At 59.9% G+C, this 55,616-nt stretch carries 53 protein-coding genes, 1 pseudogene and 1 other annotated feature (1 of these 55 only partly in view); of the genes and pseudogenes, 32 read left to right on the top strand and 22 right to left on the bottom strand.

Annotation, left to right across the window (positions count from 1 at the left end; genetic code table 11):
* On the top strand, positions 1-700 hold a 700-nt coding region (locus tag NW830_RS05155; RefSeq protein WP_414404589.1), incomplete at its 5' end, for a hypothetical protein.
* An 82-nt stretch (positions 701-782) separates the two neighbouring features.
* On the top strand, positions 783-1,454 hold the full coding sequence (locus NW830_RS05160; RefSeq protein ID WP_414360315.1) for a DUF1614 domain-containing protein: 672 nt from the start codon (positions 783-785) through the stop codon (positions 1,452-1,454).
* Here NW830_RS05160 and NW830_RS05165 read toward each other — a convergent pair.
* Positions 1,451-3,544 carry a caspase family protein gene (locus NW830_RS05165; RefSeq protein ID WP_414404590.1) on the bottom strand — a complete coding sequence of 698 codons (2,094 nt, stop codon included), beginning with the start codon at positions 3,542-3,544 and terminating at the stop codon, positions 1,451-1,453. The two genes, NW830_RS05160 and NW830_RS05165, sit on opposite strands and share 4 nt — an antisense overlap.
* Before the next feature lie 270 nt (positions 3,545-3,814).
* Here NW830_RS05165 and NW830_RS05170 point away from each other — a divergent pair, with 270 nt between their 5' ends.
* Positions 3,815-5,704: an ABC1 kinase family protein gene (locus NW830_RS05170; RefSeq protein WP_414404591.1), complete on the top strand. Its 1,890-nt coding sequence runs from the start codon at positions 3,815-3,817 to the stop codon at positions 5,702-5,704.
* A 92-nt stretch (positions 5,705-5,796) separates the two neighbouring features.
* Here NW830_RS05170 and NW830_RS05175 read toward each other — a convergent pair whose 3' ends face one another.
* Both NW830_RS05175 and NW830_RS05180 read right to left on the bottom strand, forming a co-directional pair.
* Positions 5,797-6,171 carry a hypothetical protein gene (locus NW830_RS05175; RefSeq protein WP_414360307.1) on the bottom strand — a complete coding sequence of 125 codons (375 nt, stop codon included), beginning with the start codon at positions 6,169-6,171 and terminating at the stop codon, positions 5,797-5,799.
* A gap of 365 nt (positions 6,172-6,536) precedes the next feature.
* Positions 6,537-7,007 carry a hypothetical protein gene (locus NW830_RS05180; protein WP_414360304.1) on the bottom strand — a complete coding sequence of 157 codons (471 nt, stop codon included), beginning with the start codon at positions 7,005-7,007 and terminating at the stop codon, positions 6,537-6,539.
* A 430-nt stretch (positions 7,008-7,437) separates the two neighbouring features.
* Here NW830_RS05180 and NW830_RS05185 point away from each other — a divergent pair, with 430 nt between their 5' ends.
* From NW830_RS05185 to NW830_RS05195, 3 genes are all read left to right on the top strand, one after another.
* Complete coding sequence (locus NW830_RS05185) at positions 7,438-7,692, top strand: DUF751 family protein (protein WP_414360301.1); 255 nt, start codon at positions 7,438-7,440, stop codon at positions 7,690-7,692.
* Between the two features lie 168 nt (positions 7,693-7,860).
* The gene (locus NW830_RS05190; protein ID WP_414360299.1) at positions 7,861-9,384 is read left to right on the top strand and encodes a site-2 protease family protein; all 1,524 of its coding nucleotides are present in this window, start codon (positions 7,861-7,863) and stop codon (positions 9,382-9,384) included.
* A gap of 45 nt (positions 9,385-9,429) precedes the next feature.
* Positions 9,430-11,253 carry an aspartate kinase gene (locus tag NW830_RS05195; protein ID WP_414360297.1) on the top strand — a complete coding sequence of 608 codons (1,824 nt, stop codon included), beginning with the start codon at positions 9,430-9,432 and terminating at the stop codon, positions 11,251-11,253.
* Here the strand turns inward: NW830_RS05195 and psbA are convergent.
* On the bottom strand, positions 11,250-12,308 hold the full coding sequence (gene psbA, locus NW830_RS05200; protein ID WP_414360294.1) for a photosystem II q(b) protein: 1,059 nt from the start codon (positions 12,306-12,308) through the stop codon (positions 11,250-11,252). The two genes, NW830_RS05195 and psbA, sit on opposite strands and share 4 nt — an antisense overlap.
* Positions 12,309-12,638: 330 nt before the next feature.
* Positions 12,639-15,863 carry a carbamoyl-phosphate synthase large subunit gene (carB, locus tag NW830_RS05205; RefSeq protein WP_414360292.1) on the bottom strand — a complete coding sequence of 1,075 codons (3,225 nt, stop codon included), beginning with the start codon at positions 15,861-15,863 and terminating at the stop codon, positions 12,639-12,641.
* A 124-nt stretch (positions 15,864-15,987) separates the two neighbouring features.
* On the opposite strand from carB, the gene purN reads away from it, so the two are divergent.
* From purN to trpD, 4 genes are all read left to right on the top strand, one after another.
* On the top strand, positions 15,988-16,635 hold the full coding sequence (gene purN / locus NW830_RS05210) for a phosphoribosylglycinamide formyltransferase (protein WP_414404592.1): 648 nt from the start codon (positions 15,988-15,990) through the stop codon (positions 16,633-16,635).
* Between the two features lie 48 nt (positions 16,636-16,683).
* Complete coding sequence (locus NW830_RS05215) at positions 16,684-16,893, top strand: hypothetical protein (protein ID WP_414404593.1); 210 nt, start codon at positions 16,684-16,686, stop codon at positions 16,891-16,893.
* A gap of 273 nt (positions 16,894-17,166) precedes the next feature.
* On the top strand, positions 17,167-17,319 hold the full coding sequence (locus tag NW830_RS05220; protein ID WP_414404594.1) for a hypothetical protein: 153 nt from the start codon (positions 17,167-17,169) through the stop codon (positions 17,317-17,319).
* A 70-nt stretch (positions 17,320-17,389) separates the two neighbouring features.
* Positions 17,390-18,421 carry an anthranilate phosphoribosyltransferase gene (gene trpD / locus NW830_RS05225; protein ID WP_414360286.1) on the top strand — a complete coding sequence of 344 codons (1,032 nt, stop codon included), beginning with the start codon at positions 17,390-17,392 and terminating at the stop codon, positions 18,419-18,421.
* A gap of 73 nt (positions 18,422-18,494) precedes the next feature.
* Here trpD and NW830_RS05230 read toward each other — a convergent pair whose 3' ends face one another.
* Positions 18,495-19,121: a nitroreductase family protein gene (locus tag NW830_RS05230; protein WP_414360284.1), complete on the bottom strand. Its 627-nt coding sequence runs from the start codon at positions 19,119-19,121 to the stop codon at positions 18,495-18,497.
* A 272-nt stretch (positions 19,122-19,393) separates the two neighbouring features.
* Here NW830_RS05230 and dapA point away from each other — a divergent pair, with 272 nt between their 5' ends.
* Both dapA and NW830_RS05240 read left to right on the top strand, forming a co-directional pair.
* Positions 19,394-20,314, top strand: a complete 921-nt coding sequence (gene dapA, locus NW830_RS05235; RefSeq protein WP_414360281.1) for a 4-hydroxy-tetrahydrodipicolinate synthase — start codon at positions 19,394-19,396, stop codon at positions 20,312-20,314.
* 240 nt (positions 20,315-20,554) lie between these two features.
* Entirely contained in the window at positions 20,555-22,405 is a 1,851-nt protein-coding gene (locus NW830_RS05240; RefSeq protein WP_414360278.1) for a ribonuclease J, read from the top strand.
* An 18-nt stretch (positions 22,406-22,423) separates the two neighbouring features.
* On the opposite strand, the gene NW830_RS05245 is transcribed toward NW830_RS05240, so the two are convergent.
* Positions 22,424-23,317 carry an SGNH/GDSL hydrolase family protein gene (locus NW830_RS05245; protein ID WP_414360275.1) on the bottom strand — a complete coding sequence of 298 codons (894 nt, stop codon included), beginning with the start codon at positions 23,315-23,317 and terminating at the stop codon, positions 22,424-22,426.
* Positions 23,318-23,515: 198 nt separating this feature from the next.
* Here NW830_RS05245 and NW830_RS05250 point away from each other — a divergent pair, with 198 nt between their 5' ends.
* The 4 genes from NW830_RS05250 to purD all read left to right on the top strand — a co-directional run bounded on the left by NW830_RS05250 (position 23,516) and on the right by purD (position 27,388).
* Entirely contained in the window at positions 23,516-24,805 is a 1,290-nt protein-coding gene (locus NW830_RS05250; RefSeq protein WP_414360272.1) for an HD domain-containing protein, read from the top strand.
* Between the two features lie 260 nt (positions 24,806-25,065).
* Entirely contained in the window at positions 25,066-25,737 is a 672-nt protein-coding gene (locus NW830_RS05255; RefSeq protein ID WP_414404595.1) for a glycosyltransferase, read from the top strand.
* The gene (locus NW830_RS05260) at positions 25,692-25,949 is read left to right on the top strand and encodes a hypothetical protein (RefSeq protein WP_414404596.1); all 258 of its coding nucleotides are present in this window, start codon (positions 25,692-25,694) and stop codon (positions 25,947-25,949) included. The genes NW830_RS05255 and NW830_RS05260 overlap by 46 nt, the downstream gene beginning before the upstream one ends.
* Before the next feature lie 125 nt (positions 25,950-26,074).
* On the top strand, positions 26,075-27,388 hold the full coding sequence (purD, locus tag NW830_RS05265; protein ID WP_414404597.1) for a phosphoribosylamine--glycine ligase: 1,314 nt from the start codon (positions 26,075-26,077) through the stop codon (positions 27,386-27,388).
* A gap of 230 nt (positions 27,389-27,618) precedes the next feature.
* Here purD and NW830_RS05270 read toward each other — a convergent pair whose 3' ends face one another.
* Complete coding sequence (locus NW830_RS05270; protein ID WP_414360261.1) at positions 27,619-28,776, bottom strand: CAP domain-containing protein; 1,158 nt, start codon at positions 28,774-28,776, stop codon at positions 27,619-27,621.
* A gap of 384 nt (positions 28,777-29,160) precedes the next feature.
* Positions 29,161-29,646 carry an ureidoglycolate lyase gene (locus tag NW830_RS05275; protein WP_414404598.1) on the bottom strand — a complete coding sequence of 162 codons (486 nt, stop codon included), beginning with the start codon at positions 29,644-29,646 and terminating at the stop codon, positions 29,161-29,163.
* A 134-nt stretch (positions 29,647-29,780) separates the two neighbouring features.
* Between NW830_RS05275 and NW830_RS05280 the strand changes: the two genes are divergently transcribed.
* On the top strand, positions 29,781-30,557 hold the full coding sequence (locus NW830_RS05280; protein ID WP_414404599.1) for a hypothetical protein: 777 nt from the start codon (positions 29,781-29,783) through the stop codon (positions 30,555-30,557).
* A gap of 92 nt (positions 30,558-30,649) precedes the next feature.
* On the opposite strand, the gene NW830_RS05285 is transcribed toward NW830_RS05280, so the two are convergent.
* The 5 genes from NW830_RS05285 to hisD all read right to left on the bottom strand — a co-directional run bounded on the left by NW830_RS05285 (position 30,650) and on the right by hisD (position 35,459).
* Positions 30,650-31,420, bottom strand: a complete 771-nt coding sequence (locus tag NW830_RS05285) for an RNA polymerase sigma factor SigF (protein WP_414360255.1) — start codon at positions 31,418-31,420, stop codon at positions 30,650-30,652.
* A 365-nt stretch (positions 31,421-31,785) separates the two neighbouring features.
* A complete protein-coding gene (locus tag NW830_RS05290; protein ID WP_414360252.1) occupies positions 31,786-32,973 on the bottom strand; it encodes a tetratricopeptide repeat protein in 1,188 nt (395 codons plus the stop codon).
* A gap of 6 nt (positions 32,974-32,979) precedes the next feature.
* Positions 32,980-33,285, bottom strand: coding sequence for a hypothetical protein (locus tag NW830_RS05295; protein ID WP_414360249.1), 306 nt, complete (start codon positions 33,283-33,285; stop codon positions 32,980-32,982).
* An 18-nt stretch (positions 33,286-33,303) separates the two neighbouring features.
* Complete coding sequence (locus tag NW830_RS05300) at positions 33,304-34,116, bottom strand: hypothetical protein (RefSeq protein WP_414404600.1); 813 nt, start codon at positions 34,114-34,116, stop codon at positions 33,304-33,306.
* 29 nt (positions 34,117-34,145) lie between these two features.
* Complete coding sequence (gene hisD / locus NW830_RS05305) at positions 34,146-35,459, bottom strand: histidinol dehydrogenase (RefSeq protein ID WP_414360247.1); 1,314 nt, start codon at positions 35,457-35,459, stop codon at positions 34,146-34,148.
* A 276-nt stretch (positions 35,460-35,735) separates the two neighbouring features.
* On the opposite strand from hisD, the gene NW830_RS05310 reads away from it, so the two are divergent.
* Positions 35,736-36,266 carry a MarR family winged helix-turn-helix transcriptional regulator gene (locus NW830_RS05310; RefSeq protein WP_414403898.1) on the top strand — a complete coding sequence of 177 codons (531 nt, stop codon included), beginning with the start codon at positions 35,736-35,738 and terminating at the stop codon, positions 36,264-36,266.
* 27 nt (positions 36,267-36,293) lie between these two features.
* Here the strand turns inward: NW830_RS05310 and NW830_RS05315 are convergent, their stop codons facing one another.
* Positions 36,294-36,569 carry a hypothetical protein gene (locus NW830_RS05315; RefSeq protein ID WP_414404601.1) on the bottom strand — a complete coding sequence of 92 codons (276 nt, stop codon included), beginning with the start codon at positions 36,567-36,569 and terminating at the stop codon, positions 36,294-36,296.
* 178 nt (positions 36,570-36,747) lie between these two features.
* On the opposite strand from NW830_RS05315, the gene NW830_RS05320 reads away from it, so the two are divergent.
* Positions 36,748-37,281 (top strand): TM2 domain-containing protein, encoded by a 534-nt coding sequence (locus tag NW830_RS05320; RefSeq protein ID WP_414404602.1) that lies wholly within the window; start codon positions 36,748-36,750, stop codon positions 37,279-37,281.
* A 7-nt stretch (positions 37,282-37,288) separates the two neighbouring features.
* Here the strand turns inward: NW830_RS05320 and NW830_RS05325 are convergent, their stop codons facing one another.
* Genes NW830_RS05325 through mfd form a run of 3 tightly spaced genes read right to left on the bottom strand, consistent with a single transcriptional unit; the run spans position 37,289 to position 42,467 of the window.
* Entirely contained in the window at positions 37,289-38,071 is a 783-nt protein-coding gene (locus NW830_RS05325; RefSeq protein ID WP_414360236.1) for an ABC transporter permease, read from the bottom strand.
* On the bottom strand, positions 38,068-38,991 hold the full coding sequence (locus tag NW830_RS05330) for an ABC transporter ATP-binding protein (RefSeq protein WP_414404603.1): 924 nt from the start codon (positions 38,989-38,991) through the stop codon (positions 38,068-38,070). The genes NW830_RS05325 and NW830_RS05330 overlap by 4 nt, the downstream gene beginning before the upstream one ends.
* On the bottom strand, positions 38,988-42,467 hold the full coding sequence (gene mfd, locus NW830_RS05335; protein ID WP_414404604.1) for a transcription-repair coupling factor: 3,480 nt from the start codon (positions 42,465-42,467) through the stop codon (positions 38,988-38,990). Before mfd ends, NW830_RS05330 begins: the two co-directional genes overlap by 4 nt.
* Positions 42,468-42,862: 395 nt before the next feature.
* On the opposite strand from mfd, the pseudogene NW830_RS05340 reads away from it, so the two are divergent.
* Positions 42,863-44,291: pseudogene (locus NW830_RS05340) on the top strand (cytochrome ubiquinol oxidase subunit I).
* Positions 44,292-44,459: 168 nt separating this feature from the next.
* A complete protein-coding gene (gene cydB / locus NW830_RS05345) occupies positions 44,460-45,509 on the top strand; it encodes a cytochrome d ubiquinol oxidase subunit II (RefSeq protein ID WP_414360227.1) in 1,050 nt (349 codons plus the stop codon).
* 173 nt (positions 45,510-45,682) lie between these two features.
* Here cydB and NW830_RS05350 read toward each other — a convergent pair whose 3' ends face one another.
* From NW830_RS05350 to NW830_RS05365, 4 genes are all read right to left on the bottom strand, one after another.
* Positions 45,683-47,275: a mechanosensitive ion channel gene (locus tag NW830_RS05350; RefSeq protein WP_414360224.1), complete on the bottom strand. Its 1,593-nt coding sequence runs from the start codon at positions 47,273-47,275 to the stop codon at positions 45,683-45,685.
* Positions 47,276-47,524: 249 nt separating this feature from the next.
* On the bottom strand, positions 47,525-48,007 hold the full coding sequence (gene rimI, locus NW830_RS05355) for a ribosomal protein S18-alanine N-acetyltransferase (protein ID WP_414360221.1): 483 nt from the start codon (positions 48,005-48,007) through the stop codon (positions 47,525-47,527).
* Positions 48,008-48,013: 6 nt separating this feature from the next.
* The gene (locus NW830_RS05360) at positions 48,014-48,367 is read right to left on the bottom strand and encodes a hypothetical protein (RefSeq protein ID WP_414360218.1); all 354 of its coding nucleotides are present in this window, start codon (positions 48,365-48,367) and stop codon (positions 48,014-48,016) included.
* Complete coding sequence (locus NW830_RS05365; protein WP_414360799.1) at positions 48,364-49,503, bottom strand: 5-(carboxyamino)imidazole ribonucleotide synthase; 1,140 nt, start codon at positions 49,501-49,503, stop codon at positions 48,364-48,366. The genes NW830_RS05360 and NW830_RS05365 overlap by 4 nt, the downstream gene beginning before the upstream one ends.
* A gap of 121 nt (positions 49,504-49,624) precedes the next feature.
* On the opposite strand from NW830_RS05365, the gene NW830_RS05370 reads away from it, so the two are divergent.
* From NW830_RS05370 to yidC, 11 genes are all read left to right on the top strand, one after another.
* On the top strand, positions 49,625-49,810 hold the full coding sequence (locus NW830_RS05370) for a hypothetical protein (protein WP_414360215.1): 186 nt from the start codon (positions 49,625-49,627) through the stop codon (positions 49,808-49,810).
* 83 nt (positions 49,811-49,893) lie between these two features.
* Positions 49,894-50,319, top strand: coding sequence for a hypothetical protein (locus tag NW830_RS05375; RefSeq protein WP_414360212.1), 426 nt, complete (start codon positions 49,894-49,896; stop codon positions 50,317-50,319).
* A gap of 11 nt (positions 50,320-50,330) precedes the next feature.
* Positions 50,331-51,077, top strand: a complete 747-nt coding sequence (gene trmD / locus NW830_RS05380) for a tRNA (guanosine(37)-N1)-methyltransferase TrmD (RefSeq protein WP_414360209.1) — start codon at positions 50,331-50,333, stop codon at positions 51,075-51,077.
* Positions 51,078-51,079: 2 nt separating this feature from the next.
* Positions 51,080-51,424 (top strand): hypothetical protein, encoded by a 345-nt coding sequence (locus tag NW830_RS05385; RefSeq protein ID WP_414360207.1) that lies wholly within the window; start codon positions 51,080-51,082, stop codon positions 51,422-51,424.
* 64 nt (positions 51,425-51,488) lie between these two features.
* Positions 51,489-51,800, top strand: coding sequence for a preprotein translocase subunit SecE (gene secE, locus NW830_RS05390; protein WP_414360205.1), 312 nt, complete (start codon positions 51,489-51,491; stop codon positions 51,798-51,800).
* A gap of 79 nt (positions 51,801-51,879) precedes the next feature.
* A complete protein-coding gene (gene nusG / locus NW830_RS05395) occupies positions 51,880-52,551 on the top strand; it encodes a transcription termination/antitermination protein NusG (RefSeq protein ID WP_414360203.1) in 672 nt (223 codons plus the stop codon).
* A 9-nt stretch (positions 52,552-52,560) separates the two neighbouring features.
* Positions 52,561-52,986 carry a 50S ribosomal protein L11 gene (rplK, locus tag NW830_RS05400; protein WP_414360201.1) on the top strand — a complete coding sequence of 142 codons (426 nt, stop codon included), beginning with the start codon at positions 52,561-52,563 and terminating at the stop codon, positions 52,984-52,986.
* Positions 52,987-53,060: 74 nt separating this feature from the next.
* Positions 53,061-53,771, top strand: coding sequence for a 50S ribosomal protein L1 (gene rplA / locus NW830_RS05405; protein WP_414360199.1), 711 nt, complete (start codon positions 53,061-53,063; stop codon positions 53,769-53,771).
* Positions 53,772-53,821: 50 nt separating this feature from the next.
* Positions 53,822-53,974, top strand: a sequence feature (ribosomal protein L10 leader region).
* Between the two features lie 60 nt (positions 53,975-54,034).
* The gene (rplJ, locus tag NW830_RS05410; protein WP_414360197.1) at positions 54,035-54,598 is read left to right on the top strand and encodes a 50S ribosomal protein L10; all 564 of its coding nucleotides are present in this window, start codon (positions 54,035-54,037) and stop codon (positions 54,596-54,598) included.
* Positions 54,599-54,667: 69 nt separating this feature from the next.
* Positions 54,668-55,081 (top strand): 50S ribosomal protein L7/L12, encoded by a 414-nt coding sequence (rplL, locus tag NW830_RS05415; protein WP_414360195.1) that lies wholly within the window; start codon positions 54,668-54,670, stop codon positions 55,079-55,081.
* 258 nt (positions 55,082-55,339) lie between these two features.
* On the top strand, positions 55,340-55,616 hold the beginning of the coding sequence (yidC, locus tag NW830_RS05420) for a membrane protein insertase YidC (protein WP_414360192.1). 884 nt of this gene lie beyond the right edge of the window; only the first 277 of its 1,161 coding nucleotides appear in the window; its start codon is at positions 55,340-55,342; its stop codon lies off the right edge, out of view.

Genomic DNA, 55,616 nt, shown 5'->3' on the forward strand with positions numbered 1-55,616 from the left:
GCAAAAAAGCGAGCAGCTCCAAGAACTTGAAGCCCAGTTGGCCGAGCGGCGTCAGCTTTTGCAACAGCTCCAAGACAAAGATCGGCAAGTGCGAAGTCTCCAAGCAGAGATAGAGAGGCTGCGTGCGGAGCAGTTCCATGCAGGCGCAGACGAGATTAGAGAGCTGAGACTACAGCTTCAACAAAGGGATGAGGAAATAAAGACGCTGAAGACTGGCATAGAAGGTTATGAAAAGACTCTGTCTACAATTCTCCAGGGAAGAGGGCATTATACAAGGTACGAGCCGTCGGAAATAGATATAGTCTTGAAAATAACCGAGAAAGAGTTTTACCCACAAGAAGCTAAGAGTTTTATTTTGGAAATCCTGAGAGAGAAAATTAATAACGTACACGAAGGGAGCAGAGTCCAGCATATACTTAGAAACTTGGTTGAGAATAACGAAGCAAACGAGGGTGATGATCATCGTCGGAGAATTAGGGAATCTGTAGACAGCTTGTCTTCAGACTACAATGGATGGAGTGATTATTACAGAAAAAGGTTGGAAGAGCTCGGTTTTGAGGTCATCGCGGAAGATAATCATGTCAGGATTTGCTTTCACGGGGATAGACGCTACCAAATTAGCCTGTCCAAAACCCCTAGCGATCGGGAGGCCGGCCACAGCATTTCTCGGGATATCCGCAACACTATTTTTGGTCTCTAGACAATCTTGAGGCGCCTCCTCTGAGGCCAAGAAAAGTTGAACCGAGTCCTGGTAGGCTGGAGAAAAGCCTGGGATCCCTGCCATGTTCTACCTACCGTTCTCGCTGTTGCTGTTTTTGATGCTGGTGCTGCTGCTGCCCTTCCTCTGGCTGGGGCTAGCGGTGGACGTGGTGGCGCTGGCGGTGGAGAAGCTGGGGTTCTCGCGGGAGGGGGCGCTGTTGCTGCTGCTAGCCATCCTGGTGGGCAGCTCGGTCAATATTCCTCTCTATCGCGTCAAGTGCGAGGTAACTCTGGTAGAGGATCTGGCCAGCCTGTGGATGCGGCAATTTTGGGGGATCCCGTTGGCCAAAATCTCCCAGGAGACGGTGATTGCCCTCAACGTGGGTGGAGGGCTGATCCCGGTGCTCTTGGCCCTATATCAATTTGGCCGGGCTGATGGGCTGTTGATCCTGGCTGTAACGGCACTGGTAACGGTGGTCAGCTACTACGCTTCCCACGTGGTGCCCGGGATCGGCATTCAGATGAATCCGCTAGTTGCGCCGGCCACGGCAGCCCTAGCCGCTCTATTCTGGGCCGGGGATCAGGCGCCGGCGGTGGCCTTTGCCGGCGGGGTTTTGGGCACAGTGATTGGAGCGGATCTGCTGCACCTGCCGGAAGTGCTGCGACGCAATTGCTCGGGCATTCTCAGCATTGGCGGGGCCGGCGTTTTCGATGGCATTGCCCTCTGTGGTCTGTTTGCCCTGTTGCTGAGCTAGACCAGCAAATAGGTGAGGGAAAGGGTAACAGCCTGGCTGGGATCCAGCCAGCGCAGATCGGGATCCCCTTCGGGCGGACGACGGGTCAGCTCTTCTAGCAGCATCTGCGTCCACTCCAGCGGTTTGCTGAGCAACATCGGCGAACGGGTTATCCCCTGCTGACGGACCATGGCTTTGAGGGCTTCCAAGCTGGTCGATAAAGGGCGAGTACTGGCCACAAACAATAGCTCAGTCAACCCCTGGGCATGGCAGGTAAGCAGGTCGGGAGGAACGGCAGAGTCAGGCAGGGGCGGTAAGGTCAGGGTACCCTTGGCCTCAAGGCGCAGTGGCAGAGCAGGGTCGTCCTGGGGCAGGGGAGCCAGCAGGTGCACTTGCCCACCGGGATCGACCATCAACAGGTAGCCGAACAGATCTTGGTTCCCCTCGTTGCGCAGGATGAGATAGAGGGGCTCGCCGCGCAGGAAGCGCTGGATGCCTGGCTCCGCAGGGGCTCCTTGGGCAAACCGTGCCGCTCGTGAGGGTTTGAAGGTAGACAATTCTCCCACCACCGCCAGCGGCGAGATGGCCGCGTTGAGGGTGGTCCGCAGGCGCTTGGCTGCCAGCAGATGAGCCAGACGGGGTGCCAGCCGCTGCACCGCTGTAGCTGCCGCTTCCCCTGGCGGGCCACAGGAATTGAGGAGCAACTCGCGTCCCGGCCAAAAAAGGCTGTAGCTGTTAACTTCCAAGGGCTTGGACAAAGCATCCACCTGGAAAGCAGCGGCCATTTCGGGGGTGATGCGGCCCAGCAGGCAATCCACCTGGCGCTCGCGCGGGTTGGCTGTCTCCATCCAGCTGTAGCCAGCGATGGCATTGGTTAGGTCCACCCTTTCAACGCGGCCCAAGCTCTCCTCCAGGCCCACCAGCAGCTTGAGGTTGCTGGGGAGGACGCGCAACTGCTCGCGCACCAGCGTCCCCACCGGAGGCAATTGACCTTCCCCATTGGCCGGCTGCACCTGCGCCCACAGCCCACTGCGAGAACGAACCAGAAGCGGCAGCGGGGAAACGGTGGAAGGTTCGGCAGCAAGGGGAGCCAAAAGAGTACCCGGCTGCAGACCCCACAAGGCGGCCGCCGGGATCCCTCCCAGCCACACCTGGGCTCGATTCCCCTTCACCTCTTGGATGACTCCACTGGCTACCCCTTGGGAAGGGGTAAGAAAGTAGGGGGGGATACGCCGAGCCGTTTCTCTACCTTCGAGGGTAGGACGCTGACAGGAAAATAGGCCCAGCTCCCGCCGCCCCGCCACTTGGCTGAAAGCAATCAGCAGGCGCGTAGCTGGCGTGGTTTCCCACAGGTACTGAGTCAGCAGGTAGGTGAGCACCCCCGCATGGAATCCGGGCCAGGCGGCTTCCGCTGCCAAGTCTTGGGGGGTGGTGGCGGCAATCAACACCCCTTTGGGCGGCGAGGGCCAAGCCTGTTGCTCTGCCGCAGAGGGTAGACGGCCGGGATCCGGCACCGTGGAGGCTGCTGCTGGCAGAGCGGGTGGGCGGGAGCGCAGTTGCAAGTTGCCCCGTACGGCGGGGGCAACATAGGTAAAGCCACAATCAAGTACAGTTGTAATCTGGGCTGTGCCTAGGCCTTGCACAAGCTGGAAAAAGTGCTCCAGACCCATGGCTTCAGGGCCTTCAGGCCCAGACAACAGCAACACCGGTTGCCAGCGCCTCGGCTCGGCCCCTGCCCGCCACTGGCCATAGCCACTAAACTGGATCACCACGGTTGCAGCCGTCTGACTTGAAGCGCCCAGGTGCTCAGCAAAAGCCAATTCGATCCCTTTTGGCGTAGCTGCGGCATCGGTGAGGGTGAGAATGCCTGCTGGGTCAAAGTCAAAGCGGTATAGCAGCAGCTCCCGCTGCAGCTCCACATCTGTAACGCAGCCCTGCAGGGGGGATCCCTCGCCAGGGTAGCGGTTAATGCCAATTAGAAGAGCCAACTTGCGGGAGGTGGCTGCCAAAGCTTGTCCATAACGCTTAGCCTGGCTGGCTAGCCAGCCAGGAGGCAGGCCAAGGCCAGCAGCAGCCAAGAGTAACTTTTGGAGAAAAGACCGCCTTTCCATGCTGACCTGCTGGGTTGCCCCCTTGGCCTAACGGCTAACCCATTGGCCTAAACTTTGCACCCAACCTGTTGCTGCCTATTTCAGGATATCTTTATCCACCCCAGGTTTTTCGAGGGATCTGGGAACAGTTTCCAGCCTTTTTTGACCTTCTTTGGCCCAGCCTCTGCCTCTAGAGCAAGGAGATTTGACGTCCCGGGTCACCCGCCCAGCCCAAAAGCCGCTTGCGAACCCAGCAGGTTAAGATGTGTTACGAGATCCGTCGGGACTTCTATGGGCGCAACACGGTCAACAGTGGCCGCAACCCAGCCAGGGAGGGCAGAACAACCTGTGACGGCGGGGGGGTGGCAACCCTCGCAACCAGCTCTGCGCTATGACCCAGAGCAGTTGGCCAGGCAATACCGGGGGCGCTGGGATCTGGTGCTGAGGCGTCTTTTTCAGTTGATTACCCCCTTTTTGGGACTGTTGATCTGGGTCCTGTGGGATCGCTGGCGGGGAGTGGAGCTGCAAAATCGTCCCCAGCACGCGGCGCGGCTGCGAGAGATCCTCACGCAACTGGGGCCGACAGCTATCAAAATTGGCCAGGCCCTCTCCACCCGGCCCGACTTGGTCTCGCCTCTTTTCCTGGAAGAGCTGGCCAAGCTTCAGGATGAGCTACCCCCGTTTGACAATGCCACTGCCTTTGCCCTCATCGAGTCGGAGCTCGGCCGGCCGGTAGAACAAATCTTTCGCGAGATTAGCCCCGAGCCAATAGCGGCTGCCAGCCTGGGGCAAGTTTACCAAGCCTATTTGCACACGGGAGAGAAAGTCGCTGTCAAGGTGCAGCGACCCGATTTGATTGAACGCATCTCCCTTGACATGTACATCGTTCGTAGCCTGGCCGCCTGGGCCAAGCGCACCTTTCGCCGTATCCGCAGTGACTTGGTGGGGATTGTCGATGAGTTTGCCAGCCGGCTGTACGAAGAGATGGACTACACCCAGGAGGGCCGCAACGCCGAGCGCTTCCTGGAGCTGTATCGCCACCCCTCCATCTACGCTCCCAAAATCTACTGGGAGTACACCCGCACCAAGGTGCTGACGATGGAGTGGATCGACGGCATCAAGCTAACCCAGCTTGACAAGATCACGGCGGCAGGTTTGGACGGGCGGCACCTGATCGAGATTGGGGTTAACTGCTCCCTTAAGCAGCTTTTGGAGCACGGCTTTTTCCATGCCGATCCCCATCCCGGTAATCTCTTAGCGATGTACGACGGGCGGCTGGCCTACATTGACTTTGGGATGATGAGCACCATCCAGCCCCACCAGCGCTACGGCCTCATCAAGGCCATTGTCCACTTGGTGAACCGGGATTTTGTTGCCCTGGCCCAGGACTATGTGGATCTGGAATTCCTAGATCCCGATACTGACCTCACGCCCATCATTCCCGCCCTAGAGGCTGTCTTTGCAGAAGCCTTGGGCAGCTCCGTGGCGGAGCTAAATTTCAAAAGTATTACTGACAGGCTCTCGGGGGTGATGTACGACTTCCCCTTCCGCGTACCTGCCTACTACGCCCTCATCATCCGCTCTCTGCTCACCTTAGAGGGGATCGCCATTGGTTTGGATCCCAACTTCAAAGTGTTGAGCGTGGCCTATCCCTACGTCGCCCAGCGGCTCCTCACCGACCCCGCTCCAGAGCTGCGCGAGTCTCTACGGGAGCTGCTGTTTAACCAGGGGCAATTTCGCTGGAACCGCCTGGAGAATCTGCTGCGCAATGCCGTCAACAGCGAGGATTTTGACCTGCAGGGATCCCTGGAAAAAGCCATTGACTTCCTCTTTTCTGAGCGGGGAGCTTTCCTGCGAGAGCACCTGGTGGATATCCTCTTTTCCAGCTCAGGAAACGGGGCTGCAGACGGCTTGGCCCATCTGCAGCGTCTGTGGGCCATCCTCAGTAGTAACCCAGCCTTTCAGCCGCTGCAACTTCTGCTTCTGGTGGCCAAGGTAGCCACTAGACCGGAGGCCCAACAACTGGGGCAGCAGCTGGCCTCCCGCTGGTTGCAGCGCCTGGCAGCCCGTCTAATCCGAGACTTGTTGCTGGCGGAGGAGGAGAAGGAGCCACCAGCCTCCCTAGATGGGCGAACGGGATCCCCCAAACCAGCGACTCGCCTCTCCGCTTCCGTAGCGTAGGGGTAGGCAAGCTGGGGAAATTCGAGCTAGCTTTGCTTGCTGCAGAACTTCCCCAGCCAACCCCCTAGTCTAGTTTGCTGCCTCAGCTTCCCCTACTGGGCGCTGTCGTTTTTGGGACTGGGAGTGTTGAGAGCTAGCATCATCCACTCGGAAAATTCATCGCGGCGGAAAACTTGGGGACAGGAGCGCGGGCCAAAACGCAGTAGGCTAGGCATGCCGTGCTCTTTGAGGCGAGCTCGCAGCCAGGTGCCAACGCCTGTCTTGCCATCGTTGGGCATTTCGGTTTGAAAGTCACTGTACATCAGCAACAACTGACTGCGGGACTGGAGCACGGCGTTTTCTTGGATCAACTTCGGCAGGGAAAGGCTAGCGTCTGAATTGCTGGCTTTGGTTGGCTCATGACGACGGCTGCGAGAACGAGATTTAGCACTTTCGCGGTTCTTACGAGCTTTCGGTTCAATGGCCATAGAATCTCCTAGACAACTAAGGGACTCCCAGAAGGGACAAAAGCCGGAACTCGCAGGCTGAAGAAAGAGCCCGCTGCGGAAGGTAGCTCGATGGGTACAGTCCTGGAGCAATCGCTGAGAAGTAGGGACACACGCTCTCAGTCCAGCGAGGGAAAAACTGCGCCAGCTTGCCACCAAAGCTTGAGATCCCTTGCCTGCCGCGGCAATCTCCAGCGCATCGAGTTCCTGGCCACACATCCAGGACTTGGCTTCGTTTTGCCTAACGGGGCTTGGCTACCCCCAGTCTGCAGAGTAGGGAAGTCCGGATGTTACTTTTAATATGACTTAAAACCGGACAGGTGAACACTCCTTAGCCAGAAGCAAGCTCAGGTTTGCAGGTTTTGTCGGCCGTTGCGGAGCACCCGCAGCGACTCCAGCAGCCGCATCTCCAGATCCTGTAAAACCTGATCCACGTAGCGGTGGGCCTCCCGCTGGAGACGCTCTGACTCTTGGAGGGTCTGTCGCCGCACTTCCTCGCTCTGTTGGTAGGTTTGCCGCAACAACTGTTCCGCTTGAGCTTGGGCTTGGCGGAGGATGGTTGATTCGCTAACAAGCTGCTCGGCCCGGCGCTGGGCCATGGCCACGATTTCCTGGGCGTAGCGATGGGCCTCCGCCAAGATCTGATCCCGCTGGCGCAGCACTTCCTCAGCTTCCTCCAAAGCAGTGGGCAAGGTAAGGCGAATGAAGTCCAACTGCTCCAGGATCTTTTCTTCGTCGATGAGGGTGCGAGACCAGAACAAACGGGGACTGCTGAGAATGGCCGCCTCCAGTTGATCCAGGGCCTCCTGAACACGCATTAATGCCAGGGCCTGATCCCCAGGCAGCTCCCCAGCACGATTGAAGGCATCAGAGGACAATTCTTGCATTAGTCCAGCAAAGGAGGCCGGATAACCCCTACCATATCCATATCAGGTTTCCTGCTGCTTCAGCCAGCGGTTAGTGCGGGGCGGAAAAGCCCGCTCGCGTTAGCGGGACATAGTCCTTAAGCGACTTGAGTCGCTTGCCAATGCTACAATTGCTCCTAGGCAAGCACCTGCCCCGGTAAAAAATCCGGACAGGGCTGTAAGTCAACAAGTAAGCGGAGCCAACCATCTAGGGGCGTTTTGACAGCGCCTTTACGAGTCCCTCTGTGGACTGCGTAAGAATCCCTTGACTAAGGACTATGTCTTGCTTCGCGACTAGTCAGGGGAGTGTCAATAGGGAGTGGACTTGGATTGCTTTCTGCCCATGCCCCAGCCGCAGCCTCCCCACCGATTAGAAGATCAATTTGTGGAGAATGTCTCCCGCTACCCTACCTACTTCATTACTGTCTTGCTAGGAGGGATCTGGGCTGGCCTCCAGCCCTTTGTGAACCTGTATCGCAAAAGCCGGACGGCAGGGGCTCTGGTGACGCTGGGAGCCCTGGCTCTGCTGCTGTTTGTCTATTTCACCCTGCGGGCAATGACGGGGCATCCCTTTCTTCCAGCCTGGATGTTGGGCTGAGGGGGAGGATCCTCTCCGTCGCTTACAAAAGCAAGTGCCCCCCACCGCCTGCTTAGATCCGGGTGCTGCTTTAAGCCGAGCGAGCTCCTAAGAGATCCCTAGGGGTGGCGGTAGCAAGCGGAGGAGGTTTGCCGCTAGCTTGGTAGGGGTATCTCCATATTTGAGCTCATGGCAGATTGGATCCTGTTGGCGCTGGTGGGTTCAACAACCTACCTGCTGCTACAAAAAAGCGTGGCCCGCCTCTCCAAGGTGCCGTGGCGGATCCTGTGGCTGGTGATGATGCTGCCCCCCCTGATTTGGGTGCTGGGGCGGCAGGTGTTTCAGTACGAAATGCCCCCTTTGCTGATGTTGGGGCTGTTTTTGGCTTCTTACTTTGCCAGCATGACCCTGGTGCGGCGGGGGCGTCTCCAGGCTCCACCAGCAAGCCCTCCGCCTCGGGCGGAAAACACCCCGGTCAAGCGGGATCCCGAACCAGAGCAGGAGCCTTTGCTGGAGAGAGAGGAAGACGAGGAGGAAGGGGCTGCGGCTGCTCCCCTTTCCATCGCTGAGGTGTCGCGGGAAAAGCTCAATCGCTGCTTTCCTTGGAACGTTTTCTATCTGCAAAGCGTGGAATACCGCCCTCAGGCCATCATCTGCCGCGGCAATTTGCGGGCGGATCCCACCGAAGCCTATGAGCGGGTGCAGCGGAATGTGGAAACCACCTTTGGCAAGCGCTTTCTAGTGGTGCTCCAGGAGGGGTTTGCCGGCAAGCCCTTTTTTGCTCTGGTGCCCAACCCAGCGGCGCGGCGCTCCCCAACCCGTCAGGAAGAATGGCCTCTGCTGGCGCTGGGGCTACTGCTGTTTACCTTTTGGACAACTCTAACTGCCGGCGCCCAGGCGGCTGGGGTCAGCCCTGATCGGTTGCTGCATTTGCCCTCGCTACTGCAGGGGCTGCCCTATGCGGTGGGGATCCTGGCCATTCTGGGATCCCATGAGGGGATCCGCTACTGGGTGGCCCGCCGCCACGGCATCAAAACCTCGCTCCCCTACTTCATTCCGGTGCCTTTTGTTTTGGGAACTTTTGGGGCCTTCATTGAGCTGAAAGAACCGGTGCCCAACCGCAAGGTGCTGTTTGACATTGCCGTTGCCGGGCCGCTGGCAGGCAGCCTCGTTGCTTTGGCAATGTTGCTCCTGGGGCTAGTCTTTTCGACGCCTGCGGATCCTCCGGCAGTGCCAGAGGGGCAGCCGACCCCGATTAGCTTCCATCGCATCGATCCACGCCTATCGGTGCTGCTAGCAATCCTGGCGCGTATGGTGCTGGGGGATCAATTGCAGCCGGGCCAGGTGATCGATCTGCACCCCTTGGCCTTTGCCGGCTGGCTGGGTCTAGTGGTGGTTGCCTTTAACCTGGTGCCGGTGGGCCAACTGGATGGGGGCCACCTTGTCCACGCCGTCTATGGCCAGCAGATGGGGGCCAATGTGGGGCGAGTAACTCGCTGGCTGGTGCTGCTGCTGGCCTTGACGGTGCAGCCCTGGCTGTTATTGTGGGCGCTGCTGCTGTTTGTTATCTCCAGTGCCGACGAGCCGGCCCTCAACGACGTCACTGAGCTGGATGAGGGGCGGGAGCTGCTGGGGCTGGGGATGCTGACGTTGCTGGTGTTGATCCTGCTGCCGGTGCCACCCTTTTTGCAAACTTGGTTGGGCTTGGCCTAGTTCGGGGTAGGATCCAAACCACGCCTAACCAGCTCAGCCCTAGCCATGCCAGCAGGTTTAATTGTCCAGAAGTACGGCGGCACCTCTGTCGGCTCCATTGAGCGCATCCAGGCCGTGGCCCAGCGGGTGGCCCACACGGTGGATCAGGGCCAGCGGGTGGTGGTGGTGGTCTCAGCGATGGGAGAGGAAACAGACCGCCTGGTGGAACTGGGGGAACAGATCCTCCAGGGATCCCCGACCACGCCGGCCCAGTGGCGGGAGTGGGACATGCTCCTTTCCACGGGCGAGCAGGTAAGCATTGCCCTGCTGGCCTTGGCGCTGCAGCGCTTGGGCTATCCTGCCGTTTCGCTGACGGCGGCTCAGGTAGGGATTGTTACCACCCGGGATCACGGGCGGGCCCGCATTTTGCACATCCACACCGACCGCCTCTGGCAGCACTTGGAGCGGGGAGAGGTGGTGGTGGTGGCCGGCTTTCAGGGCATCACCAGCCTGACTGAGCTGGAAATTACCACCCTGGGGCGGGGGGGATCCGACACTACGGCGGTGGCTTTGGCGGTGGCTCTGGGAGCAGAGCTGTGCGAGATCTACACCGATGTGCCAGGGATCTTTACTACCGACCCGCGCAAGGTACCCGAGGCTAGGTTGTTGCCAGAGATTACTGCCGACGAGATGCTGGAGCTGGCCAGCTTGGGAGCGCAGGTGCTCCACCCCCGCTCCGTAGAAATTGCCCGCAACTACGGCGTCAAGCTGCGGGTGCGCTCCAGCCTGGAGCCGCTGCAGGCAGGATCCGAGGGCACCCTCATTCTTTCTCCTCCTCCCCGCCCTCGCCCCGCCGATAGTAGCATTGAGCTGGGCCGGGCAGTGGATACGGTGGAGCTGGATTGGGATCAGGCCAAGGTGGTGTTGGTGGGAGTGCCGGATCGCCCGGGCATTGCCGCTCAGCTGTTCCAGGAAATTGCGGCAGCCGGGATCAACGTCGATTTAATCCTGCAGTCGCTCCACCTCAGTGCAGCCGAGGGATCCCCTACCAACGACATTGCCTTTACCGTCAGCCGGGCGCAGGCAGCCCAGGCGGCAGCCGTGGCACAGCAGGTGGGCCAGGAGCTGGGGTGTAGGGAAGTCCTCGTCGAGGAGGCGGTGGCCAAGGTCAGCATTGCCGGGGTGGGGATGATGGGTCGCCCGGGCATTGCCGCCGAGATGTTTCGAGTGCTAGCGGAAGCCGGGATCAATCTCCAGATGATCTCCATGTCGGAGATCAAGGTAAGCTGTGTGGTGGCTGCTGAGCGGGCTGGGGAGGCCGCCCTGGCCTTGGGAGAAGCCTTTCAGGTCATCCCCCACTTGCATCGGGTCACGGTAGCTCCTGGCCGGGATCCCCTCCCCAGCAGCCACCCCGTGCGGGGCGTTGCCCTGGATCTCAAGCAGTCGCGGCTGGGCATCCGCAAGGTGCCGGACCGCCCAGGGACGGCTGCCCATCTGTTTGGGCGCCTGGCCGCAGCTGGCGTTATCGTCGATACCATCATCCAAAGCCAGCGGGGCTACCACAATGGGATCCCCAGCACCGACATTGCCTTTACTGTGCCCCAGGAGCAAGCGCTGGCGGCTGAGGCCGTGTGCCGGCAGGTGGCCGAGGAGCTGCAGGCGGCGGGGGTCGAAGCCGACCACGATATCGCTAAGGTGAGCATCGTCGGCGCCGGCATGGAAATTTATCCCGGCGTCGCCGCGCGCTTTTTCGCTGCCTTGGCCAACGCCGGGATCAACATTGAGATGATTGGCACCTCAGAGATTAAGGTAAGCTGCGTGGTGCGACGGGAGCAAGGAATCCGCGCTCTGCAAGCTGCCCACCGCGCCTTTGAACTCGACCGAGCCTAGTCGGCTTTGGCTGCCAGCAGCAGGGGGAAGTGGTGGGCGTTGGGGGCGTGCATGGCCTGGATCCCCAGGTTGGCGCGGTTGAGGAGGTCGGCGTAGGTGGGGATAAACCGACCCTGGCTATCCAGAATGGACTGGTTGAAGTTGAAGCCATTGAGGTTAAAGGCCATCACCCCAATGCCAATGGCTGCCGCCCAAATCCCTACGGTCGGCAGGGCCGCCATCCAGAAGTGGACAGAGCGGCTGTTGCGCCAGCCAAGGCTTGGGATCCCCAGCCGCCCCAAAAAGGCGTAGTGGCCGGCCAGGAAGTTGTAGGTGACCTCCTCTTGGCCAAAGCGGTAGCCGGCATTGGCCGACTCCTCTTCCGAGGTCTCCCGGATTAGGCTGGAGAGCACTAGGGAGCCGTGTAGAGACGCCAACAGGGCGCCGCCAAACACCCCGGCTACCCCCAGCCAACTGGTGGGGTGCATCAAGAGGTTGTGTTCCGCCTGGAAGGCCAGCATGAAGTGGAAGGTACCGGCAATCCCCAGCGGCAGTCCCTCTGAGAAGCTGCCCTGGCCGATGGGGTAGACCAAGAGCACCGCTGTAGCGGCAGCCGCTGGCGCAGAAAAGGCCACCGCAATCCAGGGGCGCATGCCCAGCCGGTAGCTCAACTCCCACTGCCGGCCAAGGTAGCACCACACCCCAAGGAGAAAGTGAAACACGATGAGCTGGTAGGGGCCGCCGTTGTAGAGCCACTCATCCAGGGAAGCAGCTTCCCAGATGGGGTAGAAGTGCAGGGCAATGGCGGCTGAGGTGGGCACCACCGCTGCAGAAATGAGGTTGTTGCCCCCCAACAAAGAGCCAATCACCGGCTCGCGGATCCCGTCCATATCCACCGGCGGCGCGGCAATGAAGGCAATTACAAAACAAAAGGCTGCCGCCAACAACGTTGGGATCATCAATACGCCAAACCAGCCAATGTAAAGCCGGTTTTCGGTGCTGGTAATCCACTGACAAAAACTTTCCCAACTCCACAGCCGCCGCGCAGCAGCGGAGCGACGAATGACCGTACTCATAGGCCAACTCCTAGAAAATTTCAGCAAAGCCACCTCCCCCCTGCCTTTGCCGAACTGATCTCAGGAGCCCCTTCGACAAGGCCTAGGGGAGCTTTCTTCCAAACTAGACAGTTTTCGGGATGCCGACAGGGATCCCTAACGTGTGCAGCCAGAATGTGAAACAAATTGATGTATCGATACAAATAGGCAAATCAGTGTTGCGATTTTGATGCCTTGGTCTCGGCTTTTCCTGGGCAGCCAAGGCCACTTTCTCCAGCCGAGAACTCTAGAATTTCTTAAGGTGAAGGTCTTAAGAATTTCTTCAGAAAGGTAACCTAAGAAGGCTGAGATCTATCTCCCAATTTCGGCGTGAAACTCCTGCAGGGACTTCACCTGTAGGGATCCCGACTGCAGGGCGCGGATGGCAGACGCGGTGGCCTTGGCCCCGGCCAGAGTAGTAACCAAAGGGATCTTGTAGGCCAGGGCAGTGCGCCGGATCTTCCGCCCATCCTGTTGGGCCTCGCTGCCGGAAGGGGTATTGACAATAAGCTGAATCTGGCGGTTTTTGATGGCGTCGATAACATGGGGCCGGCCCTCGTGCAGCTTGAGCACCTTCTCGACAGGGATCCCGTGTTGGGCCAGAACTTTTTGTGTGCCGGCAGTGGCCAGCAGACGAAAGCCCAGCTTGACAAACTCTTGGGCCAGTGGGATCACGGCCTGCTTGTCGCGATCGCTAACGCTGATGAACACCGTGCCCCCTAGGGGCAGGTTCTGGCCGGCAGCCAGTTGCGCCTTGGCAAAGGCACGGCCAAAGTCGGTGTCAATCCCCATCACCTCGCCGGTGGAGCGCATCTCCGGCCCCAGCAGCGTGTCGGTACCAGGAAACTTGTGAAACGGCAGCACCGCCTCCTTGACAGCCACGTAGGGTGGGATCACCTCCTGGGTAAAGCCCAGCTCCGCCAGGGTTTTGCCGCTCATCACCTGGGCGGCATAATCGGCCAGAGGGCGGCCAATGGCCTTGCTGACAAATGGTACGGTGCGGGAAGCGCGCGGGTTGGCCTCCAGGACGTAAACCTGCTCCTTCTGGACGGCGTACTGCACGTTAATGAGTCCCACCACCCTGAGAGCTTGCGCCAGCTTCACCGTCCAGTCGCGAATCACCTGCAGCACTGCGGGGCTGAGGGTGCGGCTGGGCAAGACACAGGCGGAATCCCCCGAGTGGATTCCGGCCTGCTCGATGTGCTCTAGGATCCCGCCGATGGTTACAGCCCCGGTGCGGTCGGCAATGGCATCCACATCCACCTCTACCGCCTCTTCCAAAAACTGGTCCACCAGCACAGGACGGTCGGGATCCACTGCCACGGCTAGCTGCATGTAGCGCTGCAGATCCTGGTCGGAATAGACAATCTCCATGGCCCGCCCCCCCAGCACATAGCTGGGCCGCACCACCACCGGGTAGCCGATGCGGCGAGCAATTTCCAGGCTTTCTTCCACGCTGTGGGCAATGCCGTGGGCCGGCTGGCGGATCCCCAATTCCTGAAGCAGGCGCCCAAAACGACCGCGATCCTCGGCTATGTCAATGGAGTCAGGGGAAGTGCCCCAGATGGGCGCCTGAGCTGCTGCCAGCCTCTGGGCCAGCTTCAGGGGGGTTTGGCCGCCAAACTGCAGGATGAGCCCCACCGGCTGCTCAGCTTCGACCAGGTTCATCACCTCTTCATAGGTCAGGGGCTCAAAGTAGAGGCGATTGGCGGTGTCGTAGTCGGTGGAAACCGTCTCGGGGTTGGAGTTGACCATGATGGTCTCATATCCAAGACGGCTGAGGGCAAAGGCGGCATGACAGCAGCAGTAGTCAAATTCGATCCCTTGGCCAATGCGGTTGGGGCCGCCCCCCAGGATCATCACCTTCGGCTTGGCGGTGGGGAAGGTCTCGGATTCCCTCTCGTAGGTGGAGTACTGGTAGGGGGTGGTCGCCTCGAACTCGGCGGCACAGGTATCGACGGTTTTGTAGGTGGGGATCACCCCCAGTGCCTTGCGGCGATCCCGCACCTGCGCTTCAGTGGAGCCGGTCAGGTGGGCAATTTGTCGGTCGCTGAAGCCCATTTGCTTAAGGTGGCGCAGATCCTCAGCACTCAGGGATCCCAGCTCCCGCCCCTTGAGGGCTTGTTCCACTTCCACCAGCTCCTGCAGCTTGTCGATAAACCAGGGATCAATGTGGGTAAGCTGGGCAATTTCCTGAACGGAAAAACCCATGAGCAGGGCGGTGCGAATGGTCAAGAGGCGAAAAGGGTTGGGGGTGCGCAGGTTGGCCCGCACCTCCTCTGGGGTAGGGAAGACTTCCGGTCGGTCGCTGCCAAAGCCAGGGCGGTCGATCTCTAGGGATCGCAGCGCCTTCTGGAGGGATTCTTGGAAGGTGCGGCCAATGGCCATTGCCTCCCCCACCGACTTCATCTGGGTGGTCAAAACCGGCTCTGCACCGGGGAACTTCTCAAAGGCAAAGCGGGGGATCTTGGTGACCACATAGTCGAGGGTAGGCTCAAAGCTGGCCGGCGTTTTGCGGGTAATGTCGTTGGGGAGCTCCGGCAGCGTGTAGCCCACGGCCAGCTTGGCGGCAATCTTGGCAATGGGGAAGCCGGTGGCCTTGCTGGCCAAAGCAGAAGAGCGGGAAACCCGCGGGTTCATCTCGATCACCCGCACTTCACCATTGGCGGGGTTGACGGCAAACTGCACGTTGGATCCCCCCGTTTCCACCCCAATTTCGCGCATGATGGCGATGGCGTAGTCCCGCAGCCGCTGGTACTCCTTGTCGGTGAGGGTCTGGGCCGGGGCCACGGTGATGGAGTCGCCGGTGTGTACCCCCATGGGGTCAATGTTTTCAATCGAGCAGATGATGACCACGTTGTCCGCCAGATCCCGCATCACCTCCAGCTCAAACTCCTTCCAGCCAATCACCGACTCTTCCACCAGGATCTGGGAGACCGGGCTGGCCTCCAGGCCGGCGGCGCAGATCTCTTCAAATTCTTCTTGGTTGTAGGCCACACCGCCGCCGGTGCCTCCCAAGGTATAGGCAGGGCGGATGATGAGGGGATAGCCAATCTCTTGGGCAATCTGCTTGGCTTCGGCCAGGCTGCGGGCCAACCCTGAGCGGGGCACGGCCAGGCCAAGCCGCTGCATTGCCTGCTTAAAGAGCTCCCGATCCTCCGCCTTTTCAATAGCCTCCCGCTTGGCCCCAATTAGCTCCACCCCGTACTGGTCCAGGATCCCGCGCCGGGCCAGCTCCACCGCCACATTTAAGGCCGTCTGACCCCCCATGGTGGGAAGGAGGGCATCGGGGCGCTCCCGCTCGATAATTTTGGCCACCACGTCTGCCGTTACGGGCTCAATGTAGACGCGATCCGCCATGCTGGGATCCGTCATGATGGTGGCCGGGTTGGAGTTGACCAGGATTACCTCGTAGCCCTCCTCTCGCAGGGCTTTGCAGGCTTGGGTGCCCGAGTAGTCAAACTCGCAGGCTTGGCCAATAACAATAGGCCCCGCTCCGATGAGCAAGATCTTGTGAATGTCAGTACGACGCGGCATGGGATCCCTGGGGTGGCAAGGTCAGCCTTCTATTTTAAGAGGCAGGCTCAGCTCAGGGTGTGAAAGGGAGGGGAATGGGGTACCTTGAACGAGGAGCTCTAGAAGTGGTGGCTGTTGGTCAAAGATGAACTTACCCAGCCTCCTCTGGCCGAATCCTGACGCGATCCCGACTCCGCCTCAGCCGGGGATCCTAGGCATCTTGGCTTCCGGCAACGGCAGCAATTTCGAGGCCATTGCCCAGGCCATCGAGGCCGGCGAGTTGCCAGCCCACATTGCCGTTGTTATCACCAACAATCCCGAGGCCTATGTGCGGCAGCGGGCGCAGCGAAGAGGGATCCCCTGTGTCCTGCTCAACCATCGGGAGTATCCTAGTCGGGAGGCGCTGGATGCCGCCATCGTGCAGGTGCTGCAGCAGCATCAGGTGGAGTGGGTAATCATGGCTGGCTGGATGCGCTTGGTGACCCAGGTGTTGCTGTCTGCCTATCCGGAGCGGGTCTTAAACCTTCACCCCAGCCTCCTGCCCAGCTTCAAGGGCCTGCGGGCGGTCGAGCAGGCGCTGGCGTGCGGCGTAAAAATTACTGGCTGCACCGTCCACCGCGTCACATTGGAAATGGACAGCGGCCCCATCGTGGCCCAAGCAGCCGTGCCGGTTCTGCCGGAAGATACGGTGGAGTCTCTGCACCGGCGCATCCAGGTCCAGGAACATCGCCTTTATCCCCTGGCCATTCGCCTCTGCCTAGCCGAGGGATCCCGCCTTCCCAAGCTGAGTTGAGTCCTGGCGGGTCGCCCGGCCCTCTGGCAAGAATGGAGCCGTTTTGGGGTGGGGGTGCTGCCACAAGCGGTGATGGCGGAGCTGGAACGCCTGAGCCGACAGGCTATCGATCCCCAGGAAGAATCGATAGCGCGCGCCTTCTTGCGCCAGGGGTCCAGTTTGGGATTTGCCGTCTCGGCAGCCCGCGCTGGGGTGGGGGACGCCAACGCTGGCCAGCAGTCACGGGGAGTTTGCCTGGAGCAGGCCATTGTCGAGTGACCTATGCCCTTGCCCAACAGCAGCCAGGCTCCCTGGTGGTGGTGAGTAACAATCGGCCGTTGGTAGGCAGGCACTGGGTGTCCCTAACCCCTGGCCGAGCTCAACCGGTGGATGCGCCAGCCGCAGCAACCCCAAGCGGTGGTCATGGCTTTACGGCGGCTGCCAGGGCCCCCCCTTCCTGCTACTCCGTTGCGCCCCTCCCCAACTTCTGCAAAACCACCCTCCCCGCCTCAAGAGGGATCCCGACCTGCCCAGAGCAGATCTCAAGTTGGCTTGGCCCTCCAAAGCGCCCTGGCGCTGCTGTTGGCCTTGACCTTTTTCTCAGCATCAGGGTTGTTGGCCTGGCGCGTGCTGGATCTGGCGGGGAGCGAAGGGATCTGGCGGCGGCTGCCCCTGTCTTGGCTCCCTTGGCTGCGGGATCTCTAGCCGCCTTGCCGGCAGCAGCCCAAACAGGCGTATGCTAGGGTGAAGGCTTTCTCAAAACCAGTCCCCACCCATGACGGCAACAGCTGACCTTTGGCCCCAGCTTTTAGGCCAACTGCTGGAGCGGCAATCCCTCAGCGAGGCCCAGGCGGAGCAGCTTATGAACGGCTGGTTGCACAACCAAGTGCCGGATGTGGTGTCGGGAGCGATCTTGGCGGCCTTGCAAGCCAAGGGAGTGAGCGCCAGCGAGCTGGCCGGCATGGCGCGGGTGCTGCAGCGCGCTTCTCTGGGATCCCCTCTGGAGCTGCCCCTCTTGCTGGATACCTGCGGCACCGGGGGAGATGGGGCCGGGACGTTTAACATTTCCACCGCCGTGGCCTTCGTGGTCAGCGCTGCCGGGATCCCGGTAGTAAAGCATGGCAACCGTTCCGCTTCCGGCAGAGTGGGCTCGGCGGACGTGCTGGAGGCTTTGGGGGTGAACCTCAACGCCGAGCCGGAGCGGGTGCGGGCGGCAGTGGCAGAAGTGGGCATTACCTTTCTCTTTGCCCCCCACTGGCACCCAGCGATGCGGGCGGTAGCTCCCTACCGACGGGCCCTCAAGGTGCGCACTGTTTTCAACCTGCTGGGGCCCTTGGTCAATCCTTTCTACCCCAACCGGCAGGTGATCGGGGTTTATGCGCCGGAGCTGGTGCCGGTCATGGCCGAGGCTCTGCGCCTGCTAGGGCGGAAAGCAGCCATCGTACTCCATAGCCGGGAAGGCCTTGACGAAGCTGGCCTTGCCCAGCCCACGGACTTGGCCGTTCTCTCCCAGGGATCCCTGCGCACGGAAGTCTTGAACCCGCGAGATTACGATCTCACGCCTGCGTCCGTCCAGGCTCTCCAGGGAGGGGACTTAGCGGAAAATGCCGCTATCCTCAGCCGCGTCCTCCAGGGAGAGGGGGAACCTGCCCAGCGGGATGTGGTGGCCCTCAATGCGGCGCTCGCTCTCCAGGTAGCGGGAGCTGTGGCTGACTTGAGAGCCGGAATTGCCCGCGCGCGGGAGATCCTTGCCAGCGGCGCCGCTTGGGATCGCCTGCAAAGGTTGGTCAACTTCCTCCAGCCCTGAGGCCAAGCTCTGCTTCCTTTGCCATGGGCTGGGGAACCTCCCGCCAACCCCGCTGCCCCGGCCCCCCTGTGTTTTAAAACTCCCGTCCTCGCCCAAAGGCCAGCACCTCCTCCACCCCCAGGCGGGGCTTGCGCGGCAAGTTGCCCGCGGCGGGGTAGCCCACCGCCAGCAGCATCACCGGCACGTAGCGGTCAGCAATGGCGAACTCCCGCTTCACCCCTTCTGGGTCAAAGCCAATCATCGGCCCGCTCACCAAGCCCTTTGCCTGGGCCGCAATCATCAAGGCCATGGCCGCCAGCGCCCCAGAGCGAATCGCCTCATCCCGCGCCAAGGTGGGGTTGTTGGCGTAGGTGGCTTGGGCCATGTTGACCCAGCTTTCTGCCCGTTCCGGGGGGAGAATCCCCGCAGCCACTGCTCTTTGGACAATCTCAGGCAGCTTCTCATAGCCTTTGAGATCCCCCAGGACAATGAACACCACCGCCGCATCCGCCACCTTCTGTTGGTTGTAGGCTAGGGCTTTGAGGCGCTCTTTGTCCTTGGGATCAGTGACGGCCACAAACCGCCAGTGCTGGATGTTGAAAGAGGAAGGAGCTTCCGTAGCATAGGCCACCAGCTCTCGGATCTCCGCTTCCGATAGAAGCCGGCTGGGATCGAAATGATCGGCGGAGACGCGCGTCTTGAGAGCAGTTAGGGCGTCCATGGATGGGCCTCCTCAAAATGGACAGCTCAAGAGCAACAGGGCTGCTCACCCCAGGGCTAACGGCAGAACTGGTAAGCAGCTCGACATTCTGGGTTCAAACAATCTGCCCCCTCCAATATATCTCCTGCTTTGGCCGGGGGCAACTGGCGAGCTGGGGTTGGTCAGAGGGGATCCCTGACGCGAAGGCAGGTATGATGGAGAAGCGAGCTGGTCTCATCTGGAGGGCCAGGTGACGTTGTCCAATTGGTGTGGTGGAGGGGGAGAAGCAATCGGTGAACTTCGGTCGAGTGCTAACGGCCATGGTGACTCCCTTTACGGAAGAGGGGGAAATCAATTATGATGAGGCCGCTCGTTTGGCCGATTACTTGGTAACCCACGGCAGCGATGGCTTGGTGGTCTGCGGCACCACTGGCGAGTCTCCCACCCTCAGCTGGCAAGAGGAGTACGAACTGTTTCGGGTGGTACGGGAGGCCGTAGGGGGGCGGGCCAAGGTGATTGCCGGCACAGGCTCCAACTCCACCCGCGAGGCTATCGAAGCCACTAAAAAAGCTGCCCAGTTGGGCCTGGATGGCTCCCTCCAAGTGGTGCCCTACTACAACAAGCCCAGCCAGGCGGGGCTCTACGAGCATTTCAAGGCTATTGCCCAAGCCAGCGACTTGCCCATCATGCTCTACAACATCCCCGGCCGCACAGGGGTAAGCCTCCAGCCGGAAACAGTGGCGAAATTGGCGGAGTTGGAGACCATTGTTGCCATTAAGGAAGCCAGTGGTATAATGGACGTAGTCTCGGAAATTCGGCGGCTTACCCCCCCTCGCTTTAGTATCTACTCTGGGGATGACTCCCTGACGTTGCCAATTTTGTCCTTAGGAGGGAGGGGGGTAGTCAGCGTAGCCAGTCACCTGGTTGGACCGCAGCTGCAGGAATTGATCCAAAGCTACGCTAAGGGGCAGCACGAGCAAGCTTTAGCCTACCACTTACGTCTCTTGCCGCTGTTTAAGGTTTTGTTCATTGAGACCAACCCCGTTCCCATCAAGGCGGCGCTGGCAATGCAAGGTTGGCAAGTGGGTCAAGTGCGCTCTCCCTTAGCCCCTCTTCAGGCCAATTCTCTACAGACTTTGCGACAAGTACTGCAAGAGATGGGGCTACTCGAGGAGGCGCAGGGATCCAAACCAGCGGCAGCAAAGGCTTCATGACCACATCTTTTTCGAGTTGTGCCTCTACTGGAGGGAGGTTTTTAGGGGAAACTTCGCGGAATTTAACCTGTGGTTAAATCAGCTGTCCTTTTAGGATTTTTTGCTCTTTCCCAACTGGGAGGGGACAGGTTCTGGTAGCAAAATCCAGCTTTCCCTGCTGACTTTGCTGCTGGCTTTCAGGGCTTTGTCTGCATCGGTTTTTGTTTGTTCAGCTGTCGCTGTTGAGGATCTGTAGCTCGTATGCCAACACCACGGACTTCGGTTGCTTCCCGTCCTGGGACCTCTGCTGCCAAGCCCACTTCCTCCCTGCAGATGATCCCGCTAGGAGGCGAACGCGAGATTGGCAAAAACACCTGGGTCTTCCGCTACGAAGACGACATCATCCTGCTGGATGCCGGCCTGGCTTTCCCCGATGAGACAATGCACGGTGTCAACATCGTGCTACCGGACATGACCTATATCAAGCAAAACCGGGACAAGCTGCGGGCAATGGTGGTTACCCACGGCCATGAAGATCACATTGGCGGGATCCCTTACCACTTGCGGGAATTTGACATCCCAGTCATCTATGGCCCCCGCTTGGCGCTGGCGCTGCTGGAGGAAAAACTGCGCGATATGGGTCTTCTGAATCGTACAGAATTGCGCCCCGTGGGGCCGCGGGATATTGTGCGCCTGAGCAAGAACTTCTTTGCCGAATTTATTCGCAATACCCACTCTTCTGCCGACAGCTTTACCGTGGCTTTGCACACGCCGGTGGGCGTTGTCATCCAGACGGGCGACTTCAAGATTGACCACACGCCGGTGGATGGCGAGCGCTTTGACCTCCATCGGCTAGCTGAGCATGGGGAAAGGGGGGTGCTCTGTCTTATCAGCGACTCCACCAATGCTGAGGTACCCGGCTTTACTCCTTCTGAAGCCGCGGTAGTGCCGGGCCTCACCAAAGCCATTGCGGAAGCTAAGGGACGGGTAATCATCACTACCTTTGCTTCTTCGGTGCATCGCCTCAATTTGGTGTTGCAGATTGCCGAGCAGCAGGGCCGGGTGGTATCTCTGCTGGGGCGCTCGATGTTAAACGTGGTGGCCCACGCGCGGCGCCTGGGCTACATCCGCTGCAAGGATGAAACGCTGCAGCCGATGCATGTCATCAACAGCTTGCCGGATGATAAGGTAATCATCCTCACCACGGGATCCCAAGGCGAACCCCTGGCTGCTTTGACCCGCATTGCTAACGGCGAGCATCCGCAGTTGCAGATTAAGCCGGGAGATACAGTGATCTGGTCGGCCAACCCCATTCCCGGCAACACGCTGGCGGTAACGCGGGTCATCGACAAGCTGATGGAGCTGGGGGCAAATGTTATCTACGGCAAAGACAAGGGGCTGCACGTCTCCGGCCACGGCTGCCAGGAAGATCAAAAGTTGATGATCGCCCTCACCCGTCCCAAGTTCTTTGTCCCCACCCACGGGGAGTACCGCATGCTGGTCAAGCACGCCGAAACGGCAATGAGCATGGGGATCCCGCGGGAAAACATCGTGATCATCGACAATGGCGATGTGGTGGAGGTGAACCAGGAGCGCATTGCTGTCGTCGGCAAGGTGCCCACGGGGGTACAGATGATTGCCGCTTCCCACGATGGGGTGGTCATGGACGAGATGCTGCAGGAGCGCCAGCAGATTGCCAGAGATGGCATGGTGACGGTGGTCATCAGCTTGGATGGCAGGGGCCAGTTGCTCTGCACGCCGCAGGTGCAAAGTTTGGGCCTGGCAGGTGAGGGCACCTCTCTCAAGGGATCCGACTTGAAACCCCTAGTGGAGGAGACCCTCAAGCAAGCATGGCCGCACTTTGCCCGCTCGCTGGAGCGGGGCAGGTTGGAGATTGACTGGGCTGGCCTCAAGGCAGAGGTGGAGCGGGTGGTGCGCCGCTTTGTCCGCGAACAACTGCCCGGCAAGCCGACGATACTGGTTTTTGTGCAGTCGCCTGAAGAGGAGTCTGGGCCGGTATCCTCTCTGCCTGTTGGGGAAGCCCAGCCGGAACAGGAACGGCTGGCCTTGGGACGGCGGCGGCGCTCCTCGGCGGCGGTGGCGGCTTCGTAAGACGGGGGTGGCTGGCTCTCAGGGCTTCCCTGGGCTGGGGAAGGAAAGTTCTGCTTTTGGGAAGCTGCTAGACGAGAGCTCTGCCAATGCCTCGGGAGCAAGGGATCCCACCTCGCTAAAGGGGGGGCAGTGGCGCTGGGGTGGGACCGGCTGCTGCAGGATCCTCAGGAAAGCCTCCGCCAGGTCGGCATATCCCCGGTCGTTGGGATGAAAGCCATCGGCTAGCGGGCCGGGGAAGAAAGACTCGCGGCGGTAGGAGCGGGGATCGCAGAGGAGGTCCACCACGGGGATCCCCTCCTGGCTCAGGGGGTTAATAGCCCGTTGGCTGAGGCCGACGGAGACCAAAGCCAGCAGCTGCCGCAGGCCCCTGGGCTGCTGCTGCCCCAGGGGGATCAGGGCAAAGTTGGGCAGGTTGGCCACCGCCAGGCGGGCTTGGGGGGCGCGGGCCCGCACCGCCTGCAGCAGGGTTTGGTAGTCGGCGGCAAATTGTTGGATCTGGCGCTCAATAAAGGGCAAGGGATCCTCGCCCTGCAGGACCCGTTGGGCTGCGGCAAAGACAATGGCGTTGGTGTCGTTGCCGCCCACCCAGAGGGTAATCAGGGTGGCGTCGGGAGGGATGCGCGGCACTTGGTCCTGGAGCAGGTTGGCCGGGATCCCTTCCCGCAGGGCTTGCATGGCTGGGCTGAGTACCGCTCCTGAGCGGCCCAAGTTAATTAGCTCCACCGGGCCGGGCAGCAGGCGGGCCAGGCGGGGGACATACCCCGTCCCATTGGGGCAGTCCAGCGGCTCTGAGCGCTGCGGGCGGGTGCCGGCAGCGTTGGCTGGACCATCGCAGGAGATGGAGGCGTTGAAGCCAACGGCATCACTGGCTCCCAGAGCAACATAGCGGGTGAGGGCAGGCGGGCTGGGCATTCTAGAGGCTTCGGAACAAGCGGTTAGCCCCCAACCCAGCATCCCGATTGCCACTGAGAGCAGCAGCAACCGAACGAGTCTGGGGGCTTGCCTCTTTTGCCCAGTAGGGGATCCCATGGGGTAGCTTTGCTGCAGAGGTGGGGGAAGCCCCCAGCCAAGCTAGCCGAAGATTGGCCAATTGGCGAGTATGGTGGGAGTATGGCGCTGCGTTTTTGCAAGTCCCGCACCTACCACGATCCCCTGCACGGCGCCATCAGCCTGGATGGCGGGGATCCGGTCGAGGCCCTGCTGATTCGTCTTATCGACACCCCTGCCTTCCAGCGCCTGCGCCGCATCCGCCAGTTGGACACTGCTTTTTTTACCTTCCATGGCGCTGAGGGATCCCGCTTCACCCACTCGGTGGGAGTGCTGCAGGTTACGCGGCGCCTGTTTGACAGATTGGCCCGCCGCTACCCGGAGCTGCGCCCCTACCGCGCTGTAACGCTGGTTGCCGCCTTGCTGCACGACATTGGCCATGCCCCCTTTAGCCATGCCGGCGAGGAAATCTTCGGCTGCCGGCACGAGGTCTGGACGGCCCGCATCGTGCGGGAGGATCCCCAGATAGCCACGCTGGTGGCGGAGTTCGACCCGCAACTGCCGACCCAACTGGAGCAGGTGTGGCAGAAACAATTTCCCCTGCCGCTGGTGGGGCAGCTGATTGCCAGCCAACTGGACTGCGACCGCTTTGACTACCTGATGCGCGACAGCCTGCTCACCGGCGCCCAATACGGCCACCTGGATCTGGATCGCATCCTCACGGTGTTGGACTACGACCCGGAGAGGGGATCCCTCTCCATTCCCGCCCGCAAGGGCCTGGGAGCCATTGAGCACTATCTGGTGGTGCGCTATTTCATGTACACCCAGGTGTACCAGCACCCCAAGAGCCTGTGTGCCCGCTTTATTTTGGAGCGGCTCTTCAAGCGGGCCCAGGTGCTGTTGCAACAGGGAAAGATCGAGTTGGATCCCATCTTGAGTGCCTGGTGTTGGGCGGCGCTGGCGGCGCAAAAGGGGGATCCCTTCGAGCTGCCTTTGCCCCTCTATTTGGCCGCTGACGATGTGATGTTCAGCTACCCTTTTCGCTTTTGGGCCATGGCGGGGAAGGATTGCATCCTAGCGGATCTGGCGCGGCGCTATTTGGATCGGGATCTGTTCAAAGCCCGCAACATCACCCGCTTGTCAGAAGAGCGACGCCAAGAGCTGGTGGCAACGCTAAGCCAGAAGATGCAGCAAGATGGCTTGGATCCAGAAAGCTACTTGGGAATTCGCTCGGCCCACGTCCAGGGCTACAGTTTCTACGACCAAGGGATCCAACTCAAAACCGAAGACGGCTACGTGGAAATTGCCCAGCTCTCGCCGCTGGTGCGATCGCTGGTGGAAACGCAAAGCCAGGTTTGGCTGATCTTCCCCCGCCCCTACAGCGATATTGTAGAGAGGGCCTTGTCTGCCTAGTCCCAAGACCAGGGCGTGGGCAAATCCGTACAGAGAGGGAAGCAAGCAAGAGTGGGGATCCCGGAGATCCTGGCAGGGGTTCTGTCGCTAACGGCCCTGGCGATTGCGTTGGTGGCGCTGCGGGCGGGATCCCTTGCCGCAGCAAGCGGCAGAGGTCGCAGCGGCCCTGGAGCGGCTGGCGGTGATCGTGCCTGCTTACAACGAGGCGGAAAACGTGGTGGGTCCTGGACAGCACCGCCGCCCCCCTGCAGGTCTGGCTGGTGGACGACGGCTCCACCGCTGCCACCTGGGAGCTGGCCCAGGCCCTGGCTGCCGAACGGCAAGATCCGCGGCTGCACCTGCTCCAAGGGGATCCCCGGTGGGTGGGCAAAAACTGGGCCTGTGCCCAAGCCCTTGCCGCCCTGGCCGCCCAGCCTGATCCCCCCGACTACCTGCTCTTTCTCGACTGCGACGTGCGGCTGGGATCCGCTGCCATTGAAGCAGCCCTAGGACAGTTGCTGGCAAGCGGCAGCAGCTTGCTGAGCGTGGGGCCCTGTCTGGCCGAGTGGCTGGTGCAGCCCATCAGGATGGTCATCTTGGCGGCAGGCTACGACTTTGCCGCCGTCAACGATCCCGAGCGCCCCAAGGCCTTTGCCTTCGGGCCGTTCATGCTGTTTCGCCGCTCCGCCTACGAGCAAGTGGGCGGACACGCCGGCGTGGCCAATGGGGTCATCGAGAACGTGGCCTTGGCCCAGCGCATCAAAGCGGCTGGCCTGGGCTTGCAGATCGGCTTGGGGGGTCGCGGGTGCGATGCCGCATGTACGCCAATGGAGCCGCCCTCTGGGAAGGGTGGACGAAAAACTGGTTCCTGGGCCTGGAGCGCAACTGGGCCCTCGCCGTGGTGGCGATGGTCACTGTCTTGGGCATCTGCAGCCTGCCCTGGCTGGGGTTGATCCTGGCTGCAGCTACGGGATCCCTGCAGGTCTTGGCGGCCAGCCTGACCGGGATCCTAGGCCAAGGGGTCATCCACCTGCTTCTATGGCGTTGGGCCCACCTGCCGCTGCGTTACTGGTGGCTGACGGCAGCCATCATCTTGGCTTCTGCCATCCGCACCACCAGCGGGCGCAACTGGACTTGGCGGGGCCGTCCCCTGGCAGCAAGCTAAGCAGAATACAAGAAGCCCCTCCCGCTGACGCGAGCAGAAACACCGCGGGAACATGGTCTAATGGGGAATGTTCGGAGAGGATCCCAAGATAAACAAGCGGCGTTTACAAACAGTGGGATAGCGCAATGCAGGCTTTGGTCATCGGCTCCGGGGGACGAGAACACGCTTTGGCGTGGAAGCTGTTGCAGTCTCCCCAGATTACTCGGGTCTACTGTGCACCTGGCAACGGCGGCACGCAGCAGATGCCCCGCTGTCAGTCTGTGGCTTTGGCGGCCACCGACATCGAGGGACTGGTGCGATTTGCTACCGTTCAAGGGATCCGCCTGACGGTGGTGGGGCCGGAACTGCCCTTGGTGGAGGGAATTGTGGACGCCTTTCAGGCAGCGGGGCTCCCCATTTTCGGTCCCAGTCGCGCCGCCGCCCAACTGGAGGGAAGCAAGCTCTGGGCCAAGCAACTGATGCAGGAAGCGGGGATCCCTACAGCTCCGGCTGCTGGCTTTGCCGACTTGTCTGAGGCACTGGCCTACCTGGATTCAAGAACTCCGTCAGGCAAAGGCAACTATCCGGTGGTGATCAAAAAAGATGGGCTGGCCGCCGGCAAGGGGGTAACCGTTGCCCACAGCCGGGAAGAAGCCGTGCAGGCCCTGGAGGCGGCTCTGGCCAAGCCGGGCGAGCGGGTGCTGATTGAGGAGTTCCTTGCCGGCCAAGAGGTCTCGGTGCTGGCCCTGACGGATGGCCAGACCTGCCTGCCGCTGCTGCCCGCCCAAGACTACAAGCGCCTTGGCGATGGCGATACCGGCCCCAATACCGGCGGCATGGGGGCCCACGCCCCAGCAGACCACCTGGTGACGCCACAGCTTTTGGCCCGCATCCAAGCCCAAGTGCTGGATCCCACCCTGCAGGCGCTACAGCGGCGGGGCATTCGCTACCAGGGGGTGATCTACGCCGGCCTGATGATTGCACCCAACGGGGATCCCTATGTGTTGGAGTACAACTGCCGCTTCGGGGATCCCGAAGCCCAGGTGATCCTGCCCCTGTTGGAAAACCCTCTGGACGAGGTGCTGCTGGCCTGCATCGAGGGACGGCTGGCCGATCTTCAACTGAAGTGGAAACCTGGCTACGCCGCCTGCGTGGTCATGGCTGCCCCCGGCTACCCTGACAGCTACGAGCGAGGGATCCCCATTACTGGTCTGGAGGCTGCCGCCGCCACCGGGGCCCTGGTGTTCCATGCCGGCACTCGCCAGGTGGGCAAGCAGCTTCTCAGCGACGGCGGGCGTGTCCTCTGTCTTACCGGCCAAGGGGCAACGCTGGCGGAAGCGCTGCGCCAAGCCTATGCTGCTGTGGAGCAGGTGCAGTTCCCCAAAGCCCACTACCGTTCTGACATTGGCAGCCGCGCCCTTGGGCCTGCCGTCCGGCGAGGTGTAGTGCCCGCCTCCTAGTCCCCTTCTTTTTTCGACTGCATCTCAAAGCCCCAGAGAGGTCGCTTCTCTGGGGCTGGTAAAGCAGCTTTGAAAAAAGCTTTGATGATTAGAGCCTAACTCCTCCAGTAAAGAGACGGCAACGATAGTATCAGAATCTCAACTTTCCTTAGATTTTCTCAACGGTAGGGCTGTTTCCAGCTGAGGAGAAGAGGCCTAACGTCTTGCTCCCGAAGGCATGCAGTTGAGCATCAGGGTGCAAAGTCCCACTCTAAGCTGAGGTTGAAGGGCTCCTTCTGCCAGAGCCAGCGAGGTGGGATCCCCAGTCCTGCGGTTAAGGGCGCAGACCTTTGCGGCGCCTGAGGGTTGCAGTCGTAGAGGGTGGTGGTGTAGCGATAGGTGCGCGGCGGCCCGCCCTTGAGCCGGATGCCGCTAATCTCAAAGAGGTAGGGGCGATTGGGCTGGACGGTTCCCACCGAGTAGGTGAGAGTCTCTAGGCCAAAGGCGGGATCCCCAACCCGGATATCCCAAACCGGCACTGCCTCGCCAGTGAGGGCATCGGTGATGCGAACTTGGGCCTGGCTGAGATCAGAGAGGCCGCCGCGGCTGGGCACCGAGAAAGACCAGCGGTAGGCAGACAAAGGTTGGCTGGAAAACCCTTCGAGGCGGTACAGGTAGCCGTCCCTCTCCGGGAAGGCAATGAACTCTGGATCTGGCACTGACTCGTCAAAACCGAAGATCCAATTGGCATTGGCCTGGGTCACCCGTCCGGCCCGCGGGTCGTAGACAATGCCGTAAGCTCCTTGGGCGTACTGGGGGTAGAGGTTCCAGCGGCGATGCCCCACATCCACGAAGTTTTCCCGGCCCGGCTCGGCAAAATAAATATCCACCTGGCGCGCCAGCACCCGCCCTGGGTCGGGGCCGTTCAGCTCCAGAATCGGGCCAATTGCCAAGTTGCTAAAGCGGGATCCCGCCGCCCCGGCAGGAGTGAAGCAACGCCAAGAGGGAGGTGGCTCGTGGCTGAGGGCGCCATTGGCCACCTGCAGCAGCGCCGCCTGCTGAGCGGCCGCCAAGAATTCGGGATTGAGCTCCACCGGGGGCAACTCGTGCAACAGCCGCAGAAAGTTCAGCCGATCCATCATCTTCTGGGCTGCTGCCGGGGTGAGGCGACCGGGATTGCAGGTGGCAACTTGCGGCTGCTCGGCATAGATGGGGCCAGCAAAGGTGCGGGTCTGGCGATCCAACTGGCAGAGGAAGTTGGCAATCGGCAGCTCTCCTGCCCGCGGAGGTTCTGGAGCTGTGAGGGATCCCCTCCCACCACAGGCAGCCACCAAAAATAGTAGGCAGAGCAAACTAAGAACCCCCCCTGCCCAGACTGGCTTCCAACTGGGCAGCCGCTGCCAAGGCATGTAAGTCCTGTAGGCTTATCGACTAGCAGGAGTAGGGGTAGGAGGGAGGCTGGGGGGGCTGACGGTGCTGCTGCTACCCTCGTCACAGGCAGACAGCAGCCCCAGGCAGAGGAACAGGGCCAGAGCCCCCAAGAGCTTGCAGGTCACTTGGGTGGGTTGAAGTGTAGCCATCGCAACAGATCTCCAAAACCCTGCCAGGTTTGACCCTGTTTTATCACGCAGGGGGGGAAGTGCCAGAGCAGAACCTGGTTTCTCCCCCTTGGCCCTGCCTACTAGAGATAGAGCCCAAAGCGATCCTCTCTCTCCACCCTTAGTGCTGGTAGGGATCCCTGTACCTTAATGCACCTTAGATGAATCTGCTTTTTTGCTGCTGAATTCGGCTGCTCAAGGGATGATCTGGAACTCCAGGTTGTAGGTCTGAAGCAGGTTGATTGTCTCGTGATCGGTGAGGTTGGTGTCGGCCAGCTCCAGGTTGTAAAAATCGATAAACTCCTCGTGGTCAAAGTAGGGGCCGGCATGCCAGGTGCCCACCTCCAGTTTGATAAAGCAATCGCCGGGCACCCGAAAAGCTTGAATCTCGTCCACCTGCAGCTTCTCGCGAGGCGGTGCAACGGCAATAAACCACTCCTTGCCGTGCAGGGATCCCAGACACTGGGTGCAACGGGTGTGGTGAGTTATGTGGGTGAACCGAAGGCCACGGCGGGGCAAGCGCATGAGGTAAAAGCGGGGTTGCCCCTGATTCAAAACCAACTGGGCATCTTGGCTGTCGAAGGGTTTGTCGTCAGGGACAGGGTAGATCACCTGCCCGTAGGGGGCAAAGTTTTCCGACTCCACCAGATGGGCCTTTAGTTGGCGCAATTGGCTGCTCACTCTACCTGTCTCCTCCTTGGATATTGAGACTATCTCCGCAGCTTGCCGTAGCCTGTCTGTTTTCCCCAGCCGGATCTTAAGATACCGACGGTAGAATTAGGGGGAAGACTTAGCTCTTTGCAGAGCCCCTAGCGATGCGGCGGGATTTACAGGAGCTGGTCATTTCTCCTTCTCTAGTGGAAAAGCTTTCCGGGGTACCTATAGATTGGCTGTACCGGCCTCGGCCTGTCCGTCGCTGGAAAGATTGGCTGCGCCAGTTCTCCGCTTTTTGGGAGCTGCTGCGCCTGCTGTTGGTGCTGGATCTCTTCTGCCGTTTCTTGACCTTTTGGGCAGGGGGATCCCTAGTGACCTTGGTGGGGCGGATGGTGATCCCTGGTCTGCGCAGCAGCTGGGGCAGTTGGCTGGTGGAATGGGGGATCCTGGCAGCCATTGCCGCTTTGGGCCAAGCCTATTGGATTTTCCGCAGCCGCCGCCTGCCGCTCTTGCTGAACTTGCTGGAAGAAGTAGATCGCTACCATCAGCTTATTCAAGCTATTCACATCAACGACGAATTGGTGGAGGCAGGTAATCCTGAGGTCAAGCTGCCCCAGCGGGATCAGATTGTCGAGGCTTTGAAGCTGGCTCGCAGCGACCTAATCCGCGCCTTGAAAACCGAACGGATCTTGCGGCAGAACAAAGACTTTATTGAGCAGCAAAGTGAGTTCTTCGGTGACGAGTTGACAACTCTAACTGCGCTCCAGGTAAGGGAACAGGCCAGCGAACACTCGCGGCTTTTGGAGGCTGCTTTGCAAATTGCCTTGCAGGTGCGCTCCCAAGTGAGCCAACTGCAAAAAAGGGAAGCAAGCCTATCCCCAGACAAAACTCAACCTCCCAGCGAATCTCAAAACCCAGATTCCCCTCCTCTTGGATAGGCCCTCCTAGCGGCGGCAGGTGCTGGCGACTGTTGCTGAAGCAGGGGTGGAAAACTGGAGCAGGGATCCCGAAGGTAGCAGAGCTCTAGCTTTTAAAAAATGTCCTGCTTGAGTAACTGGGCCAAGCGCTCCAGGCCCTTTTTGACCTGGCGGGAAACCGTAACGGCGCTGATCCCCAGCCGCTTTGCTGTCTCTTTTTGGGTGAGATCGTAGAGGAAAACAAGTTCTAAAATCTGGCGGGTGCGCTCCTCCAGTGCAGCAAGGGCATTTTGCAAGCGGATGCGATCTTCTTCGGCCAGTTGAAAGCTGCGGTAGCGCTGATCCGGAATGACCTCCCCTAAGGCAGCACTGTCTTCCTCTGTTTGAATGGGGGCATCAAGGCTGAGCAAGCTGCTGTTTTGCTGGGCCAGTTGCAGCTCTCGCCATTCTTCCTCTGTTAGCTGCAGGGCTTCTCTTACCTCCCTTTCGGAGGGAGGACGGCCCAACTCCTGCCGCAGACGGGCGATTACCTTCTTGGCTTGCCGCTGCAGAGTCGCCCAACGGCGTGGGATCCGAATTGCTGGGCTCTTGTCTCGCAGGTAGTGTTGGATTTCGCCACGAATGTAGGGAAGAGCAAAGGAGCTAAAAGCCAAGCCGCGGCTGACGTCAAAGCGTTCGATGGCTTGAATTAATCCGATGCATCCCACTTGCACCAGGTCGTCGTAGGCCTCATTGCATTGGCTGCGCCAGTGGTGGGCTTCTTTGCGCACCAAGCCGAGGTTCAGTTCTACCAGCCGATTGCGCAGGGCAGGATCCCGGGTCTGGTGGTACAGCCGCAACAGCTCGACGGTTTGGGTTTTGACGTCTTCCTGCTTGGAGGCCATGGAGACAAACGGCGTCGGTGGGTCGGGGCTGTCGAGAGGAGACTGTTGGGGAGCTATGAGCCTGGAAGTCCCTGGTTTTCCTTCAAGGCCGGATAAGGAGCCAAACAAGGGATCCCCCCTGACCTCGAACTTTTCCAGATCAGACCTCTACTGGGCCCAACTGGGGAGCAACCTGCAGGCAAACCCTTTCAAAGCGTGACCATGAAGATGCTACCAGATGTTACTAAGAACACAGCCTGCCCTTCAGACTGCGGCGGGGAGCCAAAGTACTGGTTCTCCACCACCGGCAAAGGGAAAATTGGCGGCTTGCGTCGGCAAAAGAGCCTCCCTTTCCTCCGCCATTGGGCAGAATGCTGTTGGGCCTCTCAGGTAGCGGAGGAAGGGCTCTTGGGGTCAGCAGCGGGGGGCGGCCATGAGTTGCAGGGCCAGAGAGAGGCTAGGAATGCCGCAAAGCTTGGCTCGCCGCGAATGGGATCAAAGTAGGGTTCGGAGGCAAGTAAGGGGCAGTAGCGTTCTGGCTGCAGCCGCAGAGCTTGCTCTAAGGCTTGGAGGGCCTGGGGCACTTGGCCTTCCCAGGCGCAGCAGCAGGCTTTGGCGTAGTGGGCATCGGCATTGTTGGGATCCAGCTCCAGAGCCCGTTCAAAACTCTGAATGGCCAGCCCATAGAGCTCCAAGTCCATCAGCACTAGGCCGCGCTGCAGCCAGAGCTGGGAGCGCTGGGGATCCTGGGCTAGAGCGCGGTCGTAGCTGTTGAGAGCTTCCATCCAGTTGCCCAGCTGGTGGTGGGCAAGGGCGTGGCCGGCCCAGAGGGAAGCAGATTCGCAGCCCAGTTGCAGGGCTCGCTCGTAGCTGGCCAGGGCCTCAGCGTAGCGCTCCAGGTGCACCAAAGCCAGCCCGCGGCTCTGCCAAAGCTGGGGATCCAGGGGATTGATGGCCAGGGCCTTGTCGTAGCTGTTCACCGCCTCCTGCCACCGCTCCAGGGAGGCCAAGGTCAGCCCGTGCAGATGCCAGGCTTCTCCACTGTCGGGGCGCAAGGTGAGAACCTGCTCGTAGGCGCGCAGGGCCTCTTGGTAGCGGCCCAGTTGCCGCAGCGTGTTGGCCTGGTTAAAGCGGGCCTCAAAAAAATCCGGCTTTAGGTGCAGAGCCCGCTCGTAGCTGGCCAGCGCTTCCTGGTGACGGCCAAGCTCGTCTAGCAGCGAGCCACGATTGTTCCAAGCTTCGGGAAAGTCCGGCTTCAGCTCTAGGGCCCGGTCGTAGCTAGCTAGAGCGGCTTGCGCCTGCCCCAAGTGGTCGAGGAGGGTGGCGCGGTTGTACCAGGCAATGGGATCCTGGGGCCGCTCTGCCACTGCCTCTTCGAAAGGCTGCAGTTGGGCCGCCTGTTGCGCCGTCAGGGCAGAGAGGTCAACCGCTGTTGCTGGCAAAACAGTTGTCGAGTCGGGGGGAGCAGCCCGCTGCTGCCGCCGCAGCCACCAGGCCCAGCCTCCCACCAGGAGCAGCAGGCCTACCCCCAGTACCAGCGCGCCCAGGTCGATTGGGGCAGTTGCCAACGGCATGACCTACTACATCATCACCAAAAAGGGCAGGGGATCGCTGGGTCCTGCCGGCGAGATGAGCTCAATGCGCTTTTCGCCAGGGTAGGTGCTGGGATCAATCTCAAAGGTAACTGTCAGGGCCTCGGCGCTGGCCTGCACTGGCTCTTGGGAGCGCCCCAAGGGATCCCCGAAGCTGACCCGGATCCCCTTGCCTGCCGGGCTGACCCGGATCTCGGTTACCTGATCCAGATGGGATCCCTCGAGAGTACAGACGATGATGTCCCCTACAAAAGCCTCCCGCGGCCAACCGCGCCGCACGATGGGTCTGGACATGTTGGCTCCCTCGGTCTTTTACTCTCCATTTTCCTCTTTCTGCTCCACCCCAAAACGGCTCTGATGGCACAGGGGTTCTGCCATCACCGCTTGCCACCCTTCCAGAGAAGAGCTGCTTTGGGGAAAAGCAACAGCAGATGCCCGCTGCAACACCTGGCCGTCTGAACCCACGCTCACCAAGCGGGGCCTCTCTCCCAGGCTGTCGGCTACGGCAAACAGCACCCGTCCCTTTGCCGCGGCATCCCAGCCCAGTAGCTCTGCATAGGCCAGTGCTGGGGGTGGATCCCAGATTTGCACCGGTGGGATCTGGCTCGAGCCGGTGGGCAAAGGCCAGACCACCGCCCGATCCCAGCTTAAGTCGGTCTGGAACCAGCCTGTGTACTCCCGCGCCAGCAGGGTGTTGTCCTGCCAGGCTAGCGGCAGGATCATGGCAAAATCCAAGGGCTCAACAGGGTCGTACACAGACGCTGCCGCCTGATAGATCACGTGCAAAGCTTGGGTACGGAGGTTCTCAGCAAACAGCACACTGGTCAACCGACTGGCCTGCGGTGTGGCCACCAAATCCAGCCGCGTGTACACCTGCCACTGGGGATCCGGAGCCGGCAGCGGCTGGCTGCGCAGCAGGCCCACCAGCGTACACTGCCGCTGCCCTGCCTCTTCCTGCAAGGAGTACACCCACTCCCAGGGCAGGGGCAAGGGAGAGGAGCTTTCTGGGGCAGCCGTTGCCCGATCCCTCAACCAGATACCGCTCCCCTCTGTCCAGCCAATCCAAACCGCCAACAGGGCTCCCCCCAGTTGCCACAGGCAGCTTCCCCTGCGCCAGTTCTCCATTTGCCCGACCTTCCTGCCCCTCCAGTTGGCTAGGCCTTGGCCGACAGCCGCACCTGTACCGACCGGCTATGGGCGGGTAACCCCTCCGCTTGCGCCAGCGCTTGAATGGCACCGGCCACCTCTTGCAGGGCTGCCGAGCCGTACTGGATTAAGCTGGAGTGCTTCAGGAAGGTTTCTACCCCCAGCGCTGAAGCGTAGCGGGCTGCCCCTGCCGTAGGCAAGGTGTGGTTGGGTCCGGCCAGGTAGTCCCCCACCGCCTCTGGGGTATAGTGTCCCAAGAAGATTGCCCCCGCATGGCGAATCGCATCTACCAGGGCCCAGGGATCGGCCACCTGGAGCTCCAGGTGTTCCGGCGCAAACTGGTTGGACAAGTTGACCGCCGTGGCCAGATCGGGCACCACCCCAATTAGCCCGTAGTTGGCCACCGCCTTTTCCACCATGAGGCGATTGGGATGCTCCTCGATCTGGGTAGCTACCGCCTGCTGCACCTGTTGGGCCAGCTGGAGGTCTGGAGTAAGCAGGATGGCCGCTGCCAGGGGGTCATGCTCGGCCTGGGCCAGGAGATCGGCAGCAACATAAAGGGGGTTGGCGCTCTCATCGGCAATGATCACCACTTCCGAAGGACCGGCCAAGGAGTCGATGCCCACTGTGCCATACACCAGCTTTTTGGCCAGGGTTACGTAGATGTTGCCGGGGCCCGTGATCACGTCCACCTTGGGGATGGTCTCGGTTCCATAGGCCAGTGCTGCAATCGCCTGGGCCCCGCCGACGCGATAGATGGTGTGGATACCTACTTCTTGGGCGGCCACCAAAATGGCGGGGTGAATCCCCTTGCCTCCTGAGCCGTCGGATCCTGGTGGGGTTACCATGACAATTTCCGGCACTCCCGCCACCTTGGCTGGAATCGCATTCATCAACACGGTACTGGGATAAGCGGCGCGCCCTCCGGGAATGTAGAGGCCAGCGCGATCCACTGGGCGGTACTGCTTGCCCAAGACAATCTCGGGACCAGGAAAGCTCACCCAACTGCTGGGCACCCGCTGCCGGTGGAAGGCTTCGATGCGCTGTTTGGCCAGGCGCAGAGCCGAGAGCAGTTGCGGCGAGACTGCCTGGTAGGCCGCCTCCAGCTCCGCCCCCGAGACCCTTAGCTCAGCTACGCTGAGCTCCACCTGGTCGAACTCTGCCGTGTAGGCCAGCAGGGCCCGATCCCCCTGGCGGCGCACTGCTTGCAGGATCTCCCGCACAGTTGCCTCGCGATGAAGGTTTTGCTCAGCCTGAGTGCGCTCCGAGATCCGTCTGAGCTCCGCTTCGGCCTCGGCTAGCTGGGTAACAATTCTCAGCATGGCAACTCCTTCGCCTGGCTTATTGTAGGCAGAGAGTGAGGGATCCCATCTGCGCCTAGCACGCTCCACAGGGGCTATGGTCATAGCTTAGCCTGGATTTTCCGCCGCCAAGCCCTACTCAGAGGCCTAAGGGGGCATCCCTCTGCAGTAGCTGGGATCTCCAGCGCTAGCAGTTGTTTCAAGGAGTATTAATTTGTGTTAGGACTATATTACAGTAGGCTATGGTGAAGCTAAAACAGTTGTTGAGGAATCCGTCGCCTCTAGCGATTGCTGACCATGCCCACCTCTGCTCAGCTGCCTACAGAGCAAGCTCTCCAGCCTTCGGTAGCAGCAGACCAGGAGCCTTTCTTGGGGCTGCTGCGGGATCTGGCGCGGGCTTACCAAGCCTTTGAAAATTGCGCCAGCGCTCACATTCGTCAAATGGGGCTGACCGCCCCCCAATTTGATGTGTTGGTAACTCTTGGCAACACTCCCGGCCTGACAATGAATGTCCTGGCCCAGAAAACGCTGGTTACCAAAGGAACACTGACCGGGATCGTGGATCGCCTGGAACAAAAGGGGCTGGTGCGTCGCGAGGTACCTCCAGAAAACCGCCGCTGCTTTAGGGTCGTGCTCACTGAAGAGGGGGAAAAACTGTTTGAACAGATCTTCCCGGCCCACGTGGCCTACCTGAAAGAGCGTTTTCAAAAGCTGAGTCCCGAAGAGATGGCTCAGATCCAAGCCTGTTTGAAAAAGCTGCAAGCAATTTTCTACTCGGGAGAGGCTGAGCAGCGGGACTTTTCAGCGGCTGCAGTCGGCTCTGCCTAGAGCCAGATCGAGGAGCTGGCCACTGCCTCACCCCAAAACCCAGAGCATGAAAGCCACCCCCAGCGTGACGACGCCAAAGAGGGCATAGCTGATCCGGCGCAGTGGCTGCAGCTGCATGGCATGGAGATCCTTAAGCCAACCCAGCCCCAGCGACTCCACAAAGCGATCTAACACTGCTTGCATGGGGTAGGCGTAAACGGAATCCTGCTCCTTGAAGTTGACCAGTACAACTAGAAGCGTGGCGTAGCTCCAGAGGAGGCCCCAGAGCACAGCACTCAACCCGATCAAGATGGGCTCAAGCATCGACCTTCCTGAGTCTCCCGGGGGCGCGACCGCCACCCCCTCGATGGCGTTCTTGGATCCCCTTTTTCAGCCTCTTTTCTTGAAGCTACCCCGCTCCCAAGCACCAGAGAAGAGGCGTCCTGCCCGTCCAAGGCAAAAGATGGCAGACTAGGGTTACTCGCCCAAGCTACCTTGACTGATGCCCATGAGCTCTCGCTACCTGCTGCCCCCTGCCGAGCCCAAATCCGTCGGCACCGCCTATCTCCTCTGGGCATTGAGCGTCTTCGGCATCTGCGGTGTCCATCGCCTTTACCTGGGCAAAACCGGGACGGGCATTCTCTGGCTCTTTACCTTTGGCCTGTTGGGAATTGGCCAGTTAATTGACCTGTTTTTGATCCCAGGCATGGTGGAAGATTACAACTTCAAGCTGGCCGTCTTGCAAGGGATCCGCCCCTCTGGGGCTCCCGCCAAGTCTGTCTCGGCCCCGCCTCAGCCTTTGAAGGGTCAGGCTTTGATGCGGGAGATCCTACGGCTGGCGCAGCAGCGACAAGGGATCCTCACCCTCTCGGAGATCGCCATCGAGCTCCCTGCCGACTTTGACGAGATTGAAAAAGCGCTGCGAGAGCTAAGCCGACGGGGCATTGCCTCCCCTGAGAACAACCTCACCACCGGCGCAGTGGAGTACCACTTCCCTCACCTGTTGCGCTCCCCTGGCGACCGGCGCTCCCTCTGACAAGGTCCTACTGGGATCCCAGGATCCCCCGCTGCTTGGCCAGTTGCATTGCCCGGCGAAAGGCCAGCAAGCCCAGGCCGAAGTAGAAAATGCCGCTGGCCAGAGCCATGAGCAGCCGCAGGGGATCCAATCCCACCTCCCGCACCATCAGATCCCGCAGCAGGCCAGCCCCTGCCGTCATGGGCAGCATCTGCCCCAGCCACTTTAGGGATCCCGACCACTCTTCCGTGGGGGTAGCTAGGAGAAAGAGCAGGCCAAATTGGCTCAGGATCAGCAGTTGTTGAATGCGCTTCCAGATCAAGGCAGCAGATCCCAGCAAAAACGAGAAGCCATAGGCCCCTAGCACCACGCTCAAAAGGGGCAGCAGCAAGCTGGGGGGAAAGCGCAGCTGGCTGCCGGTGAGCAACAGGATGATCCCCAAAATGACGACAACGAGGGTGAGGCGCAACACCAAACTGGCGCAGGCCCGCGCCAAAAACAGGGTGGCCGCCGAAAAGGGCGAGAGCAACACCTGCTCCAGCGTGCCCGTCTGGGCTTCCACCTGCAAGTTGAGGGCAATATCGTTCACTACAAAAATCACTAGCGTCCAGAGCACATAGCCAATCACCACCGCGTCCAGCCGTTCGCCAAACTGGGAAGCTGGCCCCGCCACATACTGAGCGCCGGCAAAGAGGGCATAGAAGAAAAAGGTGGTGATGAGGATCCCGCCCAGGGCTTCTGCCGGATAGCGAATGTACTGGATCCAGGTGCGCTTTAGCTCCGCCCAAAACAGGTACAGCAGTGGTCTCATCTCCTCTGCAGCAGCTTGAGAAAAATGTGGGTGAGATCTGCTTCCTCTCGCTTAACGCTAAGCAGGGGCAAGGGCTTGAGGATCTCCAGCACCTGATACAACGCCTCCGAGGAGCCGCCAAAGCGCAGCTGATGGAAGCCGAGAATCTCCACCCCTTGCTGGAGCAGGCGCTCCGCCCGGCTGGGATCCAGCTCTTGTTCCAACTCAATCCGATAAGTACTGGCCGCAGCGGCAAACTGGCGGATCAGCTCCTGCGTGGGAGTCTGGAGGAGGATTCTCCCCCCCTCAATCACGGCCACTTGGTCTGAGAGGGCCTCGGCCATCTGCAGTTGGTGGGTGGTGAGGAGAATGGCCCGACCTGAAGCGGCAATTTGGCGGATCAAGGATTTCACTGCTTGGGCGGCTTCCACATCCAGCCCCAGGGTGGGCTCATCCAAAAGGAGCAGAGCCGGCTGGTGCAAGAGGGCAACAGCAATGGCCACCTTCTGCTGCATACCCCGCGAGAGGGTCTGCACGGCAACATGCCGTTTTTCCAGCAGGCCAAAGGTCTCCAGTAGCTCCAGCCCCCGCTGGCGAGCCGTTCTGGGGGATAGCCCCCGCAGCACGCCAAAGTACTCCAAGTTTTGCAAGGGGGTCAGCCGCCAGTAGAGGTTGCGGTTGCCTTCCAGCACCGCTCCCACCTGGGCCAGCGCACCCGCATCGGCGTGGGGATCCCGTCCCAGGATGCGCACCGTGCCAGCATCCGGCCGGATCAGCCCAGCAATCATTTTGATGGTGGTGGTCTTGCCGGCTCCATTGGGCCCCAAGAAAGCCAGGATCTCCCCTGCCGCCAGCGTCAGAGAGACATCCACCACCGCCCGCACCTGCTTGCCCCCCTGCCGGTAGGTTTTCTGGAGGTGATGCACTGCGAGAACTTTCATGAGGCAAGCTTTGGCATCCCAGCCTCCGGCTCCGTTAAGGCCAGGCTCATCTTATCTAGCCACTGCAAAAGGTTTTCCAGTTGCTGGGCCGGCGCCAGCATCCCCAGCCCCCGTACTGTGACCTTGCCCGGCTGGTAGACAAAGCGGGACTGCAAGTGGGCTGGTAGGGCTTCCTTGAGGCGGTTCCAGGCCGGCTCCTCCATGGGAGTTTCCAAAAGAACATGCTCCTTGGCTGGCCTGATGCGGGAAAAGCCCAGCGTGCGAGCCAAAATCTTTAGCTCCATCACCCGCAGCAGTTCCTGGGTAGGCTTGGGCAGCGGGCCAAAGCGGTCTTGCCATTCCTGGGCTATCTGAGAAAGCTCCAGGCGCGATCCAGCAGCCGCCAACTGGCGATAAGCCTGCATTTTTTGTTCCTCGTCAGGGATATAGCTCTGGGGAATCATGGCCGTAACGTTGAGGTCGATCTGGGTGTCCTCCACCTGCGGGATCTTCTGGCCGCGAATTTCTCGAATGGCCTCTTGCAGCATTTCTAGGTAGAGATCAAGGCCCACTGCATTGACTTGCCCCGATTGCTCCGTTCCCAGCAAGTTGCCAATCCCGCGAATTTCCATATCCCGCAGAGCCAACTGGTAGCCAGATCCCAGTTGGGTAAATTCTTGAATGGCCTGCAGGCGTTTGCGGGCCTCCTCGGTGAGGATGCCATCTTCTCGGTAGAACAGCCAGGCATGGGCTTGGATCCCAGCCCGGCCCACCCGACCTCGCAGTTGGTAAAGCTGAGCCAGCCCAAACTCCTGGGCATTTTCAATCAAAATGGTGTTGACACGGGGAATATCCAAACCAGACTCAATAATGGTAGTGCAGACCAGGATATCGATTTCCCCATTGTTAAAAGCCAGCATCGTCGCTTCCAGCTCCCCTTCTGGCATCTGCCCATGGGCAATGGCAATGCGGGCGCCGGGTACCCATTCCCGCAGTTTGGCACTGGTTTCTTCGATCCCTTCAATGCGGTTGACGACATAAAAGACTTGCCCGCCGCGATCCAACTCCTGGCGGATAGCCGTGCGAATGACCTCAGGGTTGTAGGGGGAGAGGTGAGTTTTAATCGGGCGCCGCGAGGGCGGGGGAGTTTGGATCAAGCTCATTTCCCTCAACCCTGACAAGGCCATATACAGCGTGCGGGGAATAGGAGTAGCCGTAAGGGTGAGCACATCTACCTGGGTTTTGAGGAGTTTAATTTTCTCTTTTTGGTTGACACCAAAGCGATGTTCTTCGTCAATGACTAGAAGGCCTAAATCCCGAAACTGCACATCCTTGCCCAAAAGTTGGTGGGTGCCCACAATGACATCCAGTTCGCCACTTTTGAGGCGGGCCAGGATCTCTTTTTTCTCTTCAGGAGTGCGGAAGCGGTTGAGTAAGCCCACTTGAATGGGATAGGGGGCAAAGCGCTCTTTGAGAGTGTGGTAGTGCTGCTGGGTGAGAATGGTGGTTGGCGCCAGAAGAGCTACCTGCTTGCCAGCGGTTACGGCTTTGAAAATGGCGCGGATGGCCACTTCCGTTTTGCCAAAACCCACATCCCCACACAGCAGCCGATCCATGGGGCGAGGGGACTCCATATCCCGCTTGATCTCCTGGACGGCGCGAATTTGATCCGGCGTCAACGGATGGGGAAAAGACTCCTCAAACTCCTGTTGCCACGGAGAATCGGGCGGGAAGGCATAGCCCTCCTGTTCGGCTCGTTTGGCGTAGAGCTGCAGCAGATCAAAGGCCACTTTTCGCAGGCTCTTTTTCACCTTCTGCTTGGTCTTTTCCCAACTGCTGCCGGACATTTTGTGCAGAGCAGGCGGTCCATCGCCGCTAGCCCGGTAGCGGGAGAGGGAGTTGACCTGGTCGGCAGCTACCCGCAACAAGCCATCGCTGTATTGAATGACCAGATATTCTCGGGTTTCGCCGCCGATGGTGAGGCTTTCCAAGCGCAGGAACTGGCCAATGCCATGGGCTCGGTGAACAACAAAATCCCCCGGCTTGAGCAGGTTGGGATCCACCTGGCGGGAGCTGGCCTGGCGGCGCTTGCGCACATAGGTGGGGGTGGCCAGGCTGTGCTGGCCGAAAAACTCGCGGTCGGTCAGCACCACCCACCCCAGCGTGGGCAGGAGAAACCCCTCCAGATCCGCTAGGCCGGAGTACTTCAGGGCCACCGGCGTGTAGGACTGGAGCTGGCGCTCGATAGTCGGAAAATCTCTGGGGTTGGGCACGTACTGGGCCGGGCAGTCGTGTTCCTGCAGCAGAGCCACGGTGCGGGAGGGCTGGGCGGAGAGGATCCACACCTGCAAGTGTTGCTTGCGGTACTCGCGCAGGGTTTTGGCCAGGGATCCAAACTGGTGGGGAGTGGCAGGGACAGGCCGGCTTTTGAGGTCGAGGACAGCTTCCCCCTCGCCAGCAGGGGCAAAGGCACGGGCCAACAGGCGGGGGAAGGGATCCCACTCAGCGGCCTCAAGATCGAAGGGGCGGTGGAAGGGCACTAGAGCCGGCTCGGCAGCCTGGGCCAGCTGCCACTGCTCCTCGGCGTGGGCTAGCCACTGCCGGCTGTGGGCCTGGCACTGCTCCGGCTCGTCGATCAGGATCAAAGTGTTGGGATCCAGGTAGCTCAGCAGGTTGGCCGGTGGATCGTAGAGCAGGCCGAGAAAACGGCGCAGGCCTTCTGGGGGAGGAGATCCCTGCAGCCAATGCTGCTGCAGGGCGGGGGAGAGCCGCTCCATCTTTTCCTGCAGCCCTGGCCAAAGCATTGGCCCATAGCCGGTGGGGGTCAGCCAGACAGAAGGGATCCCATCTTGGGAGCGCTGGCTTACCGGGTCGAACTCCCGCAGCCGTTCCAGCTCATTGCCAAACCACTCCAGGCGCACCGGCCACTCGCAGGCCACCGGGAAAATGTCGAGAATATCGCCCCTTTGGCTCCACTGCCCCTCGCTTTCCACCAGGCTTACCCGCTGGTAGCCCAGCCGGGCCAACTGCTGCCCCAACTGCTGCGGCGACAGCTCCAGGCCAGGTTCCAGCTTGAGGCAAAAGCCCTGAAACACCTCTGGGGGGGGAAGGTGAGGTTGCAGGGCCCGCTCCGTCGCCACGATGGCCATGCCCTTTCTGCCCTGGAGACAGTCGGCCAGCACCTGGAACTGGCCCCACACCAGTTCCGGCTCCAGGTCAAACGGCTCATAGGGGGAAGCCTCAGAAGTGGGATAAAGGTACACGCTCTCCCAGCCCATGCCCTCCAGTTGCGCCGTCCAGCGGCCTGCTTCTTCCAAAGTGGCAGTCACCACCAGCAGGGATCTCCCCTCCTGCTGGGCCAAAGCCGAGGCCATCAACCCCTTGGCAATCCGCCCTGCCCCCTGAATGGCTGCCTGTCGCCGCGATCTCAAGCGGGCGGCCAACTCTTGTACCAAGCCGGATTGGGCGAGAAAGTGCACCAGCGGGACAAACGACATCTTCCACCCCCCACTGCCAACTGGGATCTCTAACAAGCCGGGATCCCAATTCTGGCAGGCCCTGAGGAAAATTTGCATGGCGTTATCCCCGCCCCTCAACGGGCCATTTCGGGATTGCGGATCCCCAGGCTGCCAAGTTCGCAACCCTCTTTATTCTGTAGTCCGCTTTACACGAAGAAAACCCCTTCTTCCTAAAGTTAACCTTTAGAGTCGAGCAGCCCATGCTGATCCTGGTCAAGATGCAATCCTAGGAGGAGCAAAAAAGATAGCCTTCCCCACCTTATCCAAATGGCTACGGATGTCTGTAGCGAACATACCTAGAGGCGTGCCTGCACAAACTGCAGCAGAGAGGGTTGGGAAAAGTTGAGTTTATCCATCCAAACTGGGTGCCAATCATGTTTCTAGACACCGTCGCGCTTTCTCGACTACAGTTTGCCCTTACGGCCATTTTCCATATGCTATGGCCGGTTTTAACAACAGGAATGGCTATTTATCTTGTTGTTATAGAGGGCCTTTGGCTAAAAACCCGCAATCTAGATTACTATCGCCACGCTCGTTTCTGGTCAAAGAGTATTGAACTTTGGCCTTGGCGTGGCCTCAGGGTTGCCGATGGCCTTTCAATTTGGCATGAACTGGGCCCCTTTTTCTGAGGCAGTGGGCGACTTTTTTGGAACCATCCTTGGGTTTGAGGGCACGATGGCCTTTATGCTGGAGGCCAGCTTTTTGGGGATCATGCTCTTTGGCTGGGAGGGGGTGCCGCCGGTGATTCACTGGATCTCGACCATCCTGGTGGCCTTCGGCGCCAACCTCTCTACCTTTTGGATCCTGACGGCTGACTCTTGGCTACAGACGCCGGCAGGAGGAGTATTTGTCAATGGAAAGTTTGTGGTGCGCGACTACCTGCAAGCCATTGTCAATCCCTTCATGGTCAATAGCTTTCTGCACATGTTTTTTGCCACTTTGGAGACCTCTTTGTTTGTAATTGGTGGCATCAGCGCCTGGTACATTCTCAAGCGGCGGCACAGCGAGTTTTTTTCCCGCTCCCTCAAAGTGGTCTTGGCAATGGCTCTGGTGGTAGCCCCCTTGCAGGTGTTTATCGGCCACTTGAGCGCAGAGCAAGTGTATCGCTATCAGCCGGCCAAGCTGGCGGCCATGGAGGCCCAGTGGGAGACGATCCCTGCCGGCGAACGAGCCGATTGGAGCCTGCTAGCCCTGCCCAACGACCGAGAAGAGCGCAACGAGTGGGAGGTGAAGATCCCCGGTGCGCTGGGCTATCTGCTGGAATTTAAGCCCAGGCTGGATCGACCGGTGCAGGGCCTGAAAGCTTGGGATCCCCAAAATCGTCCCCACATGATTGGCCTCATCTACTACTCCTTTAGGACCATGGTGGCCATTGGCCTGTTTCTGGCCGGGCTTGTGGGGGTGACCTTGATCCAGTGGTTGAGGGGCAAGCTGTCGGCGGAGGCCCTCTCCCAGCAGAAGTGGCTGATGTGGGCCTGGGTCTTTGCTGGCCCCCTAGGATACATTGCTGTCGAGGCTGGCTGGATTGTCCGCTGTGTTGGCCGGCAGCCCTGGATTGTGTATGGACAACTGCGCACCGCGGAATCCGTTTCGCCGCTGCCGCCGGGAGAGGTGCTGTTTTCTTTGGTCGGCCTGACTGCTTTGTATACAGTGCTTTTCGTGGCTGCCCTTTACTTTGGCAGCCGCATCCTCCGCAGAGGGCCTAACCTGGAGCTGCCTGCCCCCGTTCCGGCAACCCAGCCGGTGATCGTGATCGAGCCTGCCCGCCACGAGCCGGATCGCCGTCCTGCAGAAGCTCGCTAGCGCCGGTGCGGCTCCAACAGGACCCAGGCGACACTGCCGGCTCTTTATCCAACAGCAGCCAAGCCACTTGTCGATTTCCAGCTCCCCTCTCCCAGAGGGAGAGGGGCTGGGGGTGGGGGGGATCATGTCTCGAACTGGTCGGAAATACCCAAAGCGGAGAGAACGACGATGGAATCTTTCGAGCCTTTACAGCAGTTTTTACCGCAAGTCTGGTTTTTTATCCTCGGTCTCTTTCTCTTTCTTTATGTTCTGCTAGATGGATTTGACTTGGGGGTTGGCATTCTTTCCCTGACAGCCTCCAGCGAAACGCGCCGCAGCATTCTCATGACCAGTCTGGGCAATGTCTGGGATGCCAACGAGACCTGGCTGGTGTTGATGGGGGGATCCCTATTTGGAGCCTTTCCCCTTGCCTACGCCACCATTCTCAACGCCCTCTACATTCCGCTGGTGATCATGGTGGTGGGCCTGATCTTGCGGGCTGTCTCTTTCGAGTTTCGGGAGAACGCCAACAACAAGCTGGTGTGGAACCTCGCCTTTGGGGTGGGCAGCTTTTTGGCGGCCTTGGGCCAGGGGTTTGCCTTGGGCAGCGTCTTCGAAGGGATCCGCGTCGACGAAGCCGGCCACTTTGCCGGCAGCCCTTGGGATTGGCTGACCTGGCGCACGGTGTTGGTGGCTCTTACCTTGATCCAGGGCTACGTGTTAATCGGGTCGGCCTACCTAATCGTTAAGACCACCGGCGAGCTGCAGAAAACCTACTACAAGACAGCAACCATCGCCACCTGGACAACGTTGCTGGGGGCAGTGTTTATCACCATCAGCACCCCCATCATGTCGGAGCAGGCGCGCGCTCAGCTTTTCTCGCCTCCTCTTTTCTATATCTTTGCTGCCATCCCCGTTTTGGGACTTTTGTTGGTGGCTCTGTTGCTGCGCAGCCTGCGGCGGCGAGAAGAAAATAGCGTTTTGGTTTACACTTTTTTAATCTTTGCCCTTTCTTTTATCGGCCTGGGGTTTATGGTTTTCCCCAACATTATTCCTCCCAGCGTCACCATCTACGAGGCGGCAGCTTCTCCCAGTTCGCTGGTGTTTATGCTCACCTTTATTGGCTTCTTGATCCCGGTTATTTTGTCCTACAACATCTACAACTATGTGGTGTTCCGGGGCAAGATCGTGGTGCAGGAAGCAACGCCAGAAGAGAGCAAAGTCCCAGAGGCAGCTTAAACCCAGAAAACAAGACCCCGCCCAGCGTTTTGCCAGGCGGGGTACATTTGCAAGCAAAACAGGGTTAACCTTGAGGCGGCCATCGGATGGGCGGCACGGCCACTCCTTAGGAGGCCCTGCTCTCCTTAGGTTTTAGGCTAGGAAGAGCAATTCCTCTAGCAGATTTGGCCTCTTCACTCCCGCTTCAGCCACTGCCGGATCTGCTCGGCAGCCACATCGCGACCTCCCAAGCCAAAAGCCAAGGCCACCGCGACGGCAATCGCGCCTAGCACCAGGCCAAAAGCCAGCACCACAATGTCGGTGGCTACACCCATCTGCTGTAAGGCCATGGCGCCGACGAAAACCAAAATGGCCACCCGCGCCGCCTGCGCCAGCACGCCCGCAGAGGGGTTGCCCAAGCTCTTGATCATGGAATGGGCCAAATTGGCCAGGTAAAGGCCGATCCCGAACACCAAGGCGCCGATGAGCACCCGCCCGGAAATCAGCAACAGACCCTCTACGATCTCGGTCAAAGCGGCAAACTGCAGCAGCTCCACCGCCGGCACCGCCCCGAACAAGACCACGCCCACCCAGACCACCAGTCCAGCAATCTCAGAGGGGGTGCGCCGCTTCACCAACTCCCCTTCAGCAGCAGGTGCTTCAGGAGCAGGGGCCAAGGGCAAGCCCAGGCCAGCAGACAGACGGTCAAAGCCCACCGCCTGCAGCAACTGGGTCACCAAACCGGCCAAGAACTGCCCCAGCCAATAAAAGACGGCCAGAATCAGAGCCGATCCTGCAATTCGGGGAATGGCCCGCAACACCTGCTCCAGCATCGCCACCGCCGGATCCGAGATGGCCCGGATTTCCAGAGCATTGAGAGCCGCAATCACTGCCGGGATCAACACTAAGATGTAGGCTACCGTGCCCACCGTCTGGGCCAACTGGGGAATGCCAAAGCGGGCCCCCAAGCGGTTGGCTCCTGCTGCCGCTAGCAAATTGGAAACGATCCCACGCACAATGCGGGCCAAAAACCAGCCCACCCCACCGATGATGAGCGCTCCCAAAATGCGCGGCACCATCGACAGGATTTGATCCAGCAGGTTCTGCACCGGCTGCAGCGGCCCCCGCAGGTTCAGCGTATCCAGGATGAGCGGCAAAAAGAACAGCAGAACCAACCAGTAGAGAGCGTCACCCAGAGCTTCATTTAAGAGAAATGGGGTGACCTCAGCCCCCCCCTCTGACTTGGCAGCCGTTCCTTCTGTACCCACCTCACCGGCAGCGCTCTCTTGGTGAAGAGGCTGAACCAGCCGCTCGTCCAAGTTAAAGCGCCGCAGCCCCCGAATGACCGCTAGGCGGGCAACCGTGGCCACCGCCCAGCCCACCACCAGCAGCACCAGGGCTCCACCCAGCCGCGGCAGATAGACGAAAATTTCTCCCAAAAACCTGTTGAGTGGGTCGGAGACGGCCTGGAGCTGTAGGGCATTCAGCACCGCCACCAACACAAAAGCCATGATGATCCAGTAAACAGCAGCGGCCACCCAGCGCTCCGTTTGCGGCAGCTTCTCGCCAGGCTTTTGCCCCAAAACCCAAGCAGCTAGGCGGTTATCGAGCTGCGTCCGCCTGAGCAGCCCCCGAACGCCGAAGGCCACCGCCGTGGCCACGAGCCAACCCAGAACTAGGATGGCAATCGCCGCCAGCAGATTGGGCATAAAAGCAATAACTCTACCCCAAAGATTGACAACAAAGGAGACGGCCTCATCTTGAAGAGTGTTTATAGAGGTGTCCATGATTACCCTCACAACCTGAAATGATCAGGATGTTCAAATGATAAGAGTAGGCTAGCCTGAAGCGCTTCTTCAGGCAAGCTGGGCTGACCTAGGAGAGAGCCTCAAAAAACAAAAACGCCACGTCTTGAAACGAAACTTTACGTCCACTCATATCAGGAGCTGATGGTTGACCAAAACTGCAGGGGTGCTGGCGAAGGAAAAAGGTGTCTAGGGAAAACTTATGCAGCTTCTTAGAACTGTTGGTTCCTCCTAAATTGGTTTCTTCCAATACACCAGCCCATCTTCTCCGTTGTTGTAATAGCCCTTGCGACGTCCCAACAGTTGAAACCCTGCCGATTCATAGAGGCGGATGGCAGCGTGGTTAGAAGCCCTCACTTCCAACGTGGCCCAACAGCAGCCTGCTGCCCTGGCTTGGGTTAGCAGCTCCTCCAGGATCCTTCGACCCAAACCACGCCGCCGATGGTCGGGATCCACTGCCAACGAGATGATGTGGGCTTCTTCCTCAATGCGCCAGAGGATGCCAAAGCCTACTAACGTTGGGGTAGGCGACGTCTTCTCGCCCCTGTCTCCAGGTTCCACCACAGCTCCAATGACAGTGCTGGTGGGCCGTTCCAGCTCCGCGCGATAGCCCTGCTCCCCCCAGTATCCCCCGTAGCAGCGCCGATCCAGTTCCAGCAATTGGGGCAGGGCAGTGATATCCAGCACCTGCAGCCGATAACTTGTGCTACCCATGGTGGTCTAGTCCCGCAATTTGCAAAACGCCGATAGCAACAACTGCCCAAAGGGATCGTCATCCGGGGCGGCATAGGGCAGGGCTCGGCGCCTAAGGCTCAAGATCTGGTCCCCCGATTGCGAATGGAGCTTGAGCTCGTAGTCGAGCCCTTCTGCCTCCTGGAGGTAACCTTGGGCGGCTTTCAGGATCCCTGCTCGCAGTTGGGCTTTGGCAGCAGGGGCCATGAGGTAGCGAACAAACCAGCGGGCACTGCCGGGATCCACCTCAGCAAGGTATTGGAGAGCGGGGCTCAACACTGCAGAGTGCTCTTGGGGGGATTGGATAGCTGGAGAAAAGGTGGGATCTGAGGCTTGGCTCACGGCTGGGGATACCAGAGGGCTTCGAGGGTACGGACAAGGGCCGCCGCTTCCGCAGGAGAGGGAGGATGGGGTAGACAGACCGTGACATGGCCCAGTTTTCGTCCTGGGCGGGCAGGGGTTTTGTGGTACCAGTGCACTGTGGCATTGGGGATCTCCGCCAAGCGCTGCCGCTTTTGGGCATAGTCACTGGTGGAGTGCTCATAGCCCAGGAGGTTCACCATCACTGCCCCCCCACACTTGAGGGAGGGATCCCCCAACGGCAGACCGGTGATGGCCCGCAGGTGCTGCTCAAATTGGGAGGTGTGGCAGGCTTCCAGGGTGTAGTGGCCAGAGTTGTGAACCCGCGGCGAGATCTCGTTGATCCAGATCCCAGCCTTGGGGTGGGGCGGCGGCACCCAGAACAACTCGATGCCGAACACTCCCACTGCCTCCAGCTTTTCCATCACCTTGACCGCCAGGTCGCGAATCTCGGCCTCGACAGTTGCGGGAATGCGGGCAGGCACCAGAACATGGCGGCAGACCTGCTCGATCTGCACAGTTTCCACCACCGGGTAGATCTGGATCTCGCCGGCTAGCCCCCGCGCCACCATCACCGCCAGCTCCCGCTCAAAGGGGATCCACTCTTCGACAAGCAGCGGGATCCCGGCATACTCGGCCAGGGCCTCTTGCAAGGTTGCTCGGTCGGGCAGGATGCGGGTGCCCTGGCCATCGTAGCCCTGCCGCCGCCGCTTGAGCACCAAGGGGAAGCTTAGGCTAGAGAGATCCGCCATCTCCACAGGCCAAAAAGCCGGCACCGGCAACCCCAACTCCGCCAGAAACTGCCGCTGGCGCAACTTGTCTAGCAACGGCTCCAGGGTGCTCAGGCGGGGGCGAAAGCGGGATCCCTCTGGATCCAGCTTTTGCAGCTCTGCCAAAGGGATGAACTCGTTTTCAAAGGTTACCACCGAGCAGCATTCCAGTAACTGGGCTGTGGCCTGGGTGTCGGTTACAGAGCCCCAAACTACCCCGTCGGCCACCGCCACCGCCGGCTCGGTGGGAGCAGCGGCCTGCACAACCAGGGGGATCCCCAGCCGACGAGCCGCTAGAGCCAACATCTGCGCCAACTGTCCGCCGCCGATTACCCCTACCGGCTGCATCTGAGTTTGGGACTTCACGGCCGCACCGCCCCACGAGTTACACTGAGAGGTAAAGCACCGTCTAGTCTACTGTCTCTCGGGTTTAGAACCCTACTGGCGGGATCCCGCTAGGAGAAAAACGGTGGAGCCCTCTAAGCTAAAAGAGCTCATCGACCGAGCGCTGGCGGATAAAGTCCTCACCCGCGCCGAGCAAGAAGCAATCCTCAAGGCAGTTACGGCCGATTCCTACGTCTCACCGGAAGAACACGAACTGCTGGACCAGATTGTGGAGCGCCTCAATAGCGGTGAGATTCGCGTTGTAGAGTAAAAACCCGCAGCTCCAAAGGGTTGGGATAGACTGGAGATCCCTTGGCCACCTCTAGCAGTATCCGCTGAGATTCTGCCGCCACCATGAGTTCTCGCTCCTCGGACTGGTTTACGCGGGCACGGCATCTCTTCTACGGCACCGCCACTGCCCTGGTGGAAATTCTGGAGGATCCCCAAAAGCGCGCTGAAAGTTTCAGTCGCCTTTCTGTCGACTGGGCGGCGCTGGCTACAGAACTGGAGCAAAAAGGGGAGCAGATTGAACAAGAGGCTGTTCGCTACCTGGAAAGCCTCCGCCGTCAAGCTAGCAAGGCCTCCGATCCAGCCGTAGATAGCCAAGCACCGGCCAGCCCGCCTGCTAGGAGCAGCTCCCCAACCCCGGCTCCTGCTGCCCCCATCTCCCAAGAAGAGATGGCCGAACTGATGGAGCTGATCCACCAGATTGAGTCCTTGCGCCTGGAGTTAGAGCGGCTGCGCACAGAACCTTGCTCTGAGGCTGGTCCTTCTGCCTGATCCCAACTCCTGTGCGGTTTGACGTTGTTACCCTTTTCCCGGAATTTTTTGAGTCGCCGCTGCGCATTGGCTTGGTGGGCAAAGCCCTGAAGCAGGGGATCGCCGAGGTTCATCTCACCAACCCGCGCGACTTTGCCACCGATAAGCACCGCCGGGTCGACGATGAGCCCTATGGGGGTGGGGTAGGCATGGTGCTCAAGCCAGAGCCCTTTTTTGCCGCTGTCGCCTCCCTACCTCGCTTGGAGCCCTACGAGATTATCTTGCTCACGCCCCAGGGGCAACCCCTAGACCAGGCCCTGCTGCGGGAGCTGGCCCAAAAGGCCCAGCTCATCCTGCTCTGCGGGCAGTACGAGGGCTTTGACGAGCGGATCCGCCAATATCTAGCTACCCGCGAGGTGTCGCTGGGGGATTTTGTGTTGACAGGAGGAGAGATCCCGGCGCTGGCCTTGATCAACGGCGTGGTGCGCCTCTTGCCGGGTACTGTGGGTAAGGTAGACTCTCTGAAGAAGGAGAGCTTTGAGGAAGGGCTGCTCGACTACCCCCAATATACCCGCCCAGCTGAGTTTCTGGGGTACAAGGTGCCCCAGGTGCTCCTTTCAGGGAACCACGAGGCCATTGCCCGCTGGCGCCTACAGCAGCAGTTGGTGCGCACCTGGCAACGGCGGCCAGATCTGTTGGCCAAACGTCCCCTCACCCCCCAAGAACAACAGTTGTTGGCCGAAGGCCTAGCCAAGCAGCACACTGAGGTGGAGGAATAAGGATGTGGGTAAACTATCTCAACTCCCTTCTCAATGGCCACCCGGCAATTCCTAGGATTCTGGGACTGCTTCTGTTGGGGATCCTGGCCAGCCCGGGGCTTGCTCTAGCCCAAAGGGGGAGTGGCAACGAGGCCCTTTACCGCGACAGCAGAGTTCAGTGGTTCGACGGCACTAGCATTGACATAAGCGATCTCTTCCGGGCTGCCGAGTTTCTCTCTCGCCAAAGTGCCTCCTCCCGCTGGGACAGTGGGGCGGCCGTCGATGAAGCTGTGGAGCAGTTCAACCAATCCCGCCGTCGCCCCTTGTTGCTCTCCCCAGAGAGGCCCAACACCTCTCTTACCCCTTGAGGTTCGCTCCCCTCGCCAGCCTGATCTGCTAAGATTACAAAGATATCCTTGTGGGCGCTAGACAATGGCGCTCTGCTCTCGGGATCCCCTAGGAGATGCCGCCGTGGTTAAGAGTACCCCCTCCAGCAAAACTGAACGGGAAGAGCGTCTGGATCCCGCCAGGCGGGGTCAATCCAAAGACAGTTCCCCTGAGCCCAAAGGGATTGCCGGCTTCCTCCGAGAGACGCGGGCGGAGTTGGCTAAAATTGCTTGGCCAAGTCGCCAGCAATTGATTAGCGAATCCATTGGCGTCTTCCTAATTGTGCTGATCTTCGCCGCGTTTATTTACCTGGTTGATCAACTGTTTGGCTGGGTAGCCACGCAGCTGTTCTCATAAATCCTTCTCTGGACAGGGCAGAGTTGAGGTAGCGAATCCCCCTTAGGGGGAGGGGAAGCCTACGGAGAGGAGGTGAGGTATGAGGTCAGGGTTAGAGCAACGGCGGAGACGCCGTGGGAACTACGTTGAGCCCCTAGAAGCTCCAGAAACGACTGCAGAAAGGGAAGAAGGGGAAGGTCAAAGCCAGCGCAACTTGCGCTGGTACGCCGTCCAGGTGGCTGCTGGCTGCGAAAACAAAGTTAAAAGCGCTCTTCTGCAGCGAGCAGCAGCGCTGGATGTGGCCGATCAAATCGTTGAAGTGGTGATCCCAAAGCGGATAGGCTTCAAGCTGGACCGATCTGGCAAGCGCCAGGAGCAAGAGGAAAAGATTTTCCCCGGCTATGTGCTGGTGCGCATGGACCTTAACGATGACACCTGGATGGTGGTGAAAACCACTCCCAATGTCATCAACTTTGTCGGTACAGAACAGAGACGGCCCTATGGTCGCGGCCGGGGACACGTGACGCCGCGACCCCTCAGTCCCAGCGAGGTTCAGCGCATCTTCAGCACTACTGAGGTGGAAGCGGTGCCCCTTAAGATTGACCTGGCCCCTGGGGATCGCATTGAGGTGCTCTCTGGACCCTTCCAGGGGTTCTACGGCGAGGTCGTGGATGTCAGCCCAGAACGGGGCAAGCTCAAGGCTTTAATCTCGATTTTTGGGCGGGATACTCCGGTAGAATTAGAGCTTGGTCAAGTGCGAAAAGAGGTGTAACTGCGTTGCATGGCTAAGAAACTGGTGGCAGTGGTCAAGCTGGCCATCCAAGCGGGCAAAGCCACCCCCGCTCCTCCTATTGGCCCCGCCTTGGGTCAGCACGGGGTCAACATCATGGCCTTCTGCAAGGAATATAATGCCAGAACGGCAGATCAGGCTGGCATGGTGGTGCCAGTTGAGGTCTCCATTTACGACGATCGCAGCTTCACCTTCGTCCTCAAGACGCCGCCAGCCTCGGTCCTGATTAAGAAAGCCCTTGGCATTGAGTCAGGCTCTAGTGAGCCCCACAAAGTCAAGGTGGGCTCCTTAACTCGCGCGCAACTGCGCCAGATTGCTGAGCAGAAGCTGCCGGATTTGAATACCAACGATGTAGAGGCAGCAATGAGAATCATTGCCGGCACTGCCCGCAGCATGGGAGTGACGATAGTTGACTAGGGCTCTGCTGACCTAGTGGAGGTGTTTGTTGTTCTGGGGGAGAGAAGTTCTCGCCAGTACCCCAAGGAGGAACTATGGCTCGAAAACTATCCAAGCGCATGCAGGCTTTGCGGGAGAAGGTCAAGCCCATCCCCTATCCTCCTGCAGAAGCCATTGCCCTCATGAAGGAAACAGCCACTGCTAAATTTGACGAGGCGGCTGAGGTTCACATTCGCCTGGGGATCGATCCCAAATATGCCGACCAGCAGCTGCGCTCCACTGTAGTTTTGCCGCGCGGCACCGGGCAGGAAATTCGAGTGGCGGTGATTGCCCGCGGCGAAAAGGTGGTGGAAGCCCAGAATGCCGGGGCCGATCGAGTGGGGTTTGAAGACCTCATCGAGGAGATCAGCAAAGGCGTGATTGATTTTGACCTGCTGATTGCCACTCCCGATGTCATGCCCCAGGTGGCTAAGCTGGGGCGCCTGTTGGGGCCACGCGGCCTGATGCCCTCTCCTAAGGGGGGCACGGTTACCATGGATCTGGCCCAGGCAATTAAGGAGTTCAAAGCTGGCAAACTAGAGTACCGGGCTGACAAATCTGGCATTGTCCACTTAATCTTCGGCAAGTGTCAGTTTCCCGTCGAAGCCCTGCTGGAAAACCTGAAAGCGGTGCAGGAGTCTATTGACCGCAATCGTCCCCCAGGGGCAAAGGGCAAGTATTGGCGAACGATGCATATTTGTGCTACGATGGGTCCCTCCATCGAGGTTGACATCAATGCCCTGCGGGAGCTAAAGTTGGCTGCCTAGTTTCTCAGGGCAAATTCCAGCCAAGGAAGGGATCCCAGCAGAAATCCTTTCCACAGTTGAACAGAGAGCCGAAGACAGCAGGTGCCAAGTGGCTTAATCTCCTGCCGAGGCTGGGGTAGAGTGGGGAAGGATCCCAAGGGGGTAACTTTCGTACTTGCCCGAGTGCGTCTCGGCTAGAGCTGAGGCGCATTCTATTTGGCCTTTTGCAGCGGCAACCGCTGTTCGGTTCTCACCCAATGACGGACAATCGAGGAGGTGAGCGCGTGGGCAAGCAACCCCTAGCGAAAAAAATAGAGGTGGTCGATGAGGTTCGATCCCTGCTGCAAGCCAGCCAAATGGTGCTGGTCATTGACTACAAAGGCCTGACCGTGGCTGAGATGAACCAACTGCGGGCGGAGCTCCGCAAAGCGGATGCGGTCTGCATGGTGGTTAAAAATACCCTGATGCGGCGGGCGGTTGCTGACCTCAAGGCTTGGGCAGGGATCCTGCCTTTCTTGTCGGGGCCAACGGCCTTTATCATGATCCGAGGCAATATTGCGGCAGCCCTGAAGGCGTATCAAGACTTTGCCAAGCAAACCAAGAAGACTGAGTTTCGCGGTGCTGCAGCGGAGGGGCTGTCTCTGACCTTGGATCAGGCCAAGGCTATTGCCGAGCTGCCACCCAAGGAGGTGCTCATGGCCCAGGTGGCGGGCAGCCTCAAGTTGGTAGCTACCCGGCTGGCGATTGGGCTCAATGCCGTGCCCACCCAGGTGGCCCGCAGTATCCAGGAGATCCCGGCCTCGCTGGCACGGGCTGTGCGGGCCATTGCCGACAAGGAGGCAGCCTAAAGGCAGCTGCCTCCTTAGGTCGATGGTCCAATTTCACCCTATCCACTTGTGAACCAAGGAGACAAAACTATGGCTTCAGAGCGTGTTCAAAGCATCCTAGAAGAGCTGAAGACCTTGACTTTGCTGGAAGCTGCTGAGCTGGTGAAAGCCATTGAAGAAACCTTTGGCGTCAGTGCAGCTGCGCCGGTAGGTGGCATGGTCATGGCTGCTCCTGTGGCAGCACCAGCGGCAGCGGCACCTGCAGCCCCGGCTGAGCCGGTAGAGGAGCAAACGGCTTTTGATGTCATTCTCGAGGCTGTCCCTGCCGACAAGAAGATTGCCGTCCTCAAGGTGGTGCGGGAGTTAACTGGCTTGGGCCTGAAAGATGCCAAGGATCTCGTAGAAGCTGCCCCCAAGGCAGTTAAGGAAGGGGTCTCCAAAGAGGAGGCCAACGAGATCAAGAAGAAGCTGGAGGAAGCTGGCGCTACGGTCAAGGTCAAGTAGGCCGAGCTGGGGAAGAGGGGTTTTTCCCTACTCTCTTTTGGGACCAGGGCTCTGCCCGGCTGCAAGTTGTAGGGGAGGGGCGGTTTGCCCCTCTCTTTTGGTGGTTTAGAAGCGGGGGGACCTTTACGCCGCCTCTGCCAGCACCGCGGAGCAAGGGGCTGTAGCCTCGGCCAGCTCTCAGGGCCAGAGGAGGAAAAGGCCCTCGTCAGGGGGCCGGAAACCATTACAATGGGTTACGGACGCTTGCCACCACCCCCCATGGATTTCGGAGTCGGCTTTCTCTCCAACAATGTCATGCTGCCGATCCTGGATTTTTTCTACGGGATCGTGCCTAGCTACGGCCTGGCCATCATCTTTCTGACGTTGGTGATCCGCTTTGCCCTCTACCCCCTCAATGCCGGGTCCATCCGCAACATGCGCCGCATGAAAGTGATTAGCCCGGTGATGCAGCGGCGGATGCGAGAGCTGCAGGAGAAGTACCGCGACGACCCGCAAAAGCTGCGGGAGGCCCAGGCCAAACTCTACAGCGAACTAG

Origin of the sequence: Synechococcus sp. OH30, assembly GCF_047462175.1 — a bacterium.
GTDB lineage: Bacteria > Cyanobacteriota > Cyanobacteriia > Thermostichales > Thermostichaceae > Thermostichus.

What these genes read in the sequence shown, in the direction of transcription:
- NW830_RS05160 (WP_414360315.1), top strand. Translation starts at nt 783, where the DNA reads ATGTTCTACCTACCGTTCTCGCTGTTGCTGTTTTTGATGCTGGTGCTG.
- NW830_RS05165 (WP_414404590.1), bottom strand. Translation starts at nt 3,544, where the DNA reads ATGGAAAGGCGGTCTTTTCTCCAAAAGTTACTCTTGGCTGCTGCTGGC.
- NW830_RS05170 (WP_414404591.1), top strand. Translation starts at nt 3,815, where the DNA reads ATGGGCGCAACACGGTCAACAGTGGCCGCAACCCAGCCAGGGAGGGCA.
- NW830_RS05175 (WP_414360307.1), bottom strand. Translation starts at nt 6,171, where the DNA reads ATGGCCATTGAACCGAAAGCTCGTAAGAACCGCGAAAGTGCTAAATCT.
- NW830_RS05180 (WP_414360304.1), bottom strand. Translation starts at nt 7,007, where the DNA reads ATGCGTGTTCAGGAGGCCCTGGATCAACTGGAGGCGGCCATTCTCAGC.
- NW830_RS05185 (WP_414360301.1), top strand. Translation starts at nt 7,438, where the DNA reads ATGCCCCAGCCGCAGCCTCCCCACCGATTAGAAGATCAATTTGTGGAG.
- NW830_RS05190 (WP_414360299.1), top strand. Translation starts at nt 7,861, where the DNA reads ATGGCAGATTGGATCCTGTTGGCGCTGGTGGGTTCAACAACCTACCTG.
- NW830_RS05195 (WP_414360297.1), top strand. Translation starts at nt 9,430, where the DNA reads ATGCCAGCAGGTTTAATTGTCCAGAAGTACGGCGGCACCTCTGTCGGC.
- psbA (WP_414360294.1), bottom strand. Translation starts at nt 12,308, where the DNA reads ATGAGTACGGTCATTCGTCGCTCCGCTGCTGCGCGGCGGCTGTGGAGT.
- carB (WP_414360292.1), bottom strand. Translation starts at nt 15,863, where the DNA reads ATGCCGCGTCGTACTGACATTCACAAGATCTTGCTCATCGGAGCGGGG.
- purN (WP_414404592.1), top strand. Translation starts at nt 15,988, where the DNA reads ATGAACTTACCCAGCCTCCTCTGGCCGAATCCTGACGCGATCCCGACT.
- trpD (WP_414360286.1), top strand. Translation starts at nt 17,390, where the DNA reads ATGACGGCAACAGCTGACCTTTGGCCCCAGCTTTTAGGCCAACTGCTG.
- NW830_RS05230 (WP_414360284.1), bottom strand. Translation starts at nt 19,121, where the DNA reads ATGGACGCCCTAACTGCTCTCAAGACGCGCGTCTCCGCCGATCATTTC.
- NW830_RS05240 (WP_414360278.1), top strand. Translation starts at nt 20,555, where the DNA reads ATGCCAACACCACGGACTTCGGTTGCTTCCCGTCCTGGGACCTCTGCT.
- NW830_RS05245 (WP_414360275.1), bottom strand. Translation starts at nt 23,317, where the DNA reads ATGCCCAGCCCGCCTGCCCTCACCCGCTATGTTGCTCTGGGAGCCAGT.
- NW830_RS05250 (WP_414360272.1), top strand. Translation starts at nt 23,516, where the DNA reads ATGGCGCTGCGTTTTTGCAAGTCCCGCACCTACCACGATCCCCTGCAC.
- NW830_RS05260 (WP_414404596.1), top strand. Translation starts at nt 25,692, where the DNA reads ATGGTCACTGTCTTGGGCATCTGCAGCCTGCCCTGGCTGGGGTTGATC.
- purD (WP_414404597.1), top strand. Translation starts at nt 26,075, where the DNA reads ATGCAGGCTTTGGTCATCGGCTCCGGGGGACGAGAACACGCTTTGGCG.
- NW830_RS05270 (WP_414360261.1), bottom strand. Translation starts at nt 28,776, where the DNA reads ATGCCTTGGCAGCGGCTGCCCAGTTGGAAGCCAGTCTGGGCAGGGGGG.
- NW830_RS05280 (WP_414404599.1), top strand. Translation starts at nt 29,781, where the DNA reads ATGCGGCGGGATTTACAGGAGCTGGTCATTTCTCCTTCTCTAGTGGAA.
- NW830_RS05285 (WP_414360255.1), bottom strand. Translation starts at nt 31,420, where the DNA reads ATGGCCTCCAAGCAGGAAGACGTCAAAACCCAAACCGTCGAGCTGTTG.
- NW830_RS05290 (WP_414360252.1), bottom strand. Translation starts at nt 32,973, where the DNA reads ATGCCGTTGGCAACTGCCCCAATCGACCTGGGCGCGCTGGTACTGGGG.
- NW830_RS05295 (WP_414360249.1), bottom strand. Translation starts at nt 33,285, where the DNA reads ATGTCCAGACCCATCGTGCGGCGCGGTTGGCCGCGGGAGGCTTTTGTA.
- NW830_RS05300 (WP_414404600.1), bottom strand. Translation starts at nt 34,116, where the DNA reads ATGGAGAACTGGCGCAGGGGAAGCTGCCTGTGGCAACTGGGGGGAGCC.
- hisD (WP_414360247.1), bottom strand. Translation starts at nt 35,459, where the DNA reads ATGCTGAGAATTGTTACCCAGCTAGCCGAGGCCGAAGCGGAGCTCAGA.
- NW830_RS05310 (WP_414403898.1), top strand. Translation starts at nt 35,736, where the DNA reads ATGCCCACCTCTGCTCAGCTGCCTACAGAGCAAGCTCTCCAGCCTTCG.
- NW830_RS05315 (WP_414404601.1), bottom strand. Translation starts at nt 36,569, where the DNA reads ATGCTTGAGCCCATCTTGATCGGGTTGAGTGCTGTGCTCTGGGGCCTC.
- NW830_RS05320 (WP_414404602.1), top strand. Translation starts at nt 36,748, where the DNA reads ATGCCCATGAGCTCTCGCTACCTGCTGCCCCCTGCCGAGCCCAAATCC.
- NW830_RS05325 (WP_414360236.1), bottom strand. Translation starts at nt 38,071, where the DNA reads ATGAGACCACTGCTGTACCTGTTTTGGGCGGAGCTAAAGCGCACCTGG.
- NW830_RS05330 (WP_414404603.1), bottom strand. Translation starts at nt 38,991, where the DNA reads ATGAAAGTTCTCGCAGTGCATCACCTCCAGAAAACCTACCGGCAGGGG.
- mfd (WP_414404604.1), bottom strand. Translation starts at nt 42,467, where the DNA reads ATGTCGTTTGTCCCGCTGGTGCACTTTCTCGCCCAATCCGGCTTGGTA.
- cydB (WP_414360227.1), top strand. Translation starts at nt 44,460, where the DNA reads ATGGAATCTTTCGAGCCTTTACAGCAGTTTTTACCGCAAGTCTGGTTT.
- NW830_RS05350 (WP_414360224.1), bottom strand. Translation starts at nt 47,275, where the DNA reads ATGGACACCTCTATAAACACTCTTCAAGATGAGGCCGTCTCCTTTGTT.
- rimI (WP_414360221.1), bottom strand. Translation starts at nt 48,007, where the DNA reads ATGGGTAGCACAAGTTATCGGCTGCAGGTGCTGGATATCACTGCCCTG.
- NW830_RS05365 (WP_414360799.1), bottom strand. Translation starts at nt 49,503, where the DNA reads ATGCAGCCGGTAGGGGTAATCGGCGGCGGACAGTTGGCGCAGATGTTG.
- NW830_RS05375 (WP_414360212.1), top strand. Translation starts at nt 49,894, where the DNA reads ATGAGTTCTCGCTCCTCGGACTGGTTTACGCGGGCACGGCATCTCTTC.
- NW830_RS05385 (WP_414360207.1), top strand. Translation starts at nt 51,080, where the DNA reads ATGTGGGTAAACTATCTCAACTCCCTTCTCAATGGCCACCCGGCAATT.
- secE (WP_414360205.1), top strand. Translation starts at nt 51,489, where the DNA reads ATGGCGCTCTGCTCTCGGGATCCCCTAGGAGATGCCGCCGTGGTTAAG.
- nusG (WP_414360203.1), top strand. Translation starts at nt 51,880, where the DNA reads ATGAGGTCAGGGTTAGAGCAACGGCGGAGACGCCGTGGGAACTACGTT.
- rplK (WP_414360201.1), top strand. Translation starts at nt 52,561, where the DNA reads ATGGCTAAGAAACTGGTGGCAGTGGTCAAGCTGGCCATCCAAGCGGGC.
- rplA (WP_414360199.1), top strand. Translation starts at nt 53,061, where the DNA reads ATGGCTCGAAAACTATCCAAGCGCATGCAGGCTTTGCGGGAGAAGGTC.
- rplL (WP_414360195.1), top strand. Translation starts at nt 54,668, where the DNA reads ATGGCTTCAGAGCGTGTTCAAAGCATCCTAGAAGAGCTGAAGACCTTG.